Origin of the sequence: Bacillus sp. FSL K6-1003 (genome assembly GCF_037964945.1) — a bacterium.
Lineage (GTDB): Bacteria > Bacillota > Bacilli > Bacillales > Bacillaceae > Bacillus > Bacillus mojavensis.
The window spans coordinates 1,667,603-1,725,273 of the sequence record NZ_CP150176.1; the positions used below are offsets into that span (position 1 = coordinate 1,667,603).

General features: G+C 42.1%; 60 protein-coding genes (2 of these 60 running past the window's edge). All 60 read left to right on the plus strand.

Going from position 1 to position 57,671, the window contains the following annotated elements:
- Positions 1 to 736 carry the 3' portion of an ADP-forming succinate--CoA ligase subunit beta gene (gene sucC, locus NSU16_RS08645; protein WP_010334235.1) on the plus strand. It extends 422 nt beyond the left edge of the window, so only the last 736 of its 1,158 coding nucleotides appear in the window; the start codon falls outside the window, past its left edge; the stop codon is at positions 734 to 736.
- Positions 737 to 764: 28 nt separating this feature from the next.
- Positions 765 to 1,667, plus strand: a complete 903-nt coding sequence (sucD, locus tag NSU16_RS08650) for a succinate--CoA ligase subunit alpha (protein WP_010334236.1) — start codon at positions 765 to 767, stop codon at positions 1,665 to 1,667.
- Between the two features lie 60 nt (positions 1,668 to 1,727).
- Entirely contained in the window at positions 1,728 to 2,627 is a 900-nt protein-coding gene (dprA, locus tag NSU16_RS08655; protein WP_268450366.1) for a DNA-processing protein DprA, read from the plus strand.
- A gap of 190 nt (positions 2,628 to 2,817) precedes the next feature.
- Complete coding sequence (topA, locus tag NSU16_RS08660; RefSeq protein ID WP_029441257.1) at positions 2,818 to 4,893, plus strand: type I DNA topoisomerase; 2,076 nt, start codon at positions 2,818 to 2,820, stop codon at positions 4,891 to 4,893.
- A 75-nt stretch (positions 4,894 to 4,968) separates the two neighbouring features.
- On the plus strand, positions 4,969 to 6,276 hold the full coding sequence (gene trmFO, locus NSU16_RS08665) for an FADH(2)-oxidizing methylenetetrahydrofolate--tRNA-(uracil(54)-C(5))-methyltransferase TrmFO (protein WP_268450369.1): 1,308 nt from the start codon (positions 4,969 to 4,971) through the stop codon (positions 6,274 to 6,276).
- A 67-nt stretch (positions 6,277 to 6,343) separates the two neighbouring features.
- Positions 6,344 to 7,258 (plus strand): tyrosine recombinase XerC, encoded by a 915-nt coding sequence (gene xerC / locus NSU16_RS08670; protein ID WP_229150057.1) that lies wholly within the window; start codon positions 6,344 to 6,346, stop codon positions 7,256 to 7,258.
- Between the two features lie 12 nt (positions 7,259 to 7,270).
- Positions 7,271 to 7,816 carry an ATP-dependent protease subunit ClpQ gene (gene clpQ / locus NSU16_RS08675; RefSeq protein WP_010334241.1) on the plus strand — a complete coding sequence of 182 codons (546 nt, stop codon included), beginning with the start codon at positions 7,271 to 7,273 and terminating at the stop codon, positions 7,814 to 7,816.
- A gap of 7 nt (positions 7,817 to 7,823) precedes the next feature.
- On the plus strand, positions 7,824 to 9,236 hold the full coding sequence (gene hslU, locus NSU16_RS08680; protein WP_256203217.1) for an HslU--HslV peptidase ATPase subunit: 1,413 nt from the start codon (positions 7,824 to 7,826) through the stop codon (positions 9,234 to 9,236).
- A 38-nt stretch (positions 9,237 to 9,274) separates the two neighbouring features.
- Positions 9,275 to 10,054: a GTP-sensing pleiotropic transcriptional regulator CodY gene (gene codY, locus NSU16_RS08685; RefSeq protein WP_003220850.1), complete on the plus strand. Its 780-nt coding sequence runs from the start codon at positions 9,275 to 9,277 to the stop codon at positions 10,052 to 10,054.
- A gap of 382 nt (positions 10,055 to 10,436) precedes the next feature.
- Positions 10,437 to 10,826: a flagellar basal body rod protein FlgB gene (flgB, locus tag NSU16_RS08690; RefSeq protein ID WP_010334244.1), complete on the plus strand. Its 390-nt coding sequence runs from the start codon at positions 10,437 to 10,439 to the stop codon at positions 10,824 to 10,826.
- Positions 10,826 to 11,278, plus strand: a complete 453-nt coding sequence (flgC, locus tag NSU16_RS08695; protein ID WP_326330690.1) for a flagellar basal body rod protein FlgC — start codon at positions 10,826 to 10,828, stop codon at positions 11,276 to 11,278. The genes flgB and flgC overlap by 1 nt, the downstream gene beginning before the upstream one ends.
- Before the next feature lie 10 nt (positions 11,279 to 11,288).
- A complete protein-coding gene (fliE, locus tag NSU16_RS08700; protein WP_029441259.1) occupies positions 11,289 to 11,609 on the plus strand; it encodes a flagellar hook-basal body complex protein FliE in 321 nt (106 codons plus the stop codon).
- A 45-nt stretch (positions 11,610 to 11,654) separates the two neighbouring features.
- Positions 11,655 to 13,265 (plus strand): flagellar basal-body MS-ring/collar protein FliF, encoded by a 1,611-nt coding sequence (gene fliF, locus NSU16_RS08705; protein WP_010334246.1) that lies wholly within the window; start codon positions 11,655 to 11,657, stop codon positions 13,263 to 13,265.
- A 12-nt stretch (positions 13,266 to 13,277) separates the two neighbouring features.
- Positions 13,278 to 14,294, plus strand: coding sequence for a flagellar motor switch protein FliG (gene fliG / locus NSU16_RS08710; RefSeq protein ID WP_003231981.1), 1,017 nt, complete (start codon positions 13,278 to 13,280; stop codon positions 14,292 to 14,294).
- Positions 14,287 to 15,039, plus strand: coding sequence for a flagellar assembly protein FliH (gene fliH / locus NSU16_RS08715; protein ID WP_229150050.1), 753 nt, complete (start codon positions 14,287 to 14,289; stop codon positions 15,037 to 15,039). The genes fliG and fliH overlap by 8 nt, the downstream gene beginning before the upstream one ends.
- Positions 15,036 to 16,352: a flagellar protein export ATPase FliI gene (gene fliI / locus NSU16_RS08720; RefSeq protein WP_010334248.1), complete on the plus strand. Its 1,317-nt coding sequence runs from the start codon at positions 15,036 to 15,038 to the stop codon at positions 16,350 to 16,352. Before fliH ends, fliI begins: the two co-directional genes overlap by 4 nt.
- Positions 16,353 to 16,355: 3 nt before the next feature.
- Positions 16,356 to 16,799, plus strand: a complete 444-nt coding sequence (gene fliJ, locus NSU16_RS08725; protein ID WP_339192519.1) for a flagellar export protein FliJ — start codon at positions 16,356 to 16,358, stop codon at positions 16,797 to 16,799.
- 11 nt (positions 16,800 to 16,810) lie between these two features.
- Positions 16,811 to 17,425, plus strand: a complete 615-nt coding sequence (locus NSU16_RS08730; RefSeq protein ID WP_333512679.1) for a MotE family protein — start codon at positions 16,811 to 16,813, stop codon at positions 17,423 to 17,425.
- Positions 17,426 to 17,436: 11 nt separating this feature from the next.
- Positions 17,437 to 18,903: a flagellar hook-length control protein FliK gene (locus NSU16_RS08735; protein ID WP_339192520.1), complete on the plus strand. Its 1,467-nt coding sequence runs from the start codon at positions 17,437 to 17,439 to the stop codon at positions 18,901 to 18,903.
- Positions 18,900 to 19,325, plus strand: a complete 426-nt coding sequence (gene flgD / locus NSU16_RS08740) for a flagellar hook assembly protein FlgD (protein WP_010334252.1) — start codon at positions 18,900 to 18,902, stop codon at positions 19,323 to 19,325. Before NSU16_RS08735 ends, flgD begins: the two co-directional genes overlap by 4 nt.
- Positions 19,326 to 19,346: 21 nt before the next feature.
- Positions 19,347 to 20,141, plus strand: a complete 795-nt coding sequence (gene flgG / locus NSU16_RS08745; RefSeq protein WP_029441260.1) for a flagellar basal body rod protein FlgG — start codon at positions 19,347 to 19,349, stop codon at positions 20,139 to 20,141.
- 39 nt (positions 20,142 to 20,180) lie between these two features.
- Positions 20,181 to 20,396 (plus strand): flagellar FlbD family protein, encoded by a 216-nt coding sequence (locus NSU16_RS08750; protein ID WP_010334253.1) that lies wholly within the window; start codon positions 20,181 to 20,183, stop codon positions 20,394 to 20,396.
- Positions 20,393 to 20,815, plus strand: coding sequence for a flagellar basal body-associated protein FliL (fliL, locus tag NSU16_RS08755; protein ID WP_024121403.1), 423 nt, complete (start codon positions 20,393 to 20,395; stop codon positions 20,813 to 20,815). Before NSU16_RS08750 ends, fliL begins: the two co-directional genes overlap by 4 nt.
- Positions 20,816 to 20,848: 33 nt before the next feature.
- Positions 20,849 to 21,847, plus strand: coding sequence for a flagellar motor switch protein FliM (fliM, locus tag NSU16_RS08760; protein ID WP_010334255.1), 999 nt, complete (start codon positions 20,849 to 20,851; stop codon positions 21,845 to 21,847).
- Entirely contained in the window at positions 21,837 to 22,970 is a 1,134-nt protein-coding gene (gene fliY / locus NSU16_RS08765; RefSeq protein WP_268471253.1) for a flagellar motor switch phosphatase FliY, read from the plus strand. The genes fliM and fliY overlap by 11 nt, the downstream gene beginning before the upstream one ends.
- 26 nt (positions 22,971 to 22,996) lie before the next feature.
- Positions 22,997 to 23,359, plus strand: a complete 363-nt coding sequence (cheY, locus tag NSU16_RS08770) for a chemotaxis protein CheY (protein ID WP_010334256.1) — start codon at positions 22,997 to 22,999, stop codon at positions 23,357 to 23,359.
- Positions 23,360 to 23,373: 14 nt separating this feature from the next.
- Positions 23,374 to 24,033: a flagella biosynthesis regulatory protein FliZ gene (gene fliZ / locus NSU16_RS08775; protein ID WP_010334257.1), complete on the plus strand. Its 660-nt coding sequence runs from the start codon at positions 23,374 to 23,376 to the stop codon at positions 24,031 to 24,033.
- Positions 24,026 to 24,691, plus strand: coding sequence for a flagellar type III secretion system pore protein FliP (fliP, locus tag NSU16_RS08780; protein WP_010334258.1), 666 nt, complete (start codon positions 24,026 to 24,028; stop codon positions 24,689 to 24,691). The genes fliZ and fliP overlap by 8 nt, the downstream gene beginning before the upstream one ends.
- 14 nt (positions 24,692 to 24,705) lie before the next feature.
- Positions 24,706 to 24,975, plus strand: coding sequence for a flagellar biosynthesis protein FliQ (fliQ, locus tag NSU16_RS08785; protein ID WP_010334259.1), 270 nt, complete (start codon positions 24,706 to 24,708; stop codon positions 24,973 to 24,975).
- A 7-nt stretch (positions 24,976 to 24,982) separates the two neighbouring features.
- A complete protein-coding gene (gene fliR / locus NSU16_RS08790) occupies positions 24,983 to 25,762 on the plus strand; it encodes a flagellar biosynthetic protein FliR (protein WP_168747830.1) in 780 nt (259 codons plus the stop codon).
- On the plus strand, positions 25,762 to 26,844 hold the full coding sequence (flhB, locus tag NSU16_RS08795) for a flagellar biosynthesis protein FlhB (protein WP_168747832.1): 1,083 nt from the start codon (positions 25,762 to 25,764) through the stop codon (positions 26,842 to 26,844). Before fliR ends, flhB begins: the two co-directional genes overlap by 1 nt.
- A gap of 32 nt (positions 26,845 to 26,876) precedes the next feature.
- Positions 26,877 to 28,910, plus strand: a complete 2,034-nt coding sequence (gene flhA, locus NSU16_RS08800) for a flagellar biosynthesis protein FlhA (protein WP_244956488.1) — start codon at positions 26,877 to 26,879, stop codon at positions 28,908 to 28,910.
- Positions 28,910 to 30,007 carry a flagellar biosynthesis protein FlhF gene (locus tag NSU16_RS08805; protein WP_339192521.1) on the plus strand — a complete coding sequence of 366 codons (1,098 nt, stop codon included), beginning with the start codon at positions 28,910 to 28,912 and terminating at the stop codon, positions 30,005 to 30,007. Before flhA ends, NSU16_RS08805 begins: the two co-directional genes overlap by 1 nt.
- A complete protein-coding gene (locus tag NSU16_RS08810; protein WP_339192522.1) occupies positions 29,998 to 30,894 on the plus strand; it encodes a MinD/ParA family protein in 897 nt (298 codons plus the stop codon). Before NSU16_RS08805 ends, NSU16_RS08810 begins: the two co-directional genes overlap by 10 nt.
- Position 30,895: 1 nt before the next feature.
- Positions 30,896 to 31,969, plus strand: a complete 1,074-nt coding sequence (cheB, locus tag NSU16_RS08815) for a protein-glutamate O-methylesterase CheB (RefSeq protein ID WP_168747840.1) — start codon at positions 30,896 to 30,898, stop codon at positions 31,967 to 31,969.
- A 5-nt stretch (positions 31,970 to 31,974) separates the two neighbouring features.
- A complete protein-coding gene (cheA, locus tag NSU16_RS08820) occupies positions 31,975 to 33,993 on the plus strand; it encodes a chemotaxis protein CheA (RefSeq protein ID WP_268449590.1) in 2,019 nt (672 codons plus the stop codon).
- A gap of 21 nt (positions 33,994 to 34,014) precedes the next feature.
- Positions 34,015 to 34,485 carry a chemotaxis protein CheW gene (gene cheW / locus NSU16_RS08825; RefSeq protein WP_010334267.1) on the plus strand — a complete coding sequence of 157 codons (471 nt, stop codon included), beginning with the start codon at positions 34,015 to 34,017 and terminating at the stop codon, positions 34,483 to 34,485.
- Positions 34,486 to 34,503: 18 nt separating this feature from the next.
- The gene (gene cheC / locus NSU16_RS08830) at positions 34,504 to 35,133 is read left to right on the plus strand and encodes a CheY-P phosphatase CheC (RefSeq protein WP_024121415.1); all 630 of its coding nucleotides are present in this window, start codon (positions 34,504 to 34,506) and stop codon (positions 35,131 to 35,133) included.
- Positions 35,130 to 35,630 carry a chemoreceptor glutamine deamidase CheD gene (cheD, locus tag NSU16_RS08835; RefSeq protein WP_024121416.1) on the plus strand — a complete coding sequence of 167 codons (501 nt, stop codon included), beginning with the start codon at positions 35,130 to 35,132 and terminating at the stop codon, positions 35,628 to 35,630. Before cheC ends, cheD begins: the two co-directional genes overlap by 4 nt.
- 22 nt (positions 35,631 to 35,652) lie before the next feature.
- Positions 35,653 to 36,417 (plus strand): RNA polymerase sigma-28 factor SigD, encoded by a 765-nt coding sequence (gene sigD, locus NSU16_RS08840; RefSeq protein WP_010334270.1) that lies wholly within the window; start codon positions 35,653 to 35,655, stop codon positions 36,415 to 36,417.
- Positions 36,418 to 36,446: 29 nt separating this feature from the next.
- On the plus strand, positions 36,447 to 36,950 hold the full coding sequence (locus tag NSU16_RS08845; RefSeq protein ID WP_168747844.1) for a Swarming motility protein SwrB: 504 nt from the start codon (positions 36,447 to 36,449) through the stop codon (positions 36,948 to 36,950).
- A 143-nt stretch (positions 36,951 to 37,093) separates the two neighbouring features.
- The gene (gene rpsB, locus NSU16_RS08850; RefSeq protein ID WP_010334272.1) at positions 37,094 to 37,834 is read left to right on the plus strand and encodes a 30S ribosomal protein S2; all 741 of its coding nucleotides are present in this window, start codon (positions 37,094 to 37,096) and stop codon (positions 37,832 to 37,834) included.
- A gap of 99 nt (positions 37,835 to 37,933) precedes the next feature.
- On the plus strand, positions 37,934 to 38,815 hold the full coding sequence (gene tsf, locus NSU16_RS08855) for a translation elongation factor Ts (RefSeq protein ID WP_029441263.1): 882 nt from the start codon (positions 37,934 to 37,936) through the stop codon (positions 38,813 to 38,815).
- A gap of 145 nt (positions 38,816 to 38,960) precedes the next feature.
- On the plus strand, positions 38,961 to 39,683 hold the full coding sequence (gene pyrH / locus NSU16_RS08860; RefSeq protein ID WP_010334275.1) for a UMP kinase: 723 nt from the start codon (positions 38,961 to 38,963) through the stop codon (positions 39,681 to 39,683).
- A gap of 1 nt (position 39,684) precedes the next feature.
- Positions 39,685 to 40,242 (plus strand): ribosome recycling factor, encoded by a 558-nt coding sequence (frr, locus tag NSU16_RS08865; RefSeq protein WP_010334276.1) that lies wholly within the window; start codon positions 39,685 to 39,687, stop codon positions 40,240 to 40,242.
- A 129-nt stretch (positions 40,243 to 40,371) separates the two neighbouring features.
- On the plus strand, positions 40,372 to 41,154 hold the full coding sequence (locus tag NSU16_RS08870; protein ID WP_029441264.1) for an isoprenyl transferase: 783 nt from the start codon (positions 40,372 to 40,374) through the stop codon (positions 41,152 to 41,154).
- Between the two features lie 3 nt (positions 41,155 to 41,157).
- Positions 41,158 to 41,967: a phosphatidate cytidylyltransferase gene (cdsA, locus tag NSU16_RS08875; protein WP_168747846.1), complete on the plus strand. Its 810-nt coding sequence runs from the start codon at positions 41,158 to 41,160 to the stop codon at positions 41,965 to 41,967.
- Between the two features lie 60 nt (positions 41,968 to 42,027).
- On the plus strand, positions 42,028 to 43,179 hold the full coding sequence (dxr, locus tag NSU16_RS08880) for a 1-deoxy-D-xylulose-5-phosphate reductoisomerase (protein WP_010334278.1): 1,152 nt from the start codon (positions 42,028 to 42,030) through the stop codon (positions 43,177 to 43,179).
- A gap of 6 nt (positions 43,180 to 43,185) precedes the next feature.
- Entirely contained in the window at positions 43,186 to 44,454 is a 1,269-nt protein-coding gene (rseP, locus tag NSU16_RS08885) for an RIP metalloprotease RseP (RefSeq protein ID WP_286058531.1), read from the plus strand.
- A 32-nt stretch (positions 44,455 to 44,486) separates the two neighbouring features.
- Positions 44,487 to 46,181, plus strand: a complete 1,695-nt coding sequence (gene proS / locus NSU16_RS08890) for a proline--tRNA ligase (RefSeq protein WP_286058530.1) — start codon at positions 44,487 to 44,489, stop codon at positions 46,179 to 46,181.
- A 109-nt stretch (positions 46,182 to 46,290) separates the two neighbouring features.
- The gene (locus tag NSU16_RS08895; protein ID WP_326217441.1) at positions 46,291 to 50,604 is read left to right on the plus strand and encodes a PolC-type DNA polymerase III; all 4,314 of its coding nucleotides are present in this window, start codon (positions 46,291 to 46,293) and stop codon (positions 50,602 to 50,604) included.
- 333 nt (positions 50,605 to 50,937) lie between these two features.
- Positions 50,938 to 51,408 (plus strand): ribosome maturation factor RimP, encoded by a 471-nt coding sequence (rimP, locus tag NSU16_RS08900; RefSeq protein WP_010334281.1) that lies wholly within the window; start codon positions 50,938 to 50,940, stop codon positions 51,406 to 51,408.
- A gap of 33 nt (positions 51,409 to 51,441) precedes the next feature.
- Entirely contained in the window at positions 51,442 to 52,560 is a 1,119-nt protein-coding gene (nusA, locus tag NSU16_RS08905) for a transcription termination factor NusA (RefSeq protein WP_010334282.1), read from the plus strand.
- Positions 52,561 to 52,573: 13 nt separating this feature from the next.
- Complete coding sequence (gene rulR, locus NSU16_RS08910) at positions 52,574 to 52,849, plus strand: glucose-induced regulator RulR (RefSeq protein ID WP_010334283.1); 276 nt, start codon at positions 52,574 to 52,576, stop codon at positions 52,847 to 52,849.
- Position 52,850: 1 nt separating this feature from the next.
- Entirely contained in the window at positions 52,851 to 53,153 is a 303-nt protein-coding gene (locus NSU16_RS08915) for a YlxQ family RNA-binding protein (protein WP_010334284.1), read from the plus strand.
- Positions 53,154 to 53,172: 19 nt separating this feature from the next.
- On the plus strand, positions 53,173 to 55,323 hold the full coding sequence (gene infB, locus NSU16_RS08920; RefSeq protein ID WP_168747853.1) for a translation initiation factor IF-2: 2,151 nt from the start codon (positions 53,173 to 53,175) through the stop codon (positions 55,321 to 55,323).
- On the plus strand, positions 55,320 to 55,598 hold the full coding sequence (locus NSU16_RS08925) for a DUF503 domain-containing protein (RefSeq protein WP_003220950.1): 279 nt from the start codon (positions 55,320 to 55,322) through the stop codon (positions 55,596 to 55,598). The genes infB and NSU16_RS08925 overlap by 4 nt, the downstream gene beginning before the upstream one ends.
- A gap of 16 nt (positions 55,599 to 55,614) precedes the next feature.
- Entirely contained in the window at positions 55,615 to 55,968 is a 354-nt protein-coding gene (rbfA, locus tag NSU16_RS08930) for a 30S ribosome-binding factor RbfA (protein WP_010334286.1), read from the plus strand.
- 84 nt (positions 55,969 to 56,052) lie between these two features.
- Positions 56,053 to 56,982, plus strand: a complete 930-nt coding sequence (truB, locus tag NSU16_RS08935) for a tRNA pseudouridine(55) synthase TruB (RefSeq protein ID WP_326197037.1) — start codon at positions 56,053 to 56,055, stop codon at positions 56,980 to 56,982.
- Between the two features lie 18 nt (positions 56,983 to 57,000).
- Positions 57,001 to 57,671: the 5' portion of a bifunctional riboflavin kinase/FAD synthetase gene (gene ribF / locus NSU16_RS08940; RefSeq protein ID WP_339192523.1), read on the plus strand. Its footprint extends 280 nt past the window's final position; the window shows 671 of its 951 coding nt (coding positions 1-671); its start codon is at positions 57,001 to 57,003; its stop codon lies off the right edge, out of view.

Consider the following 57,671-nt stretch of genomic DNA (forward strand, 5'->3'; position numbering starts at 1 on the left):
GGAAAAAATCAAAAAGGCTGTCATTGATCCGGCTGTTGGCCTCCAAGGCTATCAAGCCAGAGAAATTGCATTCGCTATTAATATTCCAAAAGAGCTTGTTGGGAAAGCTGCTAAATTTATGCTTGGACTATACAAAGCGTTTGTGGAGAAAGACTGCTCAATTGCCGAAATCAACCCTCTCGTTGTAACAGGAGACGGGAATGTGATGGCACTTGATGCGAAATTAAATTTTGACAGCAATGCATTATACAGACAAAAAGATATTATGGAATATAGAGATTTGGATGAAGAAGATCCAAAAGAAATTGAAGCGTCTAAATACGATCTGAGCTACATTTCCCTTGATGGAAATATCGGATGCATGGTAAACGGCGCAGGGCTTGCGATGTCCACGATGGATATCATTAAACATTATGGAGGAGAGCCGGCCAACTTCCTTGATGTGGGGGGCGGCGCAACCGCAGAAAAAGTCACGGAAGCATTTAAAATCATTCTTTCTGACCAAAATGTTAAAGGGATTTTCGTCAACATTTTCGGCGGCATTATGAAATGTGATGTTATCGCAGAAGGGGTTGTTGAAGCGACAAGACAAGTCGGTTTAACATTGCCGCTTGTCGTCCGTCTTGAAGGAACAAACGTGGATCTAGGGAAGAAAATCCTTAGTGAATCAGGATTAAATATTACATCTGCGGAATCCATGGCTGACGGCGCGCAGAAAATCGTATCTTTAGTATAGGAAAGAATGAAAGGCAGGGGACCAAATAATGAGTGTTTTTATCAATAAAGATACAAGAGTTATTGTACAAGGGATTACAGGTTCTACCGCTTTATTCCATACGAAGCAGATGCTTGAATACGGCACAAATATCGTGGGCGGTGTGACACCTGGGAAAGGTGGAACAGAAGTGGAAGGGGTACCTGTATTTAATACAGTGGCTGATGCAGTTCATACGACTGGCGCAAATGCGTCTGTTATCTACGTTCCGGCACCTTTTGCGGCTGATGCTATTATGGAAGCGGTAGATGCGGAGCTTGATCTGGTCATTTGCATCACAGAGCATATCCCGGTTCTAGACATGGTAAAAGTGAAACGTTTCATGGAAGGCAAGAAAACGAGATTAATAGGACCGAACTGCCCTGGCGTCATCACGCCTGAAGAATGTAAAATCGGCATTATGCCCGGATATATCCATAAAAAGGGTCATGTAGGCGTTGTATCGCGTTCAGGAACATTAACATACGAAGCAGTGCATCAGCTGTCAGAAGCGGGTGTAGGACAGTCTACAGCCGTTGGGATCGGCGGCGATCCTGTAAATGGAACCAACTTCATTGACGTTTTAAAAGCGTTTAACGAAGATCCTGATACACACGCTGTCATCATGATCGGCGAAATCGGCGGTACAGCTGAAGAGGAAGCTGCTGAGTGGGTAAAAGCCAACATGACAAAACCGGTAGTCGGATTCATTGGCGGTAAAACAGCACCTCCAGGGAAGCGCATGGGACATGCAGGCGCCATCATTTCCGGCGGAAAAGGCACTGCTGATGAAAAAATCAAAACACTTAACGAATGCGGAATCGAAGTTGCAGAGACACCTTCTGTCATGGGAGAAACATTAATTAAAGTGTTGAAAGAGAAGAATTTATTTGAAACGTGCAAAACACATTAATAGAGAAGGGACAGCCATCTTGGCTGTTCCTGCTTTTGCTGTCAAAAGGAGGTCCTCATATTGGATCAGGCCGCTGCCTGTTTAATCACTTGCAGAATCAATCAATTATTATCCCCATCTCTTCTATTAAAATGGTGGAAAGCTGATCCGTCAATGTCACTGTCAAATCCTTCATGCGCATTAGAAACCGCTTCACATGGCAAAGTAAAGACTGCGGCATTAAAAAATAAAATAGAAGAACAATATCCCAAACTTCAGCATTTACTCTCTGTATACCATCAGCAAGGCATTGAAGTCATCCCAATATCCTCAGATCAATATCCATTCTGGCTGAAAACCATTTATGATCCGCCTCCTGTGCTGTTTGCAAAAGGTGATATATCCCTTCTTTCTCAAGGGCGTAAAATAGGAATTGTAGGTACGCGGCATCCGACAGCCTATGGAATCCAGGTTGTCAATCATCTTACAATAGAGCTTTGCCATAAAAAGTGGGTGATTGTCAGCGGGCTGGCGTCTGGGATTGACGGATTGTCCCATGCGGCAAGTATTAAGGCGAAGGGGCGTACAATCGGAGTCATCGCAGGCGGATTTCAGAACATTTATCCTCGAGAAAATCTTCAATTAGCAGAATACATGGCTAAACACCATCTTCTTCTGTCAGAGCATCCACCTGAAACCAAACCCCAAAAATGGCATTTCCCTATGAGAAACCGTATTATCAGCGGGTTAAGTGAGGGCATTATTGTTGTGCAGGGTAAAGAGAAAAGCGGTTCTTTGATTACCGCATATCAAGCGCTGGAACAAGGGAGAGAAGTATTTGCCGTACCTGGTTCTGTATTTGATCCTTACGCCGGAGGTCCTATAAAATTGATCCAAGAGGGGGCTAAAGCCATATGGTCAGCAGAGGATATTTATGCAGAGCTTCCTGAGAGAAACGTTCAATATACGGAACCCTTTTGAATTATCGTTTGACAAACAGCATTGTAATATTTAATAATAGTGAGGATTTAAAGTTGCATATTGTTTTCTATTTAAATAATGACGTTCATCATAAAGAATGAAATGTTGAAAGCCAAATAAAGACAGCTGCAAATATAAAATAAAATTTGAAATACTTGAAGAGAGAGAACACCTCTTGAGGGGGATGAAAATGTCTGATTATCTAGTCATCGTGGAATCGCCCGCTAAGGCGAAAACGATTGAACGTTACTTAGGTAAAAAATATAAAGTGAAAGCATCAATGGGACATGTCCGGGATCTTCCAAAAAGTCAAATGGGAGTTGACATAGAACAAAATTTCGAACCGAAATATATAACCATTCGAGGTAAAGGTCCGGTATTAAAAGAGCTGAAAACGGCTGCCAAAAAAGCGAAAAAAGTTTATCTCGCAGCCGACCCCGACAGAGAAGGGGAAGCGATTGCATGGCACTTGGCCCACAGCCTTGACCTGGATCTTAATTCAGACTGCCGTGTTGTGTTTAACGAAATTACGAAAGACGCAATTAAAGAATCATTTAAGCATCCACGCATGATCAATATGGATTTGGTGGATGCACAGCAGGCGAGACGTATATTAGACAGGCTCGTCGGATATAAAATCAGCCCAATTCTTTGGAAAAAAGTTAAAAAAGGGCTCAGCGCTGGCCGTGTTCAATCTGTTGCCCTCCGTTTAATTATTGATCGTGAAAAGGAAATTAACGACTTTAAGCCAGAGGAATATTGGACAATAGACGGCACGTTCTTAAAAGGACAGGAGACGTTTGAAGCGAGCTTTTTCGGTAAAAACGGAAAAAAACTTCCTTTAAAGAGCGAAGCGGATGTAAAAGACATACTTTCTCAGCTCAAAGGCAATAAGTATACAGTTGAAAAAGTAACTAAAAAGGAACGGAAACGCAATCCGGCCTTGCCTTTTACAACTTCAACCCTTCAGCAGGAAGCAGCGCGCAAGCTCAATTTCAGAGCGAAGAAAACGATGATGATTGCGCAGCAATTATATGAAGGAATTGATCTAGGAAAAGAAGGAACTGTCGGTCTGATCACGTATATGAGAACGGATTCAACCCGTATTTCCAATACAGCAGTTGATGAAGCGGCAGCGTTTATTGATCAAACGTACGGAAAAGAGTACTTAGGCGGCAAAAGAAAGCCCGCTAAAAAGAATGAAAATGCTCAGGATGCCCACGAAGCGATCCGCCCGACGTCGGTTCTCAGAAAACCAAGCGAATTAAAAGCAGTCCTTGGCAGAGATCAGCTGAGACTGTATAAATTAATTTGGGAGCGTTTTGTTGCCAGCCAAATGGCATCTGCTGTGTTAGATACAATGAGTGTTGATTTGACAAACAACGGTTTGACTTTTCGTGCAAACGGAAGTAAAGTCAAGTTTTCCGGGTTTATGAAAGTGTATGTTGAAGGCAAAGACGATCAATTGGAAGAAAAAGACCGGATGCTGCCTGACCTGCAAGAGGGAGACACTGTTTTATCTAAGGATATAGAACCGGAACAGCATTTTACCCAGCCGCCTCCGCGCTATACTGAGGCCCGATTGGTTAAAACGCTTGAAGAACTAGGTATCGGCCGTCCTTCCACTTATGCTCCGACGCTTGATACGATTCAGCGGCGCGGGTACGTTGGTCTGGATAATAAACGGTTTGTTCCCACAGAATTAGGGCAGATCGTGCTTGAGTTGATCATGGAATTTTTCCCTGAAATCATTAACGTTGAGTTTACGGCAAAAATGGAAAAAGACCTTGATAATGTTGAGGAAGGCAATATAGAATGGGTACAGATTATTGATAACTTCTATACCGATTTTGAAAAGCGCGTGAAAAAAGCCGAATCAGAAATGAAGGAAGTTGAAATTGAGCCTGAATATGCCGGAGAAGATTGTGAATTGTGCAGTTCTCCTATGGTGTATAAAATGGGCCGATACGGTAAATTCCTAGCTTGCTCCAATTTCCCCGATTGCCGGAATACAAAGCCGATTGTCAAACAAATTGGTGTGAAGTGCCCGAGCTGCGGAGAAGGAAATATTGTTGAGCGAAAATCGAAAAAGAAACGGATTTTTTACGGCTGTGACCGTTATCCGGACTGTGAATTCGTTTCCTGGGACAAACCAATTGAACGAAAATGTCCGAAATGCGGAAAAATGCTTGTTGAGAAAAAACTCAAAAAAGGCATACAAGTCCAATGCGTGGAATGCGATTATAAGGAAGAACCACAGAAGTAGCGGTGAGCAGGGTCTTGCTCACCTTCTTTGTGTGTTAAAAGAAGACAATGAATAATAAACTAGGAGATGTGAAAGATGAACCAACAAACAGTGAATGTAATCGGAGCCGGACTTGCAGGCAGTGAAGCGGCATGGCAGCTTGCCAAACGGGGGATTCAAGTCAAATTATATGAAATGCGCCCAGTCAAACAGACGCCTGCCCATCATACTGATAAATTTGCAGAACTGGTATGCAGCAACTCTTTACGCTCCAATACACTTGCCAACGCTGTAGGTGTATTAAAAGAAGAAATGCGTGCGCTTGATTCAGCAATTATCGCTGCGGCTGACGAATGCTCAGTGCCTGCCGGCGGCGCACTCGCGGTAGACCGGCACGAATTTGCGGCAAGTGTGACAAACCGGGTGAAAAACCATCCCAACGTTACTGTTATTAATGAAGAAGTAACAGAAATACCGGAAGGACCAACAATTATCGCAACTGGTCCGTTAACTTCAGAATCATTGTCTGCACAGTTAAAAGAGCTTACTGGAGAAGACTATTTATACTTCTATGATGCAGCGGCGCCTATCGTAGAGAAAGACAGCCTTGATATGGATAAAGTATATTTGAAGTCCCGTTATGACAAAGGAGAAGCGGCTTATCTAAACTGCCCGATGACAGAAGAAGAGTTTGACCGATTTCATGAAGCTTTGACTTCGGCGGAAACTGTGCCGTTAAAAGAATTTGAAAAAGAGATTTTCTTTGAAGGCTGCATGCCGATTGAAGTAATGGCAAAACGAGGAAAGAAAACAATGCTTTTCGGACCGATGAAGCCAGTGGGATTAGAGCATCCTGTTACCGGAAAACGTCCATATGCAGTCGTTCAGCTTAGACAGGATGATGCGGCGGGAACTCTCTATAATATTGTAGGATTCCAAACTCATTTAAAATGGGGAGACCAAAAGGAAGTCCTCAAATTGATTCCCGGACTTGAAAATGTGGAAATCGTCAGATACGGCGTTATGCACAGAAATACATTCATTAATTCTCCAAGCTTGTTAAAGCCGACTTACCAATTTAAAAAACGGAACGATTTGTTCTTCGCAGGACAAATGACGGGAGTAGAAGGATATGTGGAATCTGCTGCTTCTGGACTTGTAGCAGGTATTAATGCGGCTAAACTTGTTTTAGGAGAAGAGCTTGTCACTTTTCCTCAGGAAACAGCAATAGGCAGTATGGCTCACTATATTACAACAACAAACCAGAAGAACTTCCAGCCGATGAACGCAAACTTTGGGCTTTTAAAAGAATTGCCTGTTAAAATTAAAAATAAAAAAGAGCGTAATGAACAGTACGCAAATCGGGCGATCGAGACAATTCAAACAATTTCGAAAACAATTTAGGTATTGATTGCAACTTGAACACGATTTGTGATACCATTTAAAAGCCCTTCCTGGGGAGGTATTTGGCATGGAGAATGTTAAGAATTTCGTAAACTTATTCGTTGAATATTTACAAATTGAAAAAAATTATTCACAATATACTATTGTGAATTATGTGGATTCAATTGAAGAATTCGAGACTTTCCTGCGTGTTCAAGGTATAAATGGATTTGAAGAAGCTGCATATCAAGATACTAGAATTTTTTTGACGGAAGCCTATGAAAAGGGTTTATCAAGAAGAACAATCAGTAAAAAAATTTCTGCATTGAGAAGTTTTTACAAATTTCTGATGCGGGAAAAGCTTGTTGATGATAATCCGTTCCAGCTTGTTCATCTGCCGAAACAAGAGAAACGGATACCGAAGTTTCTATATCAAAAAGAGCTTGAGGAACTGTTTGAAGTTTCAGATATAAGCCAGCCAACCGGCATGAGGGATCAAGCGCTATTAGAGCTTCTCTATGCCACCGGAATGAGGGTCAGTGAATGCTCTTCCATAACGATTCATGATCTTGATTTATTTATGGACACTGTGCTTGTTCACGGGAAAGGCAAGAAGCAGCGTTATATCCCTTTTGGGTCTTACGCCCGCGAAGCGTTGAAGTTATATATGAATAGCGGAAGACAGTGCTTGCTGAAAAAAGCAAAAGAACCTCATGATCTATTATTCGTGAATCAAAGAGGCGGACCGCTTACAGCCCGAGGCATTAGGCACATTTTAAGCGGGCTTGTCAAAAAAGCGTCCGGCACTTTACATATCCATCCGCATATGCTTCGACATACGTTCGCCACTCATCTGTTAAACGAAGGAGCAGATTTGAGGAGCGTTCAAGAACTGCTCGGGCATTCTAATCTGTCTTCGACACAGATATACACGCACGTTTCGAAGGAAATGCTGAGAAACACATATATGTCTCACCATCCAAGAGCTTTTAAGAAAAATTAAAGGAGGCCCTTTATGTCATCTTTTCATGCGACCACAATCTTTGCAGTGCAGCATCAGGGACGAAGCGCAATGTCCGGAGACGGTCAAGTTACATTTGGTCAGGCTGTTGTAATGAAACATACTGCGAGAAAAGTAAGAAAACTGTTTAACGGCAAGGTTCTCGCAGGATTTGCGGGATCTGTTGCAGACGCTTTCACTCTATTCGAAAAGTTCGAAGCGAAACTTGAAGAATATAACGGCAACTTAAAACGGGCTGCTGTTGAGCTTGCAAAGGAATGGCGAAGCGACAAAGTGCTTAGAAAGCTTGAAGCCATGCTGATCGTTATGAATCAAGATACCTTGCTTCTCGTATCGGGAACTGGTGAGGTTATCGAACCGGATGACGGCATTCTGGCAATTGGATCAGGCGGCAACTACGCTTTGGCAGCCGGAAGAGCGCTGAAAAAGCATGCCGGTGACAGCATGACTGCAAGTGAGATTGCTAGAGCTGCGCTGGAAACAGCGGGCGAAATTTGTGTATACACGAACGATCAAATCATACTGGAAGAGCTTGAATAGAAAGGACTTGAGGCGCATGGAAAAAACACCGTTAACACCAAGACAGATTGTAGATCGGTTAGACCAATACATCGTCGGTCAGCAAGACGCAAAAAAAGCTGTCGCCGTGGCATTAAGAAACCGCTATAGAAGAAGTCTTCTGGATGAAAAGCTGAAAGACGAGGTCGTTCCGAAAAACATTTTAATGATGGGGCCTACCGGGGTAGGGAAAACTGAAATTGCCAGACGAATCGCTAAGCTTTCAGGTGCGCCATTTATCAAAATTGAAGCAACAAAATTTACAGAAGTCGGCTATGTAGGCAGAGACGTTGAATCAATGGTCAGAGACCTTGTGGAAACTTCTGTACGTCTTATAAAAGAAGAAAAAATCAACGAAGTGAAGGAGCAGGCTGAAGAAAATGCAAACAAACGCATTGTGCGCCTGTTAGTCCCAGGGAAGAAAAAACAATCAGGCGTTAAAAACCCGTTTGAAATGTTTTTTGGCGGCAGCCAGCCAAACGGCGAAGATGAAACGGAAAGCCAGGAAGAAGCAAACATTGAAGAAAAAAGAAAACGCATGGCTCATCAGCTGGCATTAGGAGAGCTGGAGGACCACTATGTTACTGTAGAAGTTGAAGAGCAGCAGCCTTCTATGTTTGACATGCTGCAGGGCTCGGGTATGGAGCAGATGGGCATGAATATGCAGGATGCACTGAGCGGATTGATGCCAAAGAAAAAGAAACGCCGTAAAATGACAGTCAGAGAAGCCAGAAAAGTCCTGACGAATGAAGAAGCAAGCAAACTCATTGATATGGATGAAGTCAGCCAGGAAGCTGTCCATAGGGCAGAAGAGAGCGGAATTATCTTTATCGACGAGATTGATAAAATTGCAAAAAACGGTGGCGCGTCATCTTCAGCTGATGTATCAAGAGAAGGTGTTCAGCGGGATATTCTCCCAATCGTTGAGGGTTCTACCGTTGTCACTAAATACGGTTCAGTTAAAACAGACCATGTATTGTTTATCGCAGCGGGAGCATTCCATATGGCCAAACCGTCTGATCTGATTCCTGAACTGCAAGGGCGTTTTCCAATTCGTGTAGAACTGAGCAAACTGACGGTTGACGATTTCGTGAGAATCTTAGTTGAACCCGATAACGCGCTCTTAAAACAATATCAGGCATTATTACAGACAGAAGGTATATCTCTTGAATTTTCTGACGAAGCTATTCATAAGATTGCTGAAGTCGCCTATCATGTGAATCAGGAAACAGATAATATCGGTGCGAGACGCCTTCATACAATACTCGAACGTCTGTTAGAAGATCTTTCTTTTGAAGCCCCGGATGTAACAATGGAGAAAATAACGATTACACCGCAGTATGTGGAAGAAAAGCTCGGAACGATAGCTAAAAACAAAGATTTAAGTCAATTTATATTGTGAAAATTTAATAAGAGGAATGTTTAGGAGGATCATTTATCATGGCTTTATTACAAAAAACAAGAATTATTAACTCCATGCTGCAAGCTGCGGCAGGGAAACCGGTTAACTTTAAAGAAATGGCGGAAACGCTTCGGGATGTAATTGATTCCAATATTTTCGTTGTGAGCCGCAGAGGAAAACTTCTCGGGTACTCTATCAACCAGCAAATTGAAAATGACCGTATGAAAAAAATGCTTGAGGATCGCCAATTCCCAGAGGAATATACGAAGAATCTGTTCAACGTCCCTGAAACATCTTCTAACCTGGATATCAATAGTGAGTATACTGCTTTTCCTGTTGAAAACAGAGACTTGTTCCAAGCTGGTTTAACAACAATTGTGCCGATCATCGGAGGCGGAGAAAGATTAGGTACACTCATTCTTTCACGTTTACAGGATCAGTTTAATGATGATGATTTAATTCTTGCTGAATACGGCGCTACAGTTGTCGGAATGGAAATTCTGAGAGAAAAAGCAGAAGAAATTGAAGAAGAAGCAAGAAGCAAAGCAGTCGTACAAATGGCAATCAGCTCTCTTTCTTATAGTGAGCTTGAAGCAATTGAACACATCTTTGAAGAGCTTGACGGAAACGAAGGCCTTCTTGTTGCAAGTAAGATTGCAGACCGTGTCGGCATTACTCGCTCAGTTATTGTTAACGCACTCAGAAAGCTTGAAAGTGCTGGGGTAATTGAGTCAAGATCATTAGGCATGAAGGGTACTTATATCAAAGTGCTGAACAACAAATTCCTGATTGAATTAGAAAATCTGAAATCGCATTAATGAACAGAAGAACCCCTTAAAAGAGGGGTTCTTTTTTGCATTCAAATAAAGGAAATCAATAAGCTTTATTTCCTGGGCGAAAAGTCTTTCTCTGTAATATGTTAATAAAATTGATGATTTTCTTCATAAAAACAGAAAAAAGACGATAAATGAATGGGGAAATACAGAAATTAAGCTATTTTCAGCCTTATATTAATGTAAAAAACGTAGTTCAAATAATCTAGGACTATGTACCTATTTGTAAAATAGATATATATGAGGACATTTTTTTACACGAACTTCATAGACTTTATGCCTGTTATTTCTTACAATAAGCATATGGTTTTACAAATCTCGACAAGGATATTGAGGGTGAAAAAAACTGAAATGGAGGTAAGTGGATTTGAGCCTATTTTCTGGAACGATACAAAATCTTGAAAATGCCTTGGGCAGAGCGAATATTAAGCAAAAAGTCATAACCAATAATATCGCTAATATAGATACACCGAACTATAAGGCGAAAAAAGTCTCTTTCCAAAATTTATTAGATCAAGAATCCTCTCGTCTCGAATCTATAAAAACAGACTATCGGCATGTTGATTTTTCTGATGCTGATTCAAATTATTCAATTGTAACGAGCGGAGATACATCTTATCAGCAAAACGGAAATAACGTTGACGTTGACAAAGAGATGACGGAACTAGCAGAAAATCAGATTAACTATCAAGCTTTAGTTGAAAGAATGAACGGAAAATTCAATTCTCTGAAGACCGTACTAACAGGAGGAAAGTAATGACAGCTTTTCAAAGCTTAAATGTTTCAGCATCAGCTTTAACAGCTCAGCGCCTCAGAATGGATGTTGTATCGTCTAACTTGGCGAATATGGATACGACAAGAGCCAAGCAGGTAAACGGTGAGTGGTTGCCTTACAGAAGGAAAATGGTTTCGCTTCAGTCAAAAGGTGAATCGTTCTCATCAATTTTGAATTCTAAAATGAGTGGCAGCGGCAATGTCGGAAATGGGGTAAAGGTTACAAAAATCACTGAGGATAACTCTGATTTTAATCTGGCCTATGATCCGACCAATCCTGATGCAAACGCTGAAGGATATGTGCAAAAGCCAAATGTTGATCCATTAAAAGAAATGGTTGACCTTGTCAGCAGTACGAGATCATACGAGGCCAATGTCACAGCGATGAATGCCTCAAAGGGAATGCTGATGAAGGCTCTAGAAATCGGAAAGTAAGGTGATGAATGTGATCAATAAAATTTCTCCTTTTCAGGTTCAAAATACTCAAAACACTCAAAATGCAACAAATCAAGTAAACAATAGCCAAAAAACAGATTCTTCAAATCAAACAAGCTTTTCGGAGCTTTTAAAAAACTCTATAAGTTCGTTAAATGAGTCCCAAGTAGCTTCTGACAATATGACTAATGCCTTGGCTGCAGGGAAAGATGTGAATCTTGATGAGGTCATGATCGCCGCTCAAAAAGCAAGCATCTCTCTGACTGCTGCAACTGAGTTCCGCAACAAAGCTGTGGAAGCATACCAGGAGATTATGAGAATGCAAATGTAGGGGGTCTGACGAGAAAGAGAAAGAGTGGAATGACCGGGGGTTAACATGAATCGTACTCTAATGCAAATGAAAAACAAAACGAGTGAGTTTTGGAAAAATAGATCTAAATTACAAAAGATTTTAATGATTGGTGCTTTAGCGGCAATTATCATTCTTGCCATTATTATCAGTATTTTTTCTTCTAATCAGAAAATGGCGCCGCTGTACAAAGATTTGTCAGCTGAAGAAGCCGGACAGATCAAAGAAGAACTGGATGCGAAAAAAGTGCCTAGCGAACTTTCAAATGGCGGTACGGTTATTAAGGTTCCGGAAGATCAGGTTGATTCACTGAAAGTTCAGCTGGCTGCAGAAGGGCTTCCTAAAACCGGATCAATTGATTACTCATTTTTTGGACAGAACGCTGGCTTTGGTTTAACAGATAATGAATTTGATATGGTGAAAGTCAAAGCCACACAAACGGAACTGTCCAATCTGATTAATGAAATGGACGGTATCAAAAATTCAAAAGTAATGATTAACCTTCCGAAAGACGCTGTCTTTGTCGGTGAAGAGCAATCAGCAGCATCTGCTTCAATCGTTCTGCAAATTCAGCCTGGATACACACTAGATCAAAGCCAGATCAACGGATTGTATCATCTGGTATCAAAAAGTGTGCCGAACTTAAAAGAAGATAATATCGTCATCATGGACCAGAACTCTACATACTACGACAAAACAGACAGCGGTGCAGGGTCCTACGCTGATAGTTATTCTTCACAGCAGGGAATTAAATCCCAAGTTGAAAAAGACATTCAAAAACATGTTCAGTCATTGCTTGGAACGATGATGGGGCAGGACAAAGTTGTAGTTTCTGTCACGGCCGATATTGACTTTACAAAAGAAAAACGGACAGAAGACATCGTCGAGCCTGTTGACAAAGAAAACATGGAAGGCATTGCGGTTAGTGCTGAAAAAGTATCGGAAACATATCAGGGAGACGGCGCAGCTAATGGCGGAACTGCCGGAACCGGGGATGAAGATGTAACAAACTATCAAGCTGACGGCGAAAATACCGAAAGTGGGAACTACGAAAAAAGCAGTAATAAAATCAATTATGAGGTTAACCGAATCCATAAAGAAATAGCTGAAAGCCCTTATAAGGTAAGGGATTTAGGGATTCAAGTAATGGTAGAGCCGCCTGATGCCAAAAACACGGCGTCGCTATCAACCGAAAGACAGGATGATATACAAAAAATTCTTTCAACTGTTGTCAGAACATCATTGAATAAGGATGAGACACAGAACCAGAACCTTTCTGATGAAGATATCAGTAATAAAATTGTTGTCTCCGTTCAGCCTTTTGATGGAAAAGTAAGTCTTGATACTGATACGGAAAAATCCTCCGGTATCCCAATGTGGGTATATATCGTTGGGGGCGTTTTGATCGCAGTCATCATCATTCTGATCATTATGTTTATCAGAAAGAAACGCGCTCAAGAGGATGAATTTGAGGAATACACGTACGAAGTGCCTCAGGAGCCTATCAATTTGCCTGATATAAATGAAGAGGAAAATGAAACAGAGGAAACAGTCAGACGAAAACAGCTTGAAAAGATGGCGAAAGATAAGCCTGAAGACTTTGCAAAACTGCTGAGAAGCTGGCTGGCCGAGGATTAGGAGGGATTAGAAATGGCGAGACGTGATCAAGATAAGCTTACAGGAAAACAAAAAGCAGCCATTCTCATGATTTCCTTAGGTTTAGATGTGTCAGCTTCTGTATATAAGCATTTAACCGATGAAGAAATTGAAAGGCTTACTCTTGAAATATCAGGAGTTAGAAGTGTCGATCATCAAAAAAAGGATGAAATTATAGAGGAATTTCATAATATAGCGATTGCCCAAGATTATATTTCTCAGGGCGGTTTAAGCTATGCCCGACAAGTTCTTGAGAAGGCGCTGGGAGAAGATAAGGCTGAAAACATACTAAACAGGCTGACTTCTTCTCTGCAAGTTAAACCATTTGACTTTGCCAGAAAAGCAGAGCCTGAACAAATTTTAAATTTCATTCAACAAGAGCATCCGCAAACGATGGCTTTAATCTTGTCTTACCTTGACCCTGTGCAGGCCGGACAAATTTTATCCGAGCTGAATCCTGAGGTTCAGGCAGAAGTCGCAAGAAGGATTGCGGTAATGGACAGAACGTCACCTGAAATTATTAATGAGGTAGAACGGATTCTGGAACAGAAATTATCCTCCGCATTCACTCAGGACTATACACAAACCGGCGGAATCGAAGCTGTTGTTGAAGTCTTAAACGGTGTAGACAGAGGAACAGAAAAGACGATATTGGATTCCTTGGAAATTCAGGATCCTGATCTTGCTGAAGAGATCAAGAAGCGGATGTTTGTCTTTGAGGACATTGTTACACTTGATAACCGCGCAATTCAGAGGGTTATTCGCGATGTTGAAAACGACGATCTGCTCCTTTCATTAAAGGTGGCAAGCGAGGAAGTCAAAGAAATTGTATTCAACAATATGTCACAGCGTATGGTTGAAACATTCAAAGAAGAAATGGAATTTATGGGCCCTGTACGTTTGAAGGATGTAGAAGAGGCTCAATCAAGAATTGTAAGCATCGTCAGAAAGCTTGAAGAAGCCGGTGAAATTGTGATAGCAAGAGGCGGAGGAGACGATATTATTGTCTAATATCATTAAACAAGAATCATCTTTTTCCCCACAGCAGGAAAGAAGGAAGCTTTCTTTACAAGAGGTTCGGATCGATCATTCACATCTTTTACAGACTGAAGAAAATCCGGAAGCTTTAATGGCCCGGGTCAAAGAAGAAGCTAATCGAATTTCCGAGCAAGCGAACAGCCAGATGGAAGATATCCGCCGTCAAATTGAGCAGGAAAAAAATGATTGGGCGGCTGAAAAACAGCGTCTTATAGAAGAAGCGAAAGCAGAAGGATTCGAACAAGGTGTGGCATTAGGGAAAACTGAAGCCTTACAACAGTATGCTGAGCTGATCAGTCAAGCAACCAGCATAATGGAAATGTCCAGAAAAGCTGTAGAGGATAAACTTGAAGATGCCTCCGGAGAAATCGTTGAGCTTGCCGTTGCGTTAGCTAGAAAAGTATGGCAGCAAAAATCTGATGATAAAGAGGCCTTTATCCTGCTTGTGAAACAGGTGGTAAACGAAGTAAAGGAATATGACGATATATCAATATATGTAGATCCTTATTACTATGAAACAGTTTTTCAGCATAAAGACGAAATTCAGCAGCTTCTATACAAAGAATGCCGGCTTGGTTTATACGCCGATGAAAAAGCTGAAAAAGGATCATGTTATATAGAAACTCCCTTTGGCAGAGTAGATGCAAGCATTGATACCCAGCTGGTGCAACTGAAGCATAAGCTCCTTACAGCACTGGAAGCAGGTGCGGATCTATGAAGACACAGAGTCTGATAGATTGCATAGAAATGACAGACTCGTATAAGCGTTATGGAAAAGTGAAACGGGTAATCGGTCTGATGATTGAATCAAAGGGGCCGGCAAGCTCAATTGGCGATCTATGCCTGATTTACGCAAAGGGTCAATCAGGTAAAGTCATCAAAGCTGAAGTTGTTGGCTTTCAGGAAGAAAATATTCTGTTAATGCCCTATTTAGAGGCCGCAAGCATTGCGCCCGGGAGCATTGTTGAAGCCACCGGTGAATCTCTTCGTATAAAGGTAGGAGCCGGTCTGATCGGACAAGTCATTGATGCGTTTGGCGAACCGCTCGACGGAAAAATTTTGCCAAAAGGACTTTCGCCTGTATCAACGGAGCAATCACCGCCTAACCCGATGAAACGTCCGCCTATCCGTGAAAAGATGGGTGTTGGAGTCAGGTCTATTGACAGTCTGCTGACTGTCGGAAAAGGCCAGCGGATTGGTATTTTCGCAGGAAGCGGCGTCGGAAAAAGCACATTAATGGGAATGATCGCTAAACAGACTGAAGCTGACTTGAACGTAATTGCACTTGTCGGAGAACGCGGTCGAGAGGTTCGGGAGTTTATTGAAAAAGATCTGGGAGCAGAGGGACTGAAGCGGTCAATTGTAGTCGTCGCTACCTCAGATCAGCCTGCATTAATGAGGTTGAAAGCCGCATATACGGCGACAGCCATTGCTGAGTACTTTCGTGATAAAGGCCAAAATGTCATGTTTATGATGGATTCTGTCACAAGGGTGGCGATGGCTCAGAGGGAGATCGGACTTGCCGCTGGAGAGCCCCCGACGACAAAAGGATATACACCCTCTGTGTTCGCTATTTTACCTCGGTTGTTAGAGAGAACAGGTGCAAATGAACACGGAACAATCACAGCGTTTTATACAGTGTTAGTAGACGGAGATGACATGAATGAACCTATTGCTGATACGGTACGCGGAATTTTAGACGGACACATTGTGTTAGACAGGGCTCTTGCTAATAAAGGCCAGTTTCCTGCCGTCAATGTGCTAAAAAGCATCAGCAGGGTGATGTCAAACATCTCGACAAAACAGCACTTAGACGCAGCGAATAAATTCCGTGAACTTTTATCAACGTATCAAAATTCTGAAGACCTGATTAATATTGGAGCTTACAAAAGAGGGTCCTCAAGAGAAATTGATGAGGCGATACAATTTTATCCGCAGCTTATTCAATTTCTGAAGCAGGGAACAGAAGAATCAGCATCATTGGAAGAAAGCATTGCAGCATTAACTAGTTTGACAGGAAATGAGGAATAGAACGTGGCCTATCAATTTAGATTCCAAAAGCTGCTGGAACTAAAAGAGAACGAGAAAGACCAGTCTTTATCTGAGTATAAGCAATCAGTTTCTGAATTCGAAACTGTAGCGGAGAAACTATATGAGAACATGAGCAAAAAGGAATTGCTTGAACAGAATAAAGAAAACAAACTGAAAAGCGGGATGAGCGTTCAAGAGATGAGGCATTATCAGCAATTTGTCTCAAATCTTGAAAACACAATTTATCACTACCAAAAGCTTGTCATTATGAAAAGGAATCAAATGAATCAAAAGCAAGAAGTGTTAACAGAAAAAAATATTGAAGTGAAGAAGTTTGAAAAGATGCGTGAAAAACAGTTTAAAATGTTTGCTCTTGAAGACAAAGCTGCAGAGATGAAAGAAATGGACGATATCTCGATCAAGCAGTTTATGATTCAAGGCCATTAGGAGCGAATGTAATGTCCGGCAAAAAGAAAGAATCAGGTAAATTCCGATCGGTGTTGCTGATCATTATCCTTCCGCTGATTTTTCTGCTTATAGCAGGGGGGATTGTTCTTTGGGCGGCTGGTGTCAATGTCTTAAAGCCGATACAGGAAGCTGCAGCCAAAACGCCAGTGCTTAAAGAATTGGTTCCTGAGACCGAAGATAAAAAAGATACATCATCAACAGCTAAGAATAACAGTAATACGGCGGCTCTGGAAAAAACCATTAAGGATCAAAAAAGTGAGATCAGTATATTGAATAAAGATTTAGAAACAAGCAAATCTGAAATTGACAGGCTGAATCAAAAGATCCGCTCTCTTGAAAAAACAGCGGAAGACCAAAAAAAGACATCGAAGGATAACTCAGAAGAATCATCAAGTTCTGATACAGCTTCTAATGATAAAGTCATCAGTGTTTATAAAAGCATGGACAGCGGAAAGGCTGCTAAAATCATTGCCCAATTAAAGGAGAAAGAAGCGCTGAAAATATTGAATGGACTGAGCAAAAAGCAGCTTGCTGAAATTTTGGCAAAAATGACTCCTGAGCAAGCGGCAACATATACAGAAAAAATTGCTGCCAGCCAAGAATAGGGGGAATAAAGGTGAAGCTGCTTGAATTAGCCGGACCTCGGCTGCAAACTACAGCAGGGACAGCTGCTAAAACAATCAAAAATAGCCAGGGAGTTTTTCAAAATTGGCTTATGTCTGAAGCCGGCTCGAAAGAACCTTCATCACAAGGAAAAGGGACTCTGACTGACGATCAGCTTTTGAAAGATGCATGTAAAAAGATCAGTGGGTGGCTAAAAGCAACTCCTGCAAATCAAGACAAGCAAAAAGCCGATCTTCTGCAAACGTTAAGTAAACTAACAGGAAAGCATCTGGATGAATCCGCTCAGCAAATATTACAGAGCCTACTGCAAACAGTTGAATTAAAATTGGCTGACGAAACTGATCAACTGCACATGGGACAACTACTTGCAGAAAAAATTATTTCTGAAGATAAAACGGCTTTGACTGCAAAGAATTCAGCTGGTGATGCCGCTACTGATGAACTCAAGTCTGATAGAGAGCAAGGAGTTCAGGAAAATGAGGCATCAGCAGAAGTTGATAAAGCGCTTATCTATATCCAAATGCTTATCAGTCAGCTTTTAGAAGGAAATAAAATGACTGACCGTGATAATCAAGCTCATACTGTCTACAAAAATGGAGATGAATTTCTTTCTGCATTAGAAAAAAAGGGCATATCTGAACAGCTTATTCAGGATCTTAAACAGCAGATATTTACAAAAGATGAGTCAAGTTCAAAGCTTTATACGATGTCAAAGTCAGAGCTGAAAAGTTTTCAAAGCTTAATGGAACAGATGTCATTGCTTCCTCAAAAAGGGACGAAGGAATGGAATATGACTGAAAGTCAGCTGAAAGCTTTCTTGTTATCGAAATCATCCGAATCATCACAAGATGTCGCAAAACGTGCCCTTACACCGGACGCTCCAACGCCAGGTAATAAAAGTACGACAGACTCCTCTGTGAGTATTCAGCCAATAGATAGTAAGTCAGGAATTCAAATGATGTTTTCAGGCTACCGGAGCACCGGAGGAGTTCAGACACTCGATTTGCAGCTCTCATCTGATTTACATACAGCAGAAACAAAAACGGTTGCTGATCAAGTGATCAGTGCATGGAAGCAGATGAAATATACACCCTTTGGGAGATCAACCGGCAGCTTTACAATTCGGCTGAACCCTGAACATTTAGGATTTGTCACAATTAAGCTGACAAATGAAAATGGAATGTTCCAGAGTAAAATCATTGCATCCAGCCAATCTGCAAAAGAGCTGCTCGAACAACATCTGCCTCAGCTGAAGCAATCACTGCCCAATATGGCTGTCCAAGTTGACCGTTTTACTTTGCCGATTCAAAGCGGTGACCAGCCGATATATGGCCAGCTTGCTGATGAACAGAAACAGCAGCAAGAGGGTCAGAAGCAGCAAAGACAGAAAAAGCAATCAAACGAGTTTGGAGACTTGCTTGATGAAGTGTCAATGGTTGAATTGGAGGAAGAAGAATGACATCAATAAGCTCAGAATATAAATTGCCTGAAAAAAAAAGCAGCACTGCGCCTGGAAGCAACAGCAGCTTGGGAAAAGACGAGTTCTTAAAAATATTAATGACTCAAGTCCAAAACCAAGATCCGCTTAATCCGGTTGATGACAAAGAATTTATCAGCCAGATGGCAACTTTTTCAAGTCTGGAACAGATGATGAATCTGAATACGACGATGACGAAATTCGTTGAAAACCAAGATCCGTTTACAACGTATGTTGATTGGATGGGAAAAGAAGTATCTTGGACTGATGGTAAAAGTGCAACAGATAAAACAGGCACAGTAAGCTCTGTTAAACATTCTCAAGGAAAATATTATCTCGTTCTTGATGATGGGACCGAGATCAGTCCGGCGAATGTCATGTCTGTGGGACAGTCTTCTAAATAAAAACATCTGGGGGAATATATTATGTTACGTTCACTTTATTCTGGAATCAGCGGTATGAAAAACTTTCAAACTAAACTTGATGTTATCGGCAACAATATTGCCAACGTAAATACAGTGGGATTCAAAAAGAGTCGGGTTACCTTTAAAGATATGGTGAGTCAAACGATTGCCGGCGGTTCTGCTGCTGGTGCAACAATCGGCGGAACTAACTCTAAGCAGATCGGTTTAGGTTCATCATCTGGCACAATTGATACCATTCATTCAACAAGCGCAACACAAAGCACAGGAAGAACGCTTGATTTAGCGATTGACGGCGACGGTTATTTTCAAATTGATACAGGTGATGGAACGGCTTACACAAGAGCCGGAAACTTCTATTTAGATAATACCGGAACATTGGTGACTGGTGACGGCTACCATGTATTAAATATGACCGGAGGAACAATAAAAATTCCTCTTGATGCTCAAAGCTTTAGCATCGGATCTGATGGAAAAGTATCAATTGTTGATGCTGGCGGTAAACCGCAAGATGGCGGCCAGATTGGAGTTGTTACTTTTGCAAACAGTGACGGTTTAGATAAAATCGGAAGCAACTTATATCGTGAATCTTTGAACTCTGGAACTGCTAGTGCAGCTAATCAGCCTGGTGATGGCGGTACAGGTGCCTTGAAGTCAGGATTTATAGAAATGTCTAACGTTGATTTAACTGACGAGTTTACTGAAATGATTGTTGCTCAGCGCGGGTTCCAATCAAACTCCAAGATTATTACAACATCGGATGAAATCCTTCAAGAGCTGGTTAACCTTAAACGTTAAGGAGGGAGGGGAGGCGAGTAATCGCTTCTCCGCTGTTTTATGATTAAAGTAACCCGTTTAAATGGGCAGCCCTTTACGCTGAATGCGTTATTTATTGAACAGATTGAATGCTTTCCGGATACTACAATCACACTGTCGAACGGTAAGAAGTTTGTAGTAAAAGAAGATGAAGAAGCTGTTCTGGAGAAGATTGTGTCTTTCTATCAAAAAATACAAATATTTTCAATGGACCATGGAATAGAGGAACCGGAATGAAGAAAAAATTATTGATCATTTTACTCATTATTCTAATCGTAATTGGTGCTCTCGGGGCGGCGGCTTATTTTGTTTTAGGCGGAAAGTCCGAAAAAAGTGAGGCAAAACGAAGTATTGATGAAATCGTTGCATCTTCTGTTGATGTAGCAGAAATCACAACGAATTTAAAGTCCGATAACATTATTCGCTTAGCGATTAAACTTGAAACTGACTCTGATAAATCAAAAGAAGAGCTTGAAAAACGTGATTTTCAAGTGAAAGATGCTGTTATATCACTGCTGGCTGATACGAATGCTGATGAGATTGAGGGAGACAAGGGAAAAGAAACCTTTAAGAAGGAACTAAAAGATAAAGTAAATAGCTACCTCCAAGAAGGAAAAGTAGAAAAAGTGTATATTACCTCTTTTAATCTGCAATAAAGCATAATTTGACAGAATACGGAGGTGAGGAAAATGTCAGGAGAAGTTCTCTCCCAAAATGAAATAGATGCACTGCTTTCTGCAATATCAACGGGTGAAATGGATGCTGAAGAGCTGAAAAAAGAAGAAAAAGAGAAAAAAGTAAAGGTTTATGATTTCAAACGCGCGCTGCGGTTTTCTAAAGACCAAATCCGCAGTTTAACAAGAATTCATGACAATTTTGCAAGACTTCTTACAACTCACTTTTCTGCTCAGCTCAGAACGTATATCCATATATCGGTCAGCTCTGTTGATCAGGTTCCATACGAGGAATTTATCCGTTCCATACCGAATATGACGATTCTGAATTTATTCGATGTCCATCCGATGGAAGGCAGAATTATGATGGAGGTCAACCCGACGATTGCCTATACGATGATGGATCGTGTGATGGGCGGCATCGGGATCAGTCATAATAAGGTTGATAGTTTAACAGAAATTGAAACGAAAATTATTTCTAATTTATTTGAAAATGCACTGGGAAATTATAAAGAAGCTTGGCAGTCCATAGCTGATATTGAACCCGAAATGACTGAGTTTGAAGTGAATCCGCAATTTGTTCAGATGGTATCTCCTAATGAAACGGTTGTTGTTATTTCACTCAACACACAAATCGGCGAAATCAGCGGTGTCATTAATCTTTGTATCCCGCATATCGTCCTCGAGCCGCTCATACCAAAGCTTTCGGTCCATTATTGGATGCAATCAGAAAGAAATGAACCGAAACCTGAGGAAACAAAGTCGCTTGAAAAACGTATCATGACAGCACAAATACCTGTCGTGGCCGAACTCGGCACATCTGAACTGACAATAGAAGAGTTTTTAAGTTTAGAAGTCGGAGACTGCATAACTTTGGACAAATCAGTAACAGATCCTCTTACTGTATTGGTCGGAGATAAGCCGAAATTTTTAGGACAAGCCGGCCGGGTGAATCGAAAACAGGCAGTGCAAATTTTAGACCACGACATAAGAGGTGAACAAGATGGAGAATAACAGATTATCTCAAGATGAGATTGACGCGCTTCTTAATGGCACGAGCAGCACACCGGACGAGCCTGAGGCTCCGGAAGTGCATGACTTATCGGACATGGAGCGTGATGCGATCGGTGAAATCGGAAATATTTCATTCGGCAGTTCAGCGACAGCTTTATCCACGCTTTTGAATCAAAAAGTTGATATTACGACTCCAAACGTAACTGTCATCCCAAGAAGTAAAATCAGTGATGCGTTTCCTGAACCGTATGTAGCAATTGAAGTGAATTATACGGAAGGTTTTAGCGGCAGCAACCTGCTAGTCGTCGAACAAAGTGACGCGGCTATTATTGCGGACCTAATGATCGGGGGAGACGGGAAAGGGGCAGATCCTTCACTTGGAGAGATTCATTTGAGCGCGGTTCAAGAAGCGATGAACCAAATGATGGGGTCGGCAGCAACGTCAATGTCTACTGTATTCAGTAAAAAAATTGATATTTCACCCCCGCGTGTAGAACTGCTTGATGTAAATGAAGAAAAAGGAACAGACCGTATTCCTGCTGATGAAATGCTGGTTAAAGTTTCTTTCCGCTTGAAGGTGGGCGAGTTAATAGACTCTAACATCATGCAGCTTTACCCGCTGACATTTGCTAAAGATTTGATTTCGAGTCTTATGACGACCACGGAAAGTCCAGCTGAAGAAACAACGCAGGATTCTGACGTTACATATGAACAGCCCCAAGAGCCTGTAACGCCTGAGCCGCACATAGAACAGCAGCATGCGCCGGCTAAAAGACAGGGGAAACCGAAAAAAGCAGCGCCTGTTCAAGTTTCACCAGTGGAATTTTCATCATTTGATCCGAGTGAGAGCACACAAGCTCCTATCAACAATCTGGATATGCTTTTGGATATCCCGCTTTCGATCACTGTTGAACTCGGCAGAACGAAAAGAAGCGTAAAGGAAATTTTAGAGCTTTCAGCCGGAAGTATTATTGAGCTTGATAAATTAGCCGGTGAGCCGGTAGATATTTTAGTGAATCAGCGTATCGTTGCCAAAGGCGAAGTCGTGGTCATTGAGGAAAACTTCGGAGTAAGGGTCACTGACATTTTAAGCCAGGCAGAACGCATTAATAATTTAAAATAAAGAAACACGAGGAGAGAGAAAAAATTATGGCACATAGAATTTTAATTGTAGATGACGCAGCATTTATGAGAATGATGATTAAAGATATTTTGGTGAAAAACGGTTTTGACGTAGTTGCAGAAGCCGAAAATGGAGCTCAGGCTGTAGAAAAATTTAAAGAGCATTCTCCTGACTTAGTTACAATGGATATCACAATGCCAGAAATGGACGGTATCACTGCATTAAAAGAAATTAAACAAATTGATGCACAAGCTAAAATCATTATGTGCTCTGCCATGGGACAGCAATCAATGGTTATCGATGCTATTCAAGCAGGCGCTAAGGATTTTATCGTAAAACCTTTCCAGGCAGACCGTGTGCTTGAAGCAATCAACAAAACATTAAGCTAAAGGGTGTACGACTGTTGAAAAAGAGTCAATATTTCATTGCTTTTATATGTTTTTTCATTTTATTCAGTGTACATCCGCTTGCTGCTGATGCCGCGGCATCTGAAGATTCAACTGTAAACGAATGGTTTCAAAAGAAAGATGAAAAGACCGCAGATAAGTCAGAGCAAAAGAAAGAAAAAACGACACAAACTGCTGATGAGACGGAGGGAGCTGCTGCTCCTTCTGTTTCAGCCTTTGATTTTGTGAAGATGATTTTCGCTTTATTGTTTGTCATCGCGCTGATTTACGGGCTTGTTAAGCTTATGAACAAAAGAAACCGGCTGCTAAAGCCTTTTCAATATGTCGAAAATATCGGCGGAACATCGGTTGGCCAAAACCGATCTATCCAATTGATTAAAGTCGGCAACAGTGTTCTCGTCGTTGGGGTAGGAGAGACAATCCAGCTTCTTAAAGAAATTGAGGATGAAAAGGAAATCGAAGACATTCTCAGTCAGCATGAAGAGGCGATGTCAAGCAAAATAGAATGGCAAAAGCTTGCGAAACCCCTAAAGGGTTCTGAGAATCAGCCGCAGCAAAAGCTGACTTCATTTTCAAAAGCATTAAAAGAGCAGCTTGAAGAGCTAAAACAAAACCGTTCAGAAGGAAAAAAGAAAGGCCCACGTCATCATGAATGAGTTTATAAATATTTTCAGTTCAAGCGATCCGGATAACGTTAGTTCAACGGTTAAACTACTATTATTGTTAACTGTATTTTCAGTGGCGCCTGGAATATTGATTCTTATGACTTGTTTTACCCGCATCGTCATCGTTCTGTCTTTTGTCAGAACTTCACTGGCGACGCAATCAATGCCGCCAAATCAGGTCCTTATCGGCCTTGCGCTATTTTTAACGTTTTTTATTATGGCTCCCACTTTTTCAGAGATTAATAAAGAAGCGCTGACACCATTGATGGACAATAAAATCAGTTTGGAAGAAGCGTATACAAAAGCTGAGGAACCGATTAAAGAATTTATGAGTAAGCATACAAGGCAGAAGGATTTGGCACTGTTTATGAATTACGCGAAAATGGATAAACCCGAATCGTTAAAAGATATTCCTCTTACAACGATGGTTCCCGCTTTTGCCATTTCGGAGCTCAAAACAGCGTTTCAAATTGGCTTTATGATTTTTATCCCCTTTTTAATTATTGATATGGTAGTGGCGAGCGTTCTGATGTCAATGGGGATGATGATGCTCCCTCCAGTTATGATTTCTCTGCCCTTTAAAATTTTACTTTTTGTTTTAGTAGACGGCTGGTATTTAATTGTGAAATCTTTGCTTCAGAGCTTTTAGGGTAGGTGCTAAACGTGAATTCAGAATTTGTAATTTCTATGGCGGAAAAAGCTGTATATGTAACGCTGATGATCAGCGCGCCTCTGCTTGCGATTGCTTTATTGGTCGGATTAATCGTCAGTATCTTTCAGGCCACAACTCAAATCCAGGAACAGACTTTGGCGTTTATTCCCAAAATCGTGGCAGTCCTGTTGGCACTGATTTTTTTCGGGCCATGGATGCTGTCGACGATCCTTTCGTTCACAACAGAGCTGTTTTCTAATTTAAATCGATTTGCAGGGTAATACAGTGATGAATTCAATTATTGATTTATTTCCTGCTTTTTTATTGGTTTTTATTAGAATCTCTGCTTTTTTTGTAACGGTCCCGTTATACGGCCACCGAAACGTACCGGCTGTACATCGTGTCGGATTTGCTTTTTTTCTTGCAGTCATATGTTTCAGCACGATTGATAAACCCCCGTCTATGGAGGTTGACGAGCAATATATGCTGCTGGCGTTTAAAGAAGCTTTGGTGGGGCTGTGTCTTGGTTTGATTGCTTATATGATGATTGCTGCTGTTCAGATAGCCGGTTCGTTTATTGATTTTCAGATGGGTTTTTCAATTGCGAACGTTATCGATCCGCAAACGGGCGCACAGAGTCCATTGATTGGCCAGTTTATCTATACGATGGCTCTTTTGTTTATGCTGAGTGTCAATGCGCATCATTTGCTGCTGGACGGTATTTACTACAGCTTTCAGTATATTTCAGTTGATCAGGCATTTCCGAATTTTGGCGATGAAAAGTTTGCTTATCTTATCGCCAAAAGCTTTAATGCAATGTTTATTATCGCATTTCAAATGTCGGCACCGGTTGTGGCCAGTTTGTTTCTTGTGGATCTTGCATTAGGCATCGTAGCCCGGGCGGTTCCGCAATTAAATGTATTTGTTGTCGGTCTGCCTTTAAAGATCGCTGTCAGTTTTATCATGCTCATCGTGTGTATGTCCGTTATCTTCGTCGTTGTTCGGAATGTTTTCGGCTTAACGATTGAAACGATGCGGAATCTTTTAGCATTGGTCGGTGTTTCTTAATGAAGCTAAGAATTGACCTCCAATTTTTTGCGGGAGAGAAGACCGAGAAAGCCACTCCGAAAAAACGGAAGGATACTAGAAAAAAAGGGCAGGTTGCAAAAAGCTCTGATGTGAATACCGCCGTTTCATTATTAGTGATCTTCCTTTCGTTTATTGCGATCGGCCCGTATATGAGAGACAGGCTGCTGTCATTTATAGAGACATTTTACACGGAGTCACTCACAATGAAGCTCTCAGAATCAAATGTACATACCCTGTTTATCAGCTTATTAAAGGATACTGGCATCGTACTTGCTCCGATTCTGCTCGTCGCTCTTGTTGCAGGAGTTGTAAGCAACTATATGCAGGTTGGATTTTTATTTTCTACGGAAGTGATCCAGCCTAAGCTTGAAAAATTGGATCCGATAAAAGGCTTTAAACGGATATACAGCATGAGGGCGATTGTAGAACTGCTTAAATCGGTTTTGAAAATTGCTGTAGTCGGGTTTGCGGCGTTTGTTGTGCTTTGGGTGCACTATGGAGAAATTCTCCGTCTCCCGCTTTTGACACCTGAAGAAGCGCTTTCCTTTGTTTCAAAACTCACCCTGTGGATGGGGCTGAGCGGAGCAGGGGCTTTGTTGATTCTTGCCGGACTCGATTATTTATATCAGAGATTTGACTATGAGAAAAATATCAAAATGTCAAAGCAGGATATAAAAGATGAGTACAAAAAATCTGAGGGAGACCCGATTATTAAGTCTAAAATTAAGCAAAGACAGCGGGAAATGGCAATGAGGCGGATGATGCAGGAAGTGCCGAAAGCTGATGTCATTATCACAAACCCGACTCACTATGCGATCGCACTTAAATATGACGAAGAAAAAATGGACGCACCTTACATTGTTGCAAAAGGTGTTGACCACCTTGCATTAAAAATAAGAAAGATTGCTAAAGAGCATGATGTCATGATGGTAGAAAACAGGCCGCTTGCCCGTGCGTTATATGATCAGGTTGAAATTGATCAGGCAGTGCCGGAAGAGTTTTTTAAAGTCTTGGCAGAAATCCTGGCTTACGTATTTAAAACGAAACAAAAAGTAAATTGAATTTTATGATTCAAAAGGAGAGAAAAAACAGCATGTCAACAAGAGATTTATCCGTTTTAATAAGTGTTGTCCTCATTGTGGCAATGCTGGTGATACCATTTCCTCCATGGCTGTTAAGTATTTTGATCATTATTAATATTTCTCTTGCGTTGATCGTGCTTCTCACCACAATGAATATGCAAGAACCGCTGCAGTTTTCGATTTTTCCGTCTCTGCTGCTGCTTTTGACCTTATTTCGTCTGGGCTTGAATGTGTCCACGACGCGTTCGATCCTTTCGCACGGTGAAGGAGGGAAGGTTGTTGAGACCTTCGGTAACTTCGTTGTCGGCGGAAATGTTTTAGTCGGACTTGTTGTATTTATTATCTTAATTATTATTCAGTTTATCGTCATCACAAAGGGCGCGGAACGTGTTTCCGAGGTTGCGGCAAGATTTACGCTTGATGCAATGCCGGGGAAACAGATGAGTATTGATGCAGATTTAAATGCAGGCATGATCAATGAACAGGAAGCGAAACACCGCCGTGAAAAAGTAGCTCGGGAAGCAGACTTTTACGGTGCGATGGACGGTGCCAGCAAATTTGTGAAAGGTGATGCAATTGCCGGAATTATTATTGTCATGATCAATAGCATTTTCGGAATCATTATCGGTATGCTGCAGCAAGGCATGGCGATACAAGAGGCCGCCTCTCATTTTACGATGCTGACTGTAGGGGATGGAATTGTATCGCAAATTCCGGCACTTTTAATTTCTACAGCTACAGGTATTGTCGTGACAAGAGCAGCCTCCGAAGGAAACTTAGGTCATGACATCACAGGCCAGCTGTTCGCTTATCCAAAGCTCTTATATGTTACAGCAGCAACCATTCTGCTTCTTGGCTTGTTTACTCCGATTGGTATTTTCCTAACAGGGCCGCTTGCAGGTCTGCTTGCTTTTGGCGGTTATACGCTATCTAAAACAGGCAAGGAAAAAGAAGAAGTGGATGAGATTCTTGAGGAAGAGGCTGAAGTTGACGAGCTCAAAAGCCCTGAAAGTGTTGTACAGCTTCTGCATATAGATCCGATAGAATTCGAGTTTGGCTATGGCCTGATTCCGTTGGCGGATGCTAATCAGGGCGGGGATTTATTAGACCGGATTGTGATGATTCGCCGTCAGCTTGCGCTGGAACTTGGGCTTGTCATTCCTGTCGTGCGTATCAGAGACAATATTGCTTTGCAGCCCAATGAATATCGATTGAAAATTAAAGGAAATGAAGTAGCGAAAGGCGAGCTATTACTAGATCATTATCTAGCAATGTCGCCTACGCCTGAAGACGACTTGATTGAAGGGATCGAGACAGTAGAACCGTCGTTTGGACTTCCAGCCAAATGGATTGGTGAATCGGTGAAGGATGAAGCTGACATGTTGGGCTATACAGTTGTAGATCCGGCTTCAGTTGTTTCAACACATATTACAGAGAAAATTAAGCAGCATGCTCATGAATTAATCGGCAGACAGGAGACGAAACAGCTGATTGATCATTTGAAAGAAACGTATCCGGTCCTAGTGGAAGAGGTTACGCCAAATCCATTATCTGTCGGAGATATTCAGAAAGTGCTGGCTAAGCTTTTAAAAGAAAAAGTTTCAATCCGCAATTTGGTAACCATTTTTGAAACGCTTGCCGATTATGGAAAACTGACAACAGACTCTGATCTTTTGACAGAGTACACAAGGCAGGCGCTGGCTAAGCAAATTACTGCCCAGTTTGCCAAAGAAAATGAAGTGTTAAAAGTTATCACTTGTTCGGGCCGTGTAGAAAAGGCAATTGCTGACGGCGTACAGCAAACAGAACATGGGAACTATTTGTCGCTTGAACCTGATGTGTCGGAAAGTATTGTGCGCTCTGTTGCAAAAGAAGCCGAACAGCTCTCAATACGGCAAGAAACTGCGATCCTTCTTTGCTCGCCGCCTGTAAGGATGTATGTGAAACAGCTTCTGGAACGATATTTTCCAGATCTCCCTGTTCTTTCTTATAACGAGCTTGAGGCTAATGTCGAAGTTCAAAGCATTGGAGTGGTGGATATTTAATGAAAATCAAAAAATTTACTGCTGCTTCAATGCAAGAAGCGGCACTTCTTATCAGAAAAGAACTAGGCAATGAAGCGGTTATACTAAATTCTAAAAAAATCAATAAGCGGAAATGGTTCGGGCTTATAAAAAAACCGGCTGTTGAAGTAATTGCCGTATTGGATCAAGATTTTCTCGAGAAAAAGACAGCTGAAAAGGCAGCAGAGCCGAAACAAACGTCAAAATCACCTGTCAGCAGTCCGAAAATAGAGGAGAGGATAACCCCTCAAATGCCTGCTCAATCTGAGCCAGGCGATTTTTCAGCTTATCAATCCGTACTTCCTGAATCGCTCAGAAAAGCTGAACTGCTTTTGGATGAAACCGGTGTTAATGAATCAATTAAGACCAGTACTATGAAAAAAATACTGCAATTCTCTGTTGAATCGGGCGGACTGACGGAAGAAAACGTGGTCGGTAAACTTCAGGATATTCTGTGCGAGGCACTTCCTCCAGCAAACAAGTGGCAGGAGCCCATTCATTCGAAATATATCGTGCTGTTTGGTTCGACGGGTGCGGGAAAAACAACAACGCTTGCAAAACTAGCAGCGTCTTCTCTGCTTGAAAAACAGAAAAAAATTGCTTTTATTACAACAGATACTTACCGGATTGCAGCTGTTGAACAGTTGAAAACATATGCCGAGCTGCTGCAGGCTCCTCTGGAAGTTTGTTATACAAAAGAGGAATTTCAGCGGGCGAAAGAATTATTTGCTGAATATGATCATGTATTTATCGATACAGCAGGCAGAAACTTCAGAGAACAGCAATATATTGATGAACTGAAAGAGACGATTCCTTTTGAAAGCAGCATTCAGTCATTTCTCGTTTTGTCAGCGACTGCAAAGTATGAAGATATGAAACAAGTTGTCAGACGTTTTTCATCTGTTCCTGTCAATCAGTTTATCTTTACTAAAATAGATGAGACTGCTTCATTAGGCTCTGTATTCAGTATACTGGCAGAATCGAAGATAGGCGCCGGGTTTATCACAAACGGTCAGAATGTGCCGGAGGATATACAGACAGTCTCGCCGCGGGAGTTTGTAGGGATGCTGTGCAGATGAACAGATTTGACCAAGCAGCAACTTTACGGGCGAAAATGAAGAAGCGTCAGCGCGATCTGCCGATTGTTTTTGAACAGAAAGCTAAAACACTTGCAGTCATCAGCGGCAAGGGCGGTGTCGGAAAATCCAACATCACTTTAAATATGGCTCTTGCGCTGCAGAATAAAGGTAAGAAGGTACTGCTTATTGATCTTGATATCGGAATGGGGAACATTGATATATTAATGGGAAACTCATCCTCCGCCACGATTATTGATGTTCTAACTGAGCGCAAGCCTTTTATGCAATCCATATCTACAGGGCCAAAGGGTCTACGGTATATATCTGGCGGAACTGGGCTGGATGTGATGTTTCAGCTGGACCAGAAAAAATGGACCTTTTTTGCTAATGAGCTTTCTCATGCGTTAAGTCAGTTCGATTATGTACTGTTTGACATGGGGGCGGGCTTATCAAAAGACCAGCTGCCTTTTATTTTATCAGCAGAAGACATTTTGATCATAACAACCCCGGAGCCTACAGCCATTATGGATGCATACAGCGCTGTCAAACATCTCGCTCTGACAGGAAATCAGCTTTCAATGAAAGTAGCAGTCAATCGGTGCCGTGGTCAAAAGGAAGGGCTTGACGCTTTTACCCGCCTTTCCCGGACCATTCAGATGTTTTTAGGCGAAGCAGTTCAGTTTGCCGGTTCAGTCCCCGACGACGGGATCGTGAGCGAAGCAGTTGTCGAACAGGTTCCTTTTTTATTAAAAAGTCCTCAGGCAAAAGCCAGCCGGTCAGTCCGTCTCTTAGCGGACGCCTTGTTTGAAAGAGAAGAAACTAGACACGAAGAAGAAAAACAGACATTTATTGAGAAATTATCTTCTTTTTTAATGAGGAGGGCTTAATTTGATTCGTGTGCTTGTAGTTGATGATTCGGCATTTATGAGAAAAATGATAAGTGATTTTCTAACCGAGGAAAAGCAGATAGAAGTAATCGGAACTGCGAGAAACGGAGAAGAGGCACTTAAAAAGATAGAGTTGCTGAAACCGGATGTTATTACACTTGATATTGAAATGCCGGTGATGAATGGAACAGACACACTACGGAAAATTATTGAGATTTATCAGCTGCCGGTTATTATGGTTTCAAGTCAGACCCAGCAAGGAAAAGAGTGCACGATTAACTGTTTAGAGATAGGAGCCTTTGATTTTATTACAAAGCCATCTGGTTCTATATCTCTAGATTTATACAAAATTAAAGAACAATTAGTTGAGCGGGTCATCGCGGCTGGACGTTCTACTCACCAAAAAGCTGCGGCTCCGACGGTCATTCGGCCTGAGCCTAAACCTAAACCCATCGCTAAGCCAGTATGGAGTCAGCCAAAATCTGGTCCAAACAGACATATTGTTTGTATCGGCACGTCAACGGGCGGCCCAAGGGCGCTTCAAAAGGTAATACCAAAGCTTCCTAAAGATTTAAACGCGCCTGTAGTCGTTGTACAGCACATGCCTGAAGGTTTTACTGCTTCTCTGGCTGATCGGCTGAACCATCTGTCTGACATTCATGTAAAGGAAGCAAAAGATGGAGAAGCAGCTATTAACGGCTGTGTGTACATAGCTCCGGGGGGAAAAAACATATCCGTTATCAAAAACAGCGGCAGCCTTAAAATCGTGCTTGATAATCACGATACACCAAGCCGTCACAAACCATCAGCAGACTACTTGTTCCGTTCTGTCGGCAAACTTGCAGACTATGAAAAAGTAGCGGTCATTATGACTGGAATGGGCAGCGACGGTACTGCCGGTCTTAAGGACATGCTTGCGTCCGGCAATGTGAAAACCATTGCAGAGTCTGAAGAATCTTGTGTTGTATTTGGGATGCCGAAAGCAGCCGTTAAGGCGGGCCTCGTTCATGAAATTAAACATGTGGAAGATATCGCAGCATCCATCACAAGCTGTGTGAAAAAAGAGAGGGTGTGATTCAAATGGATATGAATCAATATTTAGATGTCTTTATTGATGAAAGTAAAGAACATTTACAAACATGTAATGAAAAGCTGCTCCTTTTAGAGAAAGACCCGACAGATCTTCAGCTCATCCACGATATATTCAGGGCTGCCCATACACTAAAAGGAATGAGTGCAACAATGGGTTATACGGATTTAGCCCATTTAACCCATTTGCTTGAAAATGTATTGGATGCTTTTCGAAACGGAGATATGGCAGTTACATCAGACTGGATGGATATCTTGTTTGAAGCTCTGGATCATCTGGAAGCAATGGTTCAGTCTATTATTGACGGCGGGGATGGTAAAAGAGACATCTCTGAAGTGAGCGCAAAGCTTGACGTGAACGGTGTGCATGCTGAGACTGCTGCTTCAGCGGAACCTGCTGAAGCGAAGGGTTCAGCATCTGACTGGGAATATGATGAGTTTGAACGAACAGTAATAGAAGAAGCAGAGGAGCAGGGTTTCAAACGGTATGAAATTACAATTTCTCTGAAAGAAGACTGTATGTTAAAAGCAGTCCGTGTATATATGGTTTTTGAAAAGCTAAATGAAATCGGAGAGGTAGCCAAAACAATACCGAGTGCGGAAGTGCTGGAGACGGAAGATTTCGGCACTGACTTCCAGGTTTGCTTCTTAACGAATCAAACGGCTGAAGACGTTGAACAGATCATCAACGGAGTTTCAGAGGTTGAGCATGTTGAAATTATTCAGGGCTCGCCTTTACAACCAGCTGAAAAACCGGAAGAGCCTCAGGCGGATATACCAGCTGCTGCACAGACACCTGTTAAGCAGGACAAACAAAAGCAGCCTGCTAAAAACGATGAACAGTCGAAGCATACAGCCGGCGGATCTAAAACAATTCGTGTCAATATTGACAGACTTGATTCTTTAATGAACCTGTTTGAAGAGCTTGTCATTGACCGCGGGCGTCTTGAGCAGATTGCAAAAGAGCTTGAGCACAATGAATTGACTGAAACAGTAGAGCGAATGACGAGAATTTCCGGCGATTTGCAGTCTATTATACTCAACATGAGAATGGTTCCGGTTGAAACCGTTTTTAACCGTTTCCCGAGAATGATTCGCCAGCTTCAAAAAGAGCTGAATAAAAAAATCGAACTCTCCATCATCGGCGCGGAAACAGAACTTGATCGAACAGTAATTGATGAAATTGGAGATCCGCTCGTTCACTTAATCAGAAACAGTATTGACCATGGGATTGAGTCTCCGGAAACGCGTTTGCAAAAAGGGAAACCTGAGTCTGGCAAAGTTGTGCTGAAAGCTTATCACAGCGGAAATCACGTCTTTATTGAAGTGGAGGATGACGGAGCAGGCCTTAATCGAAAAAAAATCCTTGAAAAAGCGCTTGAGCGCGGTGTCATTACAGAAAGAGAAGCTGAAACATTAGAAGACAATGAAATTTATGAATTGATATTTGCTCCGGGGTTCTCTACAGCTGATCAAATTTCGGATATTTCCGGACGGGGCGTCGGACTTGATGTTGTAAAAAACAAACTCGAATCACTCGGCGGTTCAGTCAGTGTGAAATCTGCAGAAGGACAAGGATCACTATTCAGCATCCAGCTTCCGCTTACATTGTCCATTATTTCAGTTCTGCTGATCAAATTAGAAGAAGAGACATTTGCGATTCCGATTTCTTCTATAATTGAAACGGCCGTTATCGATAGAAAAGACATTCTGCAAACGCATGACCGTGAAGTCATCGATTTTAGAGGCCATATTGTCCCTGTCGTTTATTTAAAAGAAGAGTTTAAAATAGAAGATACTAGACAAGATGCGGAACAGCTCCATATCATTGTCGTGAAAAAAGGCGACAAACCTACTGCATTTGTGGTGGACTCCTTTATTGGCCAGCAGGAAGTTGTGCTGAAATCACTCGGAGATTATTTAACAAACGTCTTTGCAATTTCCGGAGCTACTATTTTAGGAGACGGAGAAGTAGCGCTCATTATCGATTGTAACGCACTGATTATTTAACCATACGAGGAGGTGTCTCACATGACTGCAGAAATTAAAACAGGCGAAAAAATGATTGTCTTTATGGTAAACGGCAAAGAATATGCCATTTCTGTCACTCAGGTGAAATCAATTGAGAAATGGCAAAAGCCGACGAGAGTGCCAGGGGTTGAGCCTTATATTTGCGGAGTGATCAATTTGCGCGGCGTGGTGACTCCAGTTATTGATTTAAGAAAGCGTCTCAGCTTGCCTGAGTATGAAATTACCGATGAAACACGAATTATCATTATTGCTTATCGTGATATTGAAGTCGGCTGGATAGTGGATGAAGCAAATGATGTCATAACAGTACAGGAAAGTGAAATAGAGTCCGCTCCAGAAAGTGTTCAAAAAGACACGTATGTGTCGATCAAACAGATTGTAAAACAAGAGAACAGGCTCTTAAATATTATTGATGCAAATGCGGTTTTGGATAAAGAATCATCTCAGTCCGCTGTGCCCGATCAAGCTTAATCTTAAAGGGGTTATGACATGAGTATTTTTAATGGAATCAAAGAAGAGCAGATGGACATTTTGCGGGAAGTCGGCAATATCGGAGCCGGCCACTCTGCTTCTGCAATGGCCCAGCTGTTAAATAGAAAGATTGATATGGAAGTCCCGTTTGCAAAGTTATTATCGTTTGATGAACTTGTAGACTTTTTCGGCGGAGCAGAAATGCCGGTCGCCAGCATTTTTTTAAGAATGGAAGGCGATTTGACGGGCTCGATGTTCTTTATAATGCCTTTTTATCAGGCGGAACAGTTTATCAGAGAGCTGATAGGCAACCCGGATTTTGATATTGAAAATTTGGGTGAAGATCATATGAGTTCTTCCGCTTTGCATGAACTGGGCAATATTTTAGCAGGATCATATTTAACGGCATTGGCTGATTTGACGAAACTCCAGCTTTACCCGAGTGTTCCAGAAGTTTCACTGGACATGTTCGGTGCTGTCATCAGTGAAGGTCTGATGGAGCTCAGTCAGGTTGGGGAACATGCAATTGTTGTTGACACGTCAATTTTTGATCAAAGCCATCAGCAGGAGCTAAAAGCGCATATGTTTATGCTGCCGGACTATGATTCATTTGAAAAGCTCTTTGTTGCCTTGGGTGCTTCATTATGAGTACGACTGAGGCTGCTGTTGTAAAGGTTGGAATTGCGGACGTGAAGATTGCCCGCTTCCCGGATTCGATCCGGACGTCTGGTTTAGGGTCGTGTGTGGGGCTGGTGCTTTACGATAAAGAAAAGCAAACGGCGGGGCTTGTTCATGTCATGTTGCCGGATTCGACGTTATCCAAAACAGCTGAACTCAATCGGGCAAAATATGCCGATACCGCTGTAAAAGCTACGATTGATATGCTGGTAGAAGCGGGCTGCCGAAAGTTTGCGTTAAAAGCAAAGCTTGCCGGTGGATCAGAGATGTTTAAATTTAAAATGACGAATGATTTGATGAAGATCGGACCGAGAAATGTCTTAGCGATAAAGGAACAGCTGTCATTATATAATATTCCGATTATCAGTGAAGATACGGGCGGCTCAAGCGGCCGGACGATAGAATTTGAACCGAAGTCCTGCATGCTGCATATTCGAACTGTTAAACAAGGTGAAAAAACGATTTAATTAAGGTATTAGGGGGATAACAATGCAATCCTTGAATTATGAAGATCAGGTGCTTTGGTCGCGCTGGAAAGAGTGGAAAGATCCTAAGGCCGGTGATGATTTAATGCGCCGTTATATGCCGCTTGTCACATATCATGTAGGCAGAATTTCTGTCGGACTGCCAAAATCGGTGCATAAAGACGATCTTATGAGCCTTGGTATGCTTGGTTTATATGATGCCCTTGAAAAATTTGACCCTAGCCGGGACTTAAAATTTGATACCTACGCCTCGTTTAGAATTCGCGGTGCAATTATTGACGGGCTTCGTAAAGAGGATTGGCTGCCCAGAACCTCGCGTGAAAAAACAAAGAAGGTAGAAGCGGCGATTGAAAAGCTTGAACAGCGCTACCTTCGGAATGTATCGCCCGCAGAAATTGCAGAGGAACTCGGAATGACGGAACAGGATGTAGTGTCAACAATGAATGAAGGTTTTTTTGCAAACCTGCTGTCAATTGACGAAAAGCTTCATGATCAGGATGACGGGGAAAACATCCAGGTCATGATCAGAGATGACAAAAATGTCCCGCCGGAAGAAAAGATCATGAAAGATGAACTGATTGCGCAGCTTGCGGACAAGATTCACGAACTCTCTGAGAAAGAACAGCTTGTGGTCAGTTTGTTCTATAAAGAGGAATTGACATTGACAGAAATCGGACAGGTATTGAATCTTTCTACGTCCCGTATATCACAAATACATTCAAAGGCACTATTTAAATTAAAGAATCTGCTGGAAAAAGTAATTCAATAAAGAATTCTCATGATTAGCGAGTGAAAAACATGTCAACACTATTATGGCTTTTAAGCTTCACGCTTCACGGCGTTCTTCTGTACGCTGTCATCATCCTGTATATGAGGCTCGCAGCTGTGAAAGAAACAGAAAAACAGCAAAAGAAGATGCTGGAAGAGACGGAGAACACACTTGCGGCATTTCTTCTTGAATTAAAAGAAGAAAATGAGAAGTTGATAGACAACTTGGATGCAGCTTCTAGTCAAACTGAAGAAAAACAGAAGACGGAGCATCTGCACGCTGAACAACATTCAGAGCGGAATGCTGTTCAGGAAGAAGATAACACTCTTCCCGAGCATATCGAAGGTCTCATCAATGAGGTTGAGAGGACGGAAGAGAACGTAAACAGCGATGCCCGATCATTTGAAGATCAAGTTATGGCATTACATGAGCAGGGATATTCAGCTGGTGAAATTGCTCAGAAATTGAAGAGCGGAAAGACAGAAATCGAGCTATTTTTAAAATTTCGCTCCAAAGCTGTAAAGGATTCTTGATTGTCGCATAAAGCTGTGTTATATTATGTCTTGGTGTTAAATACACACGCTTAACGATTTATGCAGAGGGTGCTGCAGGCGGCAGTTCTGCACAAAAATGACCTAAGCGGAGGAAAAAAACCATTATATTAGGAGGAAATAACATGTCAGTCATTTCTATGAAGCAATTGCTTGAAGCTGGTGTTCACTTCGGTCACCAAACACGCCGTTGGAACCCAAAAATGAAGCGTTATATTTTCACGGAGCGTAACGGAATCTACATCATTGACCTTCAAAAAACAGTCAAAAAAGTAGAGGAAGCTTACAACTTCACTAAAAATCTTGCTGCTGAAGGCGGAAGAATCCTTTTCGTTGGAACAAAAAAACAAGCTCAAGATTCTGTTAAAGAAGAAGCTCAACGCTCTGGCATGTACTATGTCAACCAACGCTGGTTGGGCGGTACATTAACAAACTTTGAAACAATCCAAAAACGTATTAAACGTCTTAAAGACATTGAAAAAATGCAAGAAAACGGTACGTTTGAAGTACTTCCTAAAAAAGAAGTCGTTCAATTGAAAAAAGAATTAGAGCGTCTTGAAAAATTCCTAGGCGGAATTAAAGAAATGAAGGATCTTCCTGATGCATTATTCATCATCGATCCTCGTAAAGAGCGCATCGCTGTTGCTGAAGCTCGCAAATTAAACATCCCTATCATCGGAATTGTAGATACTAACTGTGATCCTGATGAAATCGATGTTGTAATTCCTGCGAACGATGACGCTATCCGCGCTGTTAAACTTCTAACTTCTAAAATGGCAGATGCAATCTTAGAAGCGAAGCAAGGCGAAGAAGAAGCGGAAGTTGCTGAAGATACTGCACCAGAAACAGAAACAACAACTGCGTAACCTATTCAAAAGGTGATAAGAGGGACTGCCTTTTATCACCTTTTTTCAAGAAAAATGTAATGATACATATCTTGTTTAAACATATAAGGAGGAATACAAATGGCTATTACTGCACAGCAAGTAAAAGAACTGCGTCAAAAAACTGGCGCGGGTATGATGGATTGTAAAAAAGCGTTAACTGAAACTGATGGAGATATGGACAAAGCAATTGACCTTCTTAGAGAAAAAGGAATTGCAAAAGCAGCGAAGAAAGCTGACCGTATCGCAGCAGAAGGTTCAACTCTTATTAAAACTGACGGCAACAAAGGTGTTATTTTAGAAGTAAACTCTGAAACTGATTTCGTTGCGAAAAACGAAGGCTTCATAGAGCTTCTTAACACATTAGCTGACCACCTTCTTGCAAACACTCCTGCAGATGTTGAAGAAGCAATGGGACAAAAAATGGACAACGGATCTACTGTAGAAGAGTACATTACAAGTGCAGTAGCTAAAATCGGTGAGAAAATCACTCTTCGCCGCTTTGCTGTTCTTACAAAAGACGACAGCTCTGCATTCGGTGCTTACCTTCACATGGGCGGACGCATCGGCGTATTAACTGTTCTTAACGGTACAACTGACGAAGAAACTGCAAAAGATATCGCAATGCATGTTGCTGCGGTTAACCCTCGTTACATTTCTCGTGACCAAGTATCAGCAGAAGAAACAGACCATGAGCGTCAAATCTTAACTCAGCAAGCTCTTCAAGAAGGAAAACCTGAAAACATCGTAGCGAAAATGGTTGAAGGCCGTCTGAACAAATTCTTCGAAGAAATTTGTCTTTTAGACCAAGCATTCGTTAAAAACCCAGATGAAAAAGTGAAACAAGTTGTTGCAGCGAAAAACGCAACTGTTGAAACTTTCGTTCGCTATGAAGTTGGAGAAGGTATCGAAAAACGTCAAGAAAACTTTGCTGAAGAAGTAATGAACCAAGTGAAAAAATAATGGTGAAAAGATTTCGCGATCAAGTCGCGTCTTTTCAGGCAGTATAGGGGACACACTTTGTGTTCCCTATTTTTAAAACTATATTTACAAACCTTTTTTTCTCTTGCATAATAGAAAACGGCAATGTTTACACTTGGAGGTTATTATGGAAAAACCAAAATACAAACGTATCGTATTAAAGCTTAGCGGTGAAGCATTGGCAGGGGAACAGGGTAACGGAATTAACCCTACTGTCATTCAATCCATTGCAAAGCAAGTGAAAGAAATCGCTGAGCTTGAAGTCGAAGTGGCTGTTGTAGTAGGCGGCGGCAACTTATGGCGCGGAAAAACAGGAAGTGACCTGGGCATGGACCGTGCAACTGCTGACTATATGGGGATGCTGGCCACAGTGATGAACTCGCTTGCTCTTCAAGACAGCTTAGAAACACTCGGAATCCAGTCCAGAGTGCAAACATCCATTGAAATGAGACAAGTTGCTGAACCATACATCAGAAGAAAAGCGATACGCCACTTAGAGAAAAAACGTGTCGTGATTTTTGCTGCGGGCACAGGGAACCCATACTTCTCAACTGATACGACAGCTGCACTGCGGGCTGCTGAAATTGAAGCAGACGTTATTTTAATGGCTAAAAACAATGTTGACGGTGTGTATAATGCTGACCCTAGAAAAGATGAATCAGCTGTTAAATATGAATCGCTTTCTTACCTTGACGTTTTAAAAGACGGTTTGGAAGTTATGGATTCAACAGCATCATCTTTATGCATGGATAATGACATTCCGCTAATCGTCTTTTCTATTATGGAAGAAGGAAATATTAAACGCGCTGTGACAGGCGAATCAATCGGAACGATCGTGAGGGGGAAATAACGTGTCAAAAGAAGTATTAACACAAACGAAAGAAAAAATGGAAAAAGCAATTGCTGCTTATCAGCGTGAACTGGCTACTGTACGAGCAGGCCGTGCGAACCCATCTTTATTAGATAAAGTAACAGTTGAATATTACGGAGCACAGACACCTTTAAATCAGCTGTCTTCTATTAACGTGCCTGAAGCCCGTATGCTGGTTATAACACCATACGACAAGTCAGCAATCGGAGATATCGAAAAAGCAATTTTAAAAGCGGATTTAGGCTTAACGCCAACGAGTGACGGCAATATGATTCGCATTGCGATTCCTGCGTTAACAGAAGAAAGACGTAAAGAATTAGTCAAAGTTGTAAAAAAATATGCTGAAGACGCGAAAGTGGCTGTGCGAAATGTACGCCGTGATGCGAACGATGATCTCAAAAAACTTGAGAAAAGCGGAGACATCACTGAAGACGAACTGCGTGCTTCCACTGAAGATGTTCAAAAACTGACAGATGAATATGTGTCAAAAATTGACAGTGTCACAAAAGACAAAGAAAAAGAAATCATGGAAGTTTAATGAAAAACTATGTACAATAGATAATAGTGAAAAGACCCTCTCATGTTTACAGGGGGTTTTTTTGTTAATACTGTTGATTACATCGTTATCAGCAGGGAATGCAACCTTTTTGGGTGACGGAGGAATCTCATGCTCAACATACTCAAAAATTGGAAGAACCAGCAAACTGCGGCTTCCAACTTAGAACGCTATACAAAAGAAGACATACTTAAGGGAGAAATTCCCGAACACATCGCCATTATAATGGATGGAAATGGCCGTTGGGCTAAAAAACGCTCTCTTCCCCGAATTGCAGGCCACCATGAAGGAATGAAGGTGGTTAAAAGGACGACAAAGCTTGCTAACGAATTGGGTGTCAAAGTACTGACTTTGTACGCATTTTCAACAGAAAACTGGAAGCGGCCGAAAATGGAAGTTGATTTTTTGATGAAGCTTCCTGAAGAATTTTTAAATACGTATCTCCCGGAGCTTGTTGAGGAGAATGTGCAGGTCCGGATTATAGGAGATGAATCAGCCTTGCCGCCGCACACAATGCGTGCGATTGAAAAGGCTGTAAAGGATACGGCGCAAAATGACGGGTTGATTCTTAATTTTGCTCTCAACTATGGGGGACGTACTGAAATTGTCACTGCTGCAAAAACACTCGCGGAAAAAGTCAAGGAGGGTTCTTTGAATATAGAAGACATTGATGAATCGCTTTTTTCTAAACATTTAATGACTGAATCTTTGCAGGATCCTGAACTTTTAATCCGAACGAGCGGCGAGATTAGACTAAGCAACTTTATGCTTTGGCAGGTTGCCTACAGTGAATTTGTCTTTACTGACGTCCTATGGCCTGACTTTAAAGAAAATCATTTCTTGCAGGCGTTAGGAGAATATCAGCAACGGGGCCGGAGGTTTGGCGGAATTTAGAGGATGGTGGACATGAAACAAAGAATTTTGACAGGTGTTCTGGCAGCAATTGTATTTTTATTTTTAGTTATTGTCGGGGAATTGCCGTTCACCATATTAGTTTATGCAATGGGCAGTGTAGCGCTTTTTGAGCTTTTGCGGATGAAAAAACTTAAGCTTGTTTCACTGCCGGGATTGATCAGTCTTTTATTATTGTGGATGTTCTTAATGCCAAGCCAGTATTCTTTTTTTGAAGCGATTGGTATCTCGAAAATTGAAGCGGCTTTGTTCGCAGTACTTATTTTATTGACGTACACAGTATTGGTGAAGAACACTTTTACCTTTGATGAAGTCGGCTTTATTACCCTTGCAACGATTTACATCGGAATGTGTTTTCATTATTTTATTGAAATCAGAAACCTTGATCAGCACGGGCTGACATACATCTTTTATGCCTGTGTCGTGATTTGGTCGACTGATTCCGGTGCATATTTTGTCGGGAAGTCGCTTGGTAAACGAAAACTGTGGCCTGAAATCAGCCCTAATAAAACAGTTGAGGGATTTGTAGGCGGAATTGTCATTGCACTTGTACTCTCGACAATTTTTCAGCTTGTCGCAAACCTGCCGATCCCATATTTCTATCTGCTTTTGATCACGCTGTTTTTGTCTGTTTTCGGACAGATTGGGGATTTAGTAGAATCCGCTCTGAAAAGACATTACGAGGTAAAGGATTCTGGGAAGATTCTTCCCGGGCATGGCGGGGTGCTAGACCGTTTTGACAGTTTTTTGTTTGTCATGCCTTTCTTGTACTTTCTGCTTGCCCTTTTTTCATAAAAAAGTCTAATATGAATATGAGACTGATTATGCAGCAAAAAGAATAGGAGTAGTGGCACTTTGAAAAATATTTGTCTTTTAGGAGCAACAGGATCAATCGGCGAACAGACTCTTGATGTATTGCGTACGCACCAAGACCAATTTCAGCTGATATCTATGTCGTTCGGCAAAAATATTGATAAGGCCGTGCCGATGATAGAGGCCTTTCAGCCGAAGTTTGTATCTGTCGGTGATCTGGATACATATCACAAATTAAAACAAGTTTCTTTTGCATTTGATTGCCAAATCGGGCTTGGAGAAGAAGGCCTGATTGAAGCGGCAGTTATGGAGGAAGTCGATATTGTTGTCAATGCCTTGCTTGGAAGTGTCGGTCTCATCCCTACATTAAAGGCGATCGAACAGAAAAAAACAATTGCGCTTGCAAATAAGGAAACTCTTGTCACTGCCGGGCATATAGTTAAAGAACATGCTAAGAAATACAATGTTCCGCTGCTGCCCGTTGACAGTGAGCATTCAGCCATTTTTCAAGCGCTACAAGGCGAACAGGCTAAAAACATTGATCGCCTCATCATTACGGCATCCGGCGGAAGTTTTCGGGACAAGACGCGGGAGCAGCTCGAATCAGTTACAATTGAAGATGCATTACAGCACCCGAATTGGTCAATGGGTGCAAAAATCACGATTGATTCGGCTACAATGATGAATAAGGGATTAGAGGTGATTGAGGCGCATTGGCTTTTCGATATTCCATATGAACAAATCGATGTGGTCTTACATAAGGAGAGTATCATCCATTCCATGGTAGAGTTTCATGACAAAAGTGTGATTGCACAGCTTGGCACTCCGGATATGAGGGTTCCGATTCAATATGCGCTCACCTATCCCGACCGATTGCCATTGCCAGACGCCAAAAGACTCGAGCTGTGGGAAATCGGCAGTCTTCATTTTGAGAAAGCTGACTTTGCCAGGTTCCGCTGCTTACAATTTGCCTTTGAATCAGGTAAAATAGGAGGAACAATGCCGACTGTGCTAAACGCGGCAAATGAAGTGGCTGTCGCCGCCTTTTTAGCCGGCAAGATATCGTTTTTGGCGATTGAAGACTGTATCGAAAAGGCATTAAACCGCCATCAGCTTATTCAAAAGCCTAGCTTGGCAGACATTCAGGAAGTGGACAAAGATACCCGGGGATACGTCAATTCAATACTCACATAAGGTGGTATGTTCGTGAATACAGTTATAGCGTTTATCATTATTTTCGGAACGCTCGTTTTCTTCCATGAACTGGGCCATTTGCTGTTAGCCCAAAGAGCGGGAATTCTGTGCCGTGAATTTGCGATCGGCTTTGGTCCAAAAATCTTTTCGTTCAAAAAAAATGAAACGGTGTATACGATCAGACTTCTTCCGGTCGGCGGATTTGTCCGCATGGCCGGAGAGGATCCGGAAATGATTGAAGTGAAACCCGGCTACACGATCGGGCTACTTTTTAACAAAGAGGATCAGGTTGAAAAAGTCATCATCAATCAAAAGGAAAAATACCCGGATGCTTTAATCATCGAGGTGGAAACGGCGGACCTAGAGCATGACATGAAGATCACCGGCTATGAACAGGGGAAAGAGGATGAGCTTTCCAGCTTTACTGTGAGTGAAACCTCCTTTTTCATTGTGGACGGAGAAGAAGTGCAGATCGCGCCGTATAACCGCCAATTTGGTTCCAAACCTGTGTGGCAGCGAATTAAGGCGATTGCCGCAGGCCCGATTATGAATTTCATTTTGGCTTATGTCATTTTAGTGATGCTTGGGCTGATTCAGGGTGTTCCGTCAAATGAGCCTATGCTTGGACAGCTGACAGACAACGGACGGGCGGCCGAAGCAGGGCTAAAAGAAGGAGATTACATTCACAGCATTAACGGAGAGAAGATGAGGTCCTGGACCGATATTGTCTCTGCGGTAAAAGAAAACCCGGATAAAGAAATTGACGTTGAGGTAAAAAGAGATAACAAAACGCTCCACATTTCAGTTACTCCGGAAGCCGTTAAAGACGAGAACAAAAAAACAATCGGCCGCTTTGGTTCTTACGCGCCGACTGAGAAAGGCGTTCTCTCAGCCGTTGCTTACGGTGCAACATCAACTGTTGATGTTACAAAAGCGATATTAACGAATCTCAGTAAATTAGTGACAGGACAATTTAAAATTGATATGCTCTCAGGTCCTGTCGGCATATACGATATGACAGACCAAGTGGCAAAGACGGGAATCATTAATTTATTCCAGTTTGCTGCGTTTTTAAGTATTAACCTTGGTATCGTCAACCTGCTTCCGATTCCGGCTCTTGACGGCGGAAGACTGTTGTTTCTATTTATAGAAGCGATTCGGGGCAAACCGATCAACAGAGAAAAAGAAGCCTTTGTGGTGTTTATCGGAGTCGCTTTCCTAATGCTTCTTATGCTGGTCGTTACATGGAACGATATCCAGCGGCTGTTTTTGTAAATGAAAAGTAAATCAATCAGAGGTGCGAAGAAATGAGACAAAGCTTGACGCTTATTCCTACGCTCCGTGAAGTACCAGCTGATGCCGAAGCGAAAAGTCATCAGCTTCTTCTAAGAGCAGGATTTATCAGACAGAATACGAGCGGGGTATACAGCTATATGCCTCTTGCGTATAAGGTTATTCAAAACATTCAGCAGATTGTCCGTGAGGAAATGGAAAAAATCGACGCTGTAGAAATGCTTATGCCCGCGCTGCAGCAGGCTGAGACATGGCAGGAATCAGGCAGATGGTATACGTACGGTCCTGAACTGATGAGACTTAAAGATCGTCACGGCCGTGAATTTGCTTTAGGGGCAACGCATGAAGAAGTGATCACTTCACTCGTTCGCGATGAGGTTAAATCCTATAAGCGTCTCCCTCTGACTCTGTACCAAATCCAGTCTAAGTTCAGGGATGAAAAACGCCCGCGCTTCGGTTTATTAAGAGGCCGCGAATTCATTATGAAGGATGCTTATTCTTTCCATGCTTCCGAAGAGAGCTTGGATGAAACATATCAAAAAATGTACAACGCGTATTCTAATGTTTTCGCCCGCTGCGGCATTAATGTAAGACCTGTTATCGCTGACTCAGGCGCCATGGGTGGAAAAGATACACATGAGTTTATGGCGCTTTCTGAAATCGGAGAGGATACCATTGCGTACTCTGATGAATCCCAATATGCGGCCAATATCGAAATGGCTGAAGTTCTTTATCAGGAAGTCCCTTCAAATGAAGAGCCTATCGCTTTAGAAAAAGTGCACACTCCTAATGTGAAAACGATCGATGAGCTGACTGCATTTTTACAGGTTTCGGCTGAAGCCTGCATTAAATCGGTATTGTTTAAAGCGGATGACCGTTTTGTTCTGGTGCTTGTAAGAGGGGATCACGAAGTAAATGATATTAAAGTGAAGAATCTCCTGCATGCAGAGGTTATGGAACTTGCTTCTCATGAAGAGGTCGTTCAGCAGCTTGGAACAGAGCCTGGCTTTGTCGGACCTATCGGTGTGAATCAAGAGATTGACGTCTATGCAGATGTCGCTGTTAAAGCAATGGTTAATGCTGTTGCCGGTGCGAATGAAGGAGATTATCATTATAAAAATGTTAACGTAAACCGGGATGCGCAAATTAAAGAATTTGCAGATCTTCGTTTTATTAAGGAAGGCGATCCGTCACCAGACGGTAAAGGCACGATCCGTTTTGCAGAAGGAATCGAAGTCGGACAAGTCTTTAAGCTTGGAACTCGTTATTCTGAAGCGATGAATGCAACATATTTAGATGAAAACGGACGAGCGCAGCCAATGCTGATGGGCTGTTACGGAATCGGTGTTTCCAGAACCCTTTCTGCCATTGCTGAACAGCATCACGACGAAAAAGGTTTAATATGGCCAAAAAGCGTGGCGCCGTATGATCTTCATATTCTTGCGCTGAATATCAAAAACGATGCGCAAAGAGAATTGGCTGAAAAGCTGTACGCTGATTTAAAAGCGAAAGGCTATGAAGTGCTGTATGACGATCGGGCGGAACGCGCCGGCGTAAAATTTGCTGACTCGGATCTAATCGGTCTTCCAATCCGTATTACTGTCGGCAAACGGGCTGATGAAGGTATTGTAGAGGTTAAAATCCGCAAAACGGGTGAGTCAACAGAAGTTTCTGTTGATGAGTTATCTGCTTTTATCAGCAAGCAGTAAACACCATAACGATTTATCAAAAAACATGTTAAAATAGAAATAATAGAAGGTACCTCATTGCCTGAGGTACCTTCACTTATGATGTTTTTAAGGGGGGAATACTGTCTTAATGGAACAGTTATCAGTAAACAGAAGGCAGTTTCAAATTCTTCTGCAGCAGATTAATATGACAGATGATACCTTCATGACATACTTTGAAGATGGCGAGATTGAAAAGCTGACGATACACAAAGCGTCTAAGTCTTGGCATTTTCATTTTAAATTTAAATCTTTGCTGCCTTATCAAATATATGACATGTTAACCATGAGGCTGACTCAATCGTTTGCCCATATTGCAAAAGTGACGTCCTCAATCGCAGTGCATGATGCCGAGGTTGACGAAGGTCTCGTGCAGGATTATTGGACACGCTGCATTGAAGAGCTGCAAGGCATTTCACCGCCGATTATCAGTCTCTTAAGCCAGCAAAAACCGAAGCTGAAGGGCAACAAACTGATTGTCAAAACAAAAACGGATACAGAAGCATCTGCTCTTAAGAACAAATACAGTGCGATGATTCAAGCGGGATACCGTCAATTTGGGTTTCCAGATTTTCAGCTTGATGCTGAAATATTTGTATCTGATCAAGAAGTACAAAAGTTTCGGGAGCAAAAGCTAGCTGAAGACCAAGAGCGGGCGATGCAGGCGTTAATTGAAATGGAAAAGAAAGATAAAGAAAGTGATGAAGATCAAGTTCCTTCAGGACCCCTTGTCATCGGCTATCAAATTAAAGATAACGAGGAAATCAGAACACTTGACAGCATAATGGACGAGGAACGGAGAATTACGGTTCAGGGTTATGTGTTTGATGTGGAAACCAGAGAACTGAAAAGCGGGCGCACGCTGTGCATCTTTAAAATTACTGACTACACAAATAGTATCTTAATTAAAATGTTTGCAAGAGAAAAAGAAGATGCGGCCCTCATGAAGTCTCTGAAAAAAGGTATGTGGGTAAAAGCGCGCGGAAGCATTCAAAACGATACATTTGTCCGAGATTTGGTCATGATTGCAAACGATGTAAATGAAATAAAAGCAAAAACCCGTGAGGATACAGCGCCTGAAGGAGAAAAAAGGGTAGAGTTGCATCTGCATTCCCCAATGAGCCAAATGGATGCTGTAACAGGCATCGGAAAGCTTGTCGAACAGGCGAAAAAATGGGGGCATGAGGCGATCGCTTTGACTGACCATGCTGTCGTTCAATCCTTCCCAGATGCGTATTCTGCTGCCCAAAAACATGGAATTAAAATGATTTATGGAATGGAAGCAAATATCGTGGATGACGGGGTGCCGATTGCCTATAATCCCGCACACCGTTTGCTTGATGAAGAAACCTATGTTGTTTTTGACGTCGAGACAACCGGACTATCCGCTGTGTACGATACAATTATTGAACTGGCGGCTGTAAAAGTGAAAGGCGGGGAGATCATTGATAAATTTGAGTCATTTGCCAACCCGCATCGTCCGCTTTCAGCGACTATCATTGAACTGACAGGCATCACTGATGATATGCTGGTCGACGCGCCGGATGTAATAGACGTGATAAGAGATTTCAGAGAATGGATTGGCGATGACATTCTCGTTGCCCATAATGCAAGCTTCGATATGGGATTTTTAAACGTTGCTTTCAAAAAGCTTCTCCAAGTCGAGAAAGCAAAAAACCCTGTCATTGATACGCTGGAGCTCGGCCGTTTCCTTTATCCGGAATTTAAGAATCACCGTCTGAACACACTATGTAAAAAGTTTAACATTGAACTTACACAGCACCACCGTGCGATCTATGATACCGAGGCGACCGCTTATTTGCTTATGAAAATGCTGGAGGATGCTGCTGAAAAGGGTATTCAGTATCATGATCAGCTGAATGAAAATATGGGTCAATCCAACGCTTATCAAAGGTCAAGACCCTATCATGCAACGGTGCTGGCGGTGAACAGCACAGGCTTGAAAAACTTATTTAAGCTCGTTTCACTTTCTCATATTCATTATTTTTACAGAGTGCCGCGTATTCCGAGATCTCAGCTTGAGAAATACAGGGAAGGCCTTCTGATCGGTTCCGCCTGCGACAGAGGAGAGGTTTTTGAAGGCATGATGCAAAAGTCGCCGGAAGAGGTGGAAGATGTTGCAGCATTCTACGATTATCTTGAGGTTCAACCGCCTGAGGTATACCGCCACTTGCTTGAGCTAGAACTGGTTCGCGATGAAAAATCGCTGAAAGAAATCATAACGAATATCACCAAACTCGGTGAAAAGCTTAATAAACCTGTTGTTGCAACAGGAAATGTTCATTATTTGAATGATGAGGACAAAATTTACAGAAAGATTTTAGTATCCTCACAGGGCGGCGCGAATCCGCTGAACAGACATGAACTTCCGAAAGTGCATTTCAGAACGACAGATGAAATGCTTGAAGCTTTTTCCTTCTTAGGGGAAGAAAAAGCGAAGGAAATCGTTGTAACCAACACACAAAAGGTTGCATCTTTAATCGAAGACATCAAACCGATTAAAGATGATCTATATACGCCGAAAATCGAAGGCGCTGATGAAGAGATCAGGGAAATGAGCTATCAGCGTGCACGAAGCATTTACGGAGAGCAGCTCCCTGAAATTGTTGAAGCGCGTATTGAAAAAGAATTAAAAAGTATCATCGGCCACGGCTTTGCTGTTATCTATTTGATCTCTCATAAACTCGTAAAGAGATCTCTAGATGACGGGTATCTGGTAGGGTCACGGGGATCGGTAGGTTCTTCTTTAGTTGCGACACTTACTGAGATCACAGAGGTGAACCCGCTGCCGCCGCACTATATATGTTCTGAATGCCAGCATTCTGAGTTCTTTAATGACGGATCTGTCGGCTCAGGTTTTGATCTGCCTGACAAAATGTGTCCTCATTGCAAAACGCCTTTGAAAAAAGACGGGCACGATATTCCGTTTGAAACGTTCCTGGGATTTAAAGGAGATAAAGTACCTGATATCGATTTGAACTTCTCTGGGGAATATCAGCCGCAGGCCCACAATTATACAAAAGTATTGTTCGGAGAAGACAACGTATATCGTGCGGGAACGATCGGTACGGTTGCAGAAAAAACAGCCTACGGTTATGTAAAAGGCTATGCCGGCGACAATAATCTCCATATGCGCGGCGCCGAAATCGACCGGCTTGTGCAGGGCTGTACAGGTGTAAAACGGACGACCGGACAGCACCCTGGCGGTATTATCGTAGTTCCTGATTATATGGATATTTATGATTTCTCTCCGATTCAGTTTCCGGCAGATGCGACAGGTTCTGAATGGAAAACGACGCATTTTGACTTCCATTCCATTCATGACAACCTGCTGAAGCTTGATATTCTGGGGCACGATGATCCGACGGTAATCCGTATGCTCCAAGATTTAAGCGGCATTGATCCGAAAACGATTCCGACGGATGACCCTGAAGTAATGAAAATCTTCCAAGGAACCGAATCACTCGGTGTCACTCAGGAACAGATAGGATGTAAAACGGGCACCCTGGGAATCCCTGAATTCGGAACCCGCTTTGTCCGGCAAATGCTTGAAGACACAAAGCCGACAACCTTTTCTGAGCTCGTTCAGATTTCAGGGCTGTCTCACGGTACAGATGTATGGCTCGGCAATGCGCAAGAACTCATTCACAATAATATTTGTGAGCTGAGTGAGGTGATCGGCTGCCGTGATGACATTATGGTTTATTTAATCTATCAAGGCCTCGAGCCGTCACTGGCGTTTAAAATCATGGAATTTGTGCGTAAAGGAAAAGGTTTAACGCCTGAATGGGAAGAAGAAATGAAAAATAACAATGTCCCAGACTGGTATATCGATTCCTGCAAAAAGATTAAATACATGTTCCCGAAAGCCCATGCCGCGGCTTATGTATTAATGGCAGTCCGCATTGCTTACTTTAAAGTGCATCACGCGCTACTGTATTATGCGGCTTATTTTACCGTTCGTGCAGACGACTTTGATATCGATACGATGATCAAAGGCTCCACTGCAATCAAAGCTGTAATGGAGGATATCAACTCCAAAGGGCTTGATGCGTCACCGAAGGAAAAAAACCTTCTCACAGTATTAGAGTTAGCGCTGGAAATGTGTGAAAGAGGCTATTCGTTCCAAAAAGTCGATTTATATCGCTCCAGTGCAACGGAATTTATTATTGACGGCAACAGCCTGATCCCGCCGTTTAATTCTATTCCTGGTTTAGGTACGAACGCCGCTCTAAATATTGTAAAGGCCCGTGAAGAAGGAGAATTTCTCTCAAAAGAAGATTTGCAAAAGAGAGGGAAAGTATCAAAAACGATTTTAGAGTATTTAGATCGTCACGGCTGTTTGGAGTCATTGCCGGATCAAAACCAATTATCGCTGTTTTAGCATATAAAAGCAGAATTTCTTAAGAAATTCTGCTTTTATGCATACATGTGCGGCAAAAGTGCAATCGTATGATGAGAGCCCCTGTGATCAGCTTAACAGCGTAAAGGTAAACGTATATCCATTTGCAATAAAAATATGGTTATGGTATAGTTTTATTGGAAATGCTAACGATTACCGAGGCAAAGAGTGGGGAAACCCGCTCTTTTGTATTGAACAAGACAATTTTGTCTCGACATGTTCATCGTTTACTTTAAAGCCCCTGCTCTTTTGAAGCAGGGTTTTTATGCAGAGTGACGAGACGAATATGATATCGACAGCACAAGGAGGAAGAACATGAGCAAAAAAGTGACTGACACCGTTCAAGAAATGGCTCAGCCAATCGTAGACAGCCTTCAGCTTGAACTCGTTGACATTGAATTCGTCAAAGAGGGTCAAAGCTGGTTCCTTCGCGTGTTTATTGATTCCGATGACGGTGTGGATATTGAGGAATGTGCCAAAGTAAGCGAAGCTCTAAGCGAGAAGCTTGATGAGGCAGACCCAATCAGCCAAAATTACTTTCTTGAGGTTTCATCCCCGGGAGCTGAGCGTCCATTAAAGAAAAAAGCCGATTTTGAAAAATCACTAGGGAAAAATGTATACATTAAGACCTATGAGCCGATTGACGGTGTAAAAGTGTTTGAAGGAGAGCTGGCTGAATTTGATGGACAAACAGTGACAGTTGAGATGACAATCAAAACAAGAAAGAAACGGATCGATATTCCGTATGAAAAAATAGCTAACGCAAGATTAGCTGTAACATTCTAATGAATATAAGTTTTAAGGGGGGAGACCGTTAACATGAGCAGTGAATTATTAGATGCTCTCACCATTCTTGAGAAAGAAAAAGGCATCAGCAAAGAAATTATCATTGAAGCAATCGAAGCTGCTTTAATTTCTGCTTATAAGCGCAATTTTAATCAGGCGCAAAATGTACGGGTGGATTTGAACCGTGAAACAGGTTCAATCCGTGTATTCGCAAGAAAAGATGTCGTTGATGAGGTATATGATCAAAGACTGGAGATCTCAATCGAAGAGGCGCAAAGCATCCATCCGGAATATATGGTGGGCGATGTTGTAGAGATTGAAGTAACGCCTAAGGATTTCGGACGCATTGCAGCCCAAACAGCGAAGCAGGTCGTGACACAGCGTGTGCGCGAAGCTGAACGCGGTGTGATCTATTCTGAGTTTATTGACCGTGAAGAAGACATCATGACAGGTATCGTCCAGCGCCTGGACAACAAGTTTATCTATGTGTCTTTAGGAAAAATTGAAGCCTTGCTGCCGGTTAATGAGCAAATGCCGAATGAAAGCTATAAGCCTCATGACCGCATTAAGGTGTATATCACAAAAGTAGAAAAAACGACGAAAGGCCCGCAGATTTATGTGTCAAGAACACACCCAGGCCTCTTAAAGCGTTTATTTGAAATCGAAGTGCCAGAAATTTATGATGGAACTGTGGAGCTGAAATCTGTTGCCAGAGAAGCAGGCGACCGTTCGAAAATTTCTGTCCGCACAGATGATCCTGATGTGGATCCGGTAGGCTCTTGCGTCGGTCCTAAAGGCCAGCGTGTTCAGGCGATTGTCAATGAATTAAAAGGTGAAAAAATTGACATTGTCAACTGGTCGAATGACCCTGTAGAATTTGTCGCGAATGCGCTCAGCCCTTCGAAAGTGCTGGATGTCATCGTGAATGAAGAAGAAAAAGCGACAACTGTTATTGTTCCTGATTACCAGCTGTCTCTGGCGATTGGCAAAAGAGGACAAAACGCACGCTTAGCTGCTAAATTGACAGGCTGGAAGATTGATATTAAGAGCGAAACAGACGCAAGAGAGCTTGGAATCTATCCGAGAGAACTTGAAGAAGACGACGAAGAGCCGCTCTTTACGGAGCCTGAAACTGCTGAATCGGATGAATAAGAGGTGACCTTAGGTGAATAAACACAAAAAAATCCCGTTACGCAAGTGTGTGGTGACTGGTGAAATGAAGCCTAAAAAGGAACTAATCCGAGTTGTTCGTTCAAAAGAAGGCGAAATCTCAGTAGATCCGACCGGGAAAAAGAACGGGCGGGGTGCTTATTTAACGCTGGATAAAGAGTGCATCTTAGCAGCAAAAAAGAAAAACACTTTGCAAAATCAATTTCAATCACAAATCGATGACCAGATTTTCGAAGAATTGCTGGAACTGGCGGAAAAGGTGAAAAAATAAAATGTCTGGAATGGAATGGTTTCCCTTGCTGGGTCTGGCCAATCGAGCTCGTAAGGTCGTGTCAGGCGAAGACTTGGTTATTAAAGAAGTCAGGAATGCGCGTGCGAAGCTTGTCCTGCTTACAGAGGATGCATCATCTAACACAGCAAAGAAAGTAACCGACAAGTGCAATTATTATAAAGTTCCTTATAAAAAAGTCGCGAATCGCGCGGTTCTTGGCCGCTCTATCGGTAAAGAATCCCGTGTCGTTGTCGCCGTCACTGACCAAGGTTTTGCGAATAAGCTAATTAGCTTGCTCGATTAATATTTTTGGGGGTGAACGAATGGCTAAAATGAGAGTATACGAATATGCAAAAGCGTTAAATGTTTCAAGTAAGGAAATTTTGACCGCACTGAAGAACATGGATTTAGAAGTGAATAATCATATGGCCATGCTTGAAGAAAAGGCCATTAAACAGCTTGATGCCAAATTTAAAAAAGGCGGCGCAGCCGTTAAATCTCAAAAGCCTGCGGAAACGAACAAAAACAAACAGCCGCAAGGGGTAAATCAGCAGTCTGCTGGAAATCAACCAAATAAAATTCGAGACGGAAAGAAGAATGACGTGCAGAATAATCAATTTAACAAAAACAAGAAGAATAACAACAACAAAAAAAATAAACGCAACAATAACAACAACAGAAACCAACATCAGCAAAAGCCTGTGAAGCCGAAAAAAGAGCTTCCTGAAAAAATTACGTTCTCAGGCACTTTAACAGTTGGCGCACTGGCAGAAGAGCTAGGCAAAGAGCCTTCTGAACTCATCAAAAAACTGATGCTTCTTGGTGTTATGGCGACCATTAACCAAGAGCTCGATAAAGACACAATCGAACTGATTGCATCAGAATACGGTGTTGAAACTGAAGAAGTTATTGTCCTTGAAGAAACTGAATTAGAGAAATACGAAGAGCCTGATAAAGAAGAGGATCTTGAAATTCGTCCTCCTGTCGTTACAATCATGGGTCACGTTGACCATGGGAAAACAACGCTTCTTGACAGCATCCGTAAAACAAAGGTTGTTGAAGGAGAAGCTGGCGGAATCACTCAGCATATCGGAGCCTACCAAATCGAAGAAAACGGCAAGAAAATCACTTTCTTGGATACGCCGGGTCACGCCGCATTTACAACCATGCGCGCACGCGGTGCGGAAGTAACCGATATTACGATCCTAGTTGTTGCTGCGGATGACGGTGTAATGCCGCAAACAGTAGAGGCGATCAATCACGCGAAAGCAGCTGAAGTACCGATCATCGTTGCTGTGAATAAAATTGATAAAGAAGCTGCGAACCCTGACCGTGTCATGCAAGAACTGACGGAATACGGACTAGTGCCTGAAGCTTGGGGCGGAGAAACGATTTTTGTTCCGCTTTCCGCTTTAACTGGAAAAGGCATTGATGAACTTATTGAAATGATTTTGCTTGTCAGTGAGGTAGAGGAACTGAAAGCGAACCCGAACCGCCAGGCAAAAGGAACTGTTATTGAAGCAGAACTGGATAAAGGCAGAGGGTCAGTTGCGACATTGCTCGTACAGACTGGAACACTGCATGTCGGTGATCCGATCGTAGTCGGCAATACATTTGGCCGTGTCCGTGCAATGGTCAATGATCTCGGACGCCGTGTAAAAACAGCGGGCCCGTCTACACCGGTTGAAATTACTGGTCTAAATGACGTGCCTCAAGCAGGAGATCAATTCCTTGTCTTTAAAGACGAAAAAACAGCTCGTTCTGTTGGAGAAGCCCGTGCTTCCAAACAGCTTGAAGAGCAGCGCAGCGATAAAGCAAAGCTGAGTCTTGACGACTTATTCGAGCAAATTAAACAAGGTGATGTAAAAGACATCAACCTTATCGTAAAAGCTGACGTTCAAGGATCTGCCGAAGCTTTAACAGCCGCACTTCAAAAAATTGAAGTTGAAGGTGTTAAAGTGAAAATCATCCATACAGGCGTTGGTGCAATTACAGAATCTGACATTATTTTAGCATCTGCTTCCAATGCAATTGTTATCGGGTTTAATGTGAGACCGGACGGTAATGCTAAGAGTACGGCTGAAGCTGAAAACGTAGATATTCGTCTTCACCGTATTATTTACAAAGTAATTGACGAGATTGAAGCAGCTATGAAAGGTATGCTTGATCCTGAATATGAAGAAAAAGTAATTGGTCAAGTAGAAGTGCGCCAAACATTCAAAGTATCTAAAATCGGTACGATTGCCGGCGGATATGTTACTGAAGGAACAATCACGCGCAATAGCGGTCTCCGTTTAATTCGTGACGGCGTCGTAATCTTCGAAGGCGAAGTGGACGTTCTGAAACGCTTTAAAGACGATGTGAAAGAAGTTTCACAAGGCTACGAATGTGGTATAACGATTAAGAAATACAATGACATTCGTGAAGGTGACATCCTTGAAGCGTTTGTCATGCAAGAAATTGAAAGAACGTGATCGGATTTGCGGAATGTGAATGCATCATTTATGATGCAGGATCGTTAAAAGAAAAGCGTGCCGTTCTAAAGCGGATCTTAACCAGGGTTCAAAATAAGTTCAATGTTTCGATTTCGGAGATTGGCTATCAGGACACATGGCAAAGAACCAGCTTTGGAATCGCCGCTGTTTCTTCCTCTCGCGTTCAAACAGAAAAAGAATTGCAGCGTGTTCTTGCGTTTATCGATTCTTTTCCTGAAATTGAACGGACGATCACTAGAACAGAGTGGTTTTAACTTAGAGGTGATTGAATTGAGTATGAGAGCAAACCGTGTTGGCGAGCAAATGAAAAAAGAACTCGGTGATATTATCAGCCGAAAGCTGAAGGATCCGAGAATTGGTTTTCTGACAGTAACAGATGTACGTGTATCAGGTGATTTGCAAATTGCAAAGGTGTATATTTCCGTTCTCGGAGACGAGAAAAAACGGGAAGAAGCGCTGAAAGGACTGGCTAAGGCGAAAGGGTTTATACGCTCTGAAATCGGCAGTCGCATCAGACTTCGTAAAACGCCTGAGATTGAATTTGAGTTCGATGAATCAATTGATTACGGAAACCGAATCGAAACTTTGATTCACCAATTGAATTCAGAGAACCCGTCTGAATAACAAATGAAGAGGATAGGCGTTCGTCGTCTGTCCTCTTTTCTGCGTTTTAAAGAAAATTTACACAACAGAAGGAGTGAAAGGCATATGGTTAACGGAGTTCTCCTTTTACATAAACCGGTAGGCATGACATCGCATGATTGTGTCATGAAGATCCGGAAGCTGCTTAAAACAAAAAAAGTCGGACACACGGGAACGCTTGATCCTGAGGTATCAGGTGTGCTTCCGATTTGTGTAGGCCGGGCAACAAAAATTGTTGAATATTTAACTGAGAAGTCTAAAACATATGATGCTGAAATTACGCTTGGCATTTCAACGACGACAGAGGATCAAACCGGAGAACCCGTTGATACAAAGCCAGTAGTTCAAACTATTGATGAAGCAGAAGTAGAAAAGGTGTTAAACAGCTTAAAGGGAAAACAAGAACAAATTCCCCCGATGTATTCAGCAGTAAAGGTAAACGGCAAAAAATTATATGAGTATGCAAGAGCAGGACTTGAAGTAGAACGGCCAAAACGTCTTATTACCATTGAAGACATTGCGCTCACTACAGGGGTTAAACATAATGGAGAGACAGCGAGTTTCCGGTTTACGGTAACATGTTCAAAAGGAACCTATGTGCGGACACTGGCGGTTATGATTGGCGAAAAGCTCGGATATCCGGCTCATATGTCTCATTTGATCCGTACGGCGTCCGGTGACTTTTCCCTTGATGAATGCTTTACGTTCGAAGAGCTGGAAGCTCAAGCGGAATCCGGAACTATAACAGAGCATACAGTCTCTATTGAACGTGCGCTCAATCATTTGCCGAAATGGATCATAAGTGATACATTAGCTAAGAAAGTAGAAAATGGGGCTTTGCTTGAAACACCTGAACAATTCACGGATCTGACAAGCGACGACCGTATCGCAGTCTATACGGAATCCGGAAGCTGTCTGGCGATTTATTTCCCCCATCCTACAAAACACGGGCTGTTAAAGCCGGCAAAAGTATTGATGCAAAAAAGCGAACAATAGAAAAAAGGTGACCGTTCTGTGAAGACGATACATATTACACATCCGCATCATTTAACAAAAGAGGAGCAGCCAGAATCTGTGATGGCGTTAGGTTATTTTGACGGCGTTCATCTGGGGCATCAAAAGGTAATCGGCACAGCTAAACAGATAGCTGAAGAAAGAAATCTGACATTAGCCGTGATGACCTTTCACCCCCATCCCTCTCATGTGCTGGGCAGGGATCAGGAACCAAAGGATCTGATTACTCCTCTTGAAGATAAAATTAGTCAAATTGAACAATTAGGCACGGAGATTCTGTATGTCGTTAAATTTAATGAAGAATTTGCTTCTCTGACTCCAAAGCAGTTTGTTGATCAGTACATTTTAGGCCTTAATGTACAGCATGCAGTGGCAGGCTTTGACTTTACGTACGGCAAATACGGCAAAGGAACAATGGAAACGATGCCGCTTGATTTAGATGGAAAAGCTGATTGTACGATGGTAGAAAAATTGACGGAGCAGGATAAAAAAATCAGTTCCAGCTATATTCGGAATGCACTTCAAAACGGAGACGTTGAACTGGCCAATGTTTTGCTTGGACAGCCCTACTTTATTAAAGGAATTGTCATTCACGGAGATAAAAGAGGGCGGACAATCGGGTTTCCGACTGCCAATGTCGGCTTAAATAACAGCTATATTGTCCCGCCGAC

Bases quoted from the DNA above. Each gene is read 5' to 3' on its own strand.
- cdsA (WP_168747846.1), top strand. From the start codon at position 41,158: ATGGTGGACATGAAACAAAGAATTTTGACAGGTGTTCTGGCAGCAATT.
- infB (WP_168747853.1), top strand. From the start codon at position 53,173: ATGGCTAAAATGAGAGTATACGAATATGCAAAAGCGTTAAATGTTTCA.
- flgG (WP_029441260.1), top strand. From the start codon at position 19,347: ATGTTACGTTCACTTTATTCTGGAATCAGCGGTATGAAAAACTTTCAA.
- tsf (WP_029441263.1), top strand. From the start codon at position 37,934: ATGGCTATTACTGCACAGCAAGTAAAAGAACTGCGTCAAAAAACTGGC.
- sucD (WP_010334236.1), top strand. From the start codon at position 765: ATGAGTGTTTTTATCAATAAAGATACAAGAGTTATTGTACAAGGGATT.
- NSU16_RS08750 (WP_010334253.1), top strand. From the start codon at position 20,181: ATGATTAAAGTAACCCGTTTAAATGGGCAGCCCTTTACGCTGAATGCG.
- flgD (WP_010334252.1), top strand. From the start codon at position 18,900: ATGACATCAATAAGCTCAGAATATAAATTGCCTGAAAAAAAAAGCAGC.
- clpQ (WP_010334241.1), top strand. From the start codon at position 7,271: ATGTCATCTTTTCATGCGACCACAATCTTTGCAGTGCAGCATCAGGGA.
- flgC (WP_326330690.1), top strand. From the start codon at position 10,826: ATGACAGCTTTTCAAAGCTTAAATGTTTCAGCATCAGCTTTAACAGCT.
- rimP (WP_010334281.1), top strand. From the start codon at position 50,938: ATGAGCAAAAAAGTGACTGACACCGTTCAAGAAATGGCTCAGCCAATC.
- cheA (WP_268449590.1), top strand. From the start codon at position 31,975: ATGGATATGAATCAATATTTAGATGTCTTTATTGATGAAAGTAAAGAA.
- rpsB (WP_010334272.1), top strand. From the start codon at position 37,094: ATGTCAGTCATTTCTATGAAGCAATTGCTTGAAGCTGGTGTTCACTTC.
- cheD (WP_024121416.1), top strand. From the start codon at position 35,130: ATGAGTACGACTGAGGCTGCTGTTGTAAAGGTTGGAATTGCGGACGTG.
- flhB (WP_168747832.1), top strand. From the start codon at position 25,762: ATGAAGCTAAGAATTGACCTCCAATTTTTTGCGGGAGAGAAGACCGAG.
- fliF (WP_010334246.1), top strand. From the start codon at position 11,655: ATGAATCGTACTCTAATGCAAATGAAAAACAAAACGAGTGAGTTTTGG.
- cheW (WP_010334267.1), top strand. From the start codon at position 34,015: ATGACTGCAGAAATTAAAACAGGCGAAAAAATGATTGTCTTTATGGTA.
- NSU16_RS08870 (WP_029441264.1), top strand. From the start codon at position 40,372: ATGCTCAACATACTCAAAAATTGGAAGAACCAGCAAACTGCGGCTTCC.
- fliL (WP_024121403.1), top strand. From the start codon at position 20,393: ATGAAGAAAAAATTATTGATCATTTTACTCATTATTCTAATCGTAATT.
- fliP (WP_010334258.1), top strand. From the start codon at position 24,026: ATGAATGAGTTTATAAATATTTTCAGTTCAAGCGATCCGGATAACGTT.
- fliI (WP_010334248.1), top strand. From the start codon at position 15,036: ATGAAGACACAGAGTCTGATAGATTGCATAGAAATGACAGACTCGTAT.
- fliM (WP_010334255.1), top strand. From the start codon at position 20,849: ATGTCAGGAGAAGTTCTCTCCCAAAATGAAATAGATGCACTGCTTTCT.
- sigD (WP_010334270.1), top strand. From the start codon at position 35,653: ATGCAATCCTTGAATTATGAAGATCAGGTGCTTTGGTCGCGCTGGAAA.
- truB (WP_326197037.1), top strand. From the start codon at position 56,053: ATGGTTAACGGAGTTCTCCTTTTACATAAACCGGTAGGCATGACATCG.
- NSU16_RS08895 (WP_326217441.1), top strand. From the start codon at position 46,291: ATGGAACAGTTATCAGTAAACAGAAGGCAGTTTCAAATTCTTCTGCAG.
- NSU16_RS08805 (WP_339192521.1), top strand. From the start codon at position 28,910: ATGAAAATCAAAAAATTTACTGCTGCTTCAATGCAAGAAGCGGCACTT.
- proS (WP_286058530.1), top strand. From the start codon at position 44,487: ATGAGACAAAGCTTGACGCTTATTCCTACGCTCCGTGAAGTACCAGCT.
- rseP (WP_286058531.1), top strand. From the start codon at position 43,186: ATGTTCGTGAATACAGTTATAGCGTTTATCATTATTTTCGGAACGCTC.
- NSU16_RS08845 (WP_168747844.1), top strand. From the start codon at position 36,447: ATGTCAACACTATTATGGCTTTTAAGCTTCACGCTTCACGGCGTTCTT.
- NSU16_RS08730 (WP_333512679.1), top strand. From the start codon at position 16,811: ATGTCCGGCAAAAAGAAAGAATCAGGTAAATTCCGATCGGTGTTGCTG.
- codY (WP_003220850.1), top strand. From the start codon at position 9,275: ATGGCTTTATTACAAAAAACAAGAATTATTAACTCCATGCTGCAAGCT.
- NSU16_RS08915 (WP_010334284.1), top strand. From the start codon at position 52,851: ATGTCTGGAATGGAATGGTTTCCCTTGCTGGGTCTGGCCAATCGAGCT.
- fliG (WP_003231981.1), top strand. From the start codon at position 13,278: ATGGCGAGACGTGATCAAGATAAGCTTACAGGAAAACAAAAAGCAGCC.
- xerC (WP_229150057.1), top strand. From the start codon at position 6,344: ATGGAGAATGTTAAGAATTTCGTAAACTTATTCGTTGAATATTTACAA.
- fliR (WP_168747830.1), top strand. From the start codon at position 24,983: ATGAATTCAATTATTGATTTATTTCCTGCTTTTTTATTGGTTTTTATT.
- fliY (WP_268471253.1), top strand. From the start codon at position 21,837: ATGGAGAATAACAGATTATCTCAAGATGAGATTGACGCGCTTCTTAAT.
- nusA (WP_010334282.1), top strand. From the start codon at position 51,442: ATGAGCAGTGAATTATTAGATGCTCTCACCATTCTTGAGAAAGAAAAA.
- pyrH (WP_010334275.1), top strand. From the start codon at position 38,961: ATGGAAAAACCAAAATACAAACGTATCGTATTAAAGCTTAGCGGTGAA.
- cheY (WP_010334256.1), top strand. From the start codon at position 22,997: ATGGCACATAGAATTTTAATTGTAGATGACGCAGCATTTATGAGAATG.
- topA (WP_029441257.1), top strand. From the start codon at position 2,818: ATGTCTGATTATCTAGTCATCGTGGAATCGCCCGCTAAGGCGAAAACG.
- trmFO (WP_268450369.1), top strand. From the start codon at position 4,969: ATGAACCAACAAACAGTGAATGTAATCGGAGCCGGACTTGCAGGCAGT.
- cheC (WP_024121415.1), top strand. From the start codon at position 34,504: ATGAGTATTTTTAATGGAATCAAAGAAGAGCAGATGGACATTTTGCGG.
- flhA (WP_244956488.1), top strand. From the start codon at position 26,877: ATGTCAACAAGAGATTTATCCGTTTTAATAAGTGTTGTCCTCATTGTG.